The following is a 57090-nucleotide window of genomic DNA, read 5'->3' as shown; positions in this document are numbered from 1 at the left end:
GCCCGCTCCCACCAATGCACCCTACAGGCACTTCGATTGCAACGGCAATCGAACTCCTGGCGATCGCTGCGGTTCCAAACCTGTACACCCTGAAACACCGTGATCAGCCAGGAGATGACAATGAGCACCGTTGAACTGACCGATGTGAGCACCCTGCGCGAACGCGCCCGCAAGCATGTCGAGCAAGGCGCCGTGACCGAAGGTTACAGCGCTGACCGCGAGAAAATCCTGCGCCTGCTCAATGAATCGCTGGCTACGGAGTGGGTCTGCGCCTTGCGCTACAAACGTCACTACTACATGGCCAGCGGCATCAAGGCCAGCGTCGCTGCAGACGAGTTTCTAGAGCACGCGACCCAGGAGCTGGAGCATGCCGACAAGTTGGCTGAACGCATCGTGCAACTGGGCGGTGAACCGGACCTGAACCCAGACAACCTGAGCAAGAATTCCCACGCTCAATATGTAGCCGGCAAGAACCTCAAGGACATGGTGCTTGAAGACTTGGTTGCCGAGCGCATCGCCATCGACAGTTATCGCGAGATCATCCAGTACATCGGCGAGTCGGACCCAACCACCCGGCGCATCTTCGAAGACATACTGGCCCAGGAAGAAGAACACGCCGACGACATGGCTGACTTGCTCAAAGGGCTTTGAGACTGATCGCGGGGCAAGCCCGCTCCCACCTGTAGGAGCGGGCTTGCCCCGCGATGCTTTTAGCTTTTCCTGGCCTTCATCTGTTCAAGCAACGGTGTGCATTGGTTCGGTACATCCCCACCCGGCGCCACCAGCGCCAGCAAACCTGCCGCCGGCCCGATCACCACCCCCAGGGCGACCATGCCTGCCCCCCGCAAGGCCAGCGGCACCGCCTGCACCCCCGCGTCGGGCTTGGCAAAAGGCCCGCGCACATACAACGGTGAACGCAGTGACAAGAGCCGCACGCCTTTGGACTCGGGGTTGATCTTCAGGTCCAACTGCTCAGTGGCAAAGTTGGCCGTACCGTTGATGTAAATGATCGCGTTCTCGGTGTCGAAAACGAACAGCCGGGTGGTTGCCAGGCCGTCCTTGATAGCGAAATCGGCGGCGGCGCAGTTGATCTTCACTTCCTTGTCACCGAACAGCTGACCCACCACATAGTTGCCCACGTTCAGCCCGGCAATCTCCATCAAGCCACGGCTAATGGCGCCATCGTTGATCAACATTTTCAGCTCGCCATTGGCAGTGCCCAGCAGCTTGGCCACCGAGTTGCCTCGCCCACTGAGGTCAGCATCGCCGTTGAGCTGGCCGAAGCTGGTTTTCATCGGCTCGAAGGTGGGGAACAGTTGCTTGAGTTTGAAGCCGCGAGCACTGAGCTTTGCCCGACCTTGCAGGGGCACCGCGCGCCCATCCAAGCGAATTTGCGCGTCCAGTTTGCCGCCCGCTACGCCGAAACGCAGTGGTTCCAGGCGTAATACACCGTCATCGAGTACCACGTGGCTGGACAAGTCATTGAAGGGCAATTCCTCGCTGTGCACGATGCGTTTGCCACTGAAGGTCACGTCAGCATCCATGGCCCGCCAGCGCTCGGTGCGAAACTCTTCAACCGGCAGTACCTTGCTACCCGGCTGCTTGCTCGCCCCGCCCCTGGCCTTCTGCTGGGCATTGGAGTCGGCGCCGATCAAGGGCGCGAGGTCTTTGAACAGCAACTGGTTGGAGACCAGGCTACCGCTGAGTTTGGGCCGCGGTTGGCGGGAAACGAACGTCAGGTCGCCGTGAATATCGCTGTCGCCGATCTTGCCGTTGAAGCCTTCATAGCGAAACAGCGCGCCGCCCGGTTCGTGCAGTTTGGCGGTCAAATGGCCATCAGTGGAATAGGCTGGCGAGTCCGGCAGGGTCACACCGGTCAGGGGGTAAAGGTTGCTCAGGCTGGTGCCAGACAGACGCAGGCGAAGGTCCAGGGCTCCGAGGTTACGAGGGTCGGTCAGGGTGCCGGCCAAGGCGATGCGGGTATCGGCGATCTGCACGTCGGCCTGTAATGGAAACGGCTGGTTGGCATCCTGCAGCGCCAGCAAACCACCAATTTTGCCCTCACCAGACAGAGCCTGGCCTTTGAAGCGCCCTTTGGCCTTGAGGCCGAAGGCATAGTCTTGCGCCCCACCGCTCTTCTGCGCCGAGGCTTTGCCGACGATGTCGCTGAAGGGTACCGGCTTGCCCAACGGATCGATCACCACCTCCAGACGGGTTTTCAAGGTTTGATCGTCAAGGCTTACCTGGCCTTTGTCGAAACCAATGGCGCCGATGTCCAGCACCCAGGATGAGGGTTCTGCCTGTTCGTCTTTTGGCCCGAAATCGAAAGTCCAGTTGGCCCGGCCATCGGCCAGGCGCTTTAGGTTTGCAGTGGGCTGGTTCAAGTCAATGCGCGGGATGACAATCTGCTGGAACAGTAACGGCAAGGGAGACAAGCGAAACTCCACGCGCTTGAGGCCTACCATTTGTGGATCCTTGAGCCAGTCCGGGTTGCCCAGGGTCAAGTCTTCAGCAATGAAGCGCGGCCACGGAATCCAGGCTCGCCAACCGCCTTGCTCGGGCTCGCGCTGCCACTGCACGGCAAGGTTGCCGTTGATGGCAAAAGGCCGATGCAGCGCCTCAGAGACCTTGGCATTGAGGGTTGGCTTGATCCGGTTCCAATCGAACGTCGCAATGACGATTACCAGTAGCGACAGCACCAGCAGCAAGCTGGCGAGGGTCCAGGTGAGAATTCTGGCGGGACGCGTCATTGCATAAATCTCCTGACGGCCACTCAGTTGCAGTGGACGTTTTGATGGCACTTAACCATCGGACTGACGAAAACCTCAGGGGTTTAATTGATGATGGAAAAACCGATTATTTTCTCGGCATCCCATCAATCCAGACGTTGATCATCGACGCAGACTGCCCGCCCACGCCCCCGCCAAAGCCGCTGTATGCATTGAGTTAGAGCCCGCGCCGTAAAACATCAATTCCGTTGATTGTTACCATTATCTTTATGAACTTTTAACTCTCGCCCCCAAGCGTAGCATTGGCTCCGTACTCACTTTCCAGCCCCACCGAGGAGCACCGAACAATGAAACGCCAATTTCTGCTGAGCCTGTCCCTGTCTGTCCTGGCTGCCAATGCCTTCGCCATTCCTGCCAGCGAACAAAACCTGACTGCCGAATCCCGTTCCAGCTCGGTGGTGGTCTCGCAACCACTGAACACCCTCGCCGAAGGTGGCTCGGATCGTGTACTGGAACGCAACAATCGTGTTGCCGAAGGTGGCTCTGATCGTCTGCTGGAACGCAACAATCGCGTCGCCGAAGGTGGCTCGGATCGCCTGCTGGAACGTAACAATCGTGTAGCCGAAGGCGGTTCTGATCGTCTGCTGGAGCGCAACAATCGTGTGGCCGAAGGCGGTTCTGATCGTCTGAAAGAGCGCTATCAAGTCGCTGAAGGTGGTTCTGACCGTCTGATCGAAAAGAACCAACGCGTGAGCTGAAGCCTATGCCAGACAATAAGAGATCCCAGCCTTGCAACGGTTCCCCTCCAAGCCCGGTCAATTGACCGGGCTTTGTTTTCCCGGCGCAGGCTATTAGAGTGCAGGGCTGTTTCACTGCCAACTGACTCTCGCCATGCTGCCGCGCGCCGAACAAAAGCAACAGACCCGCCAAGCCCTACTGGATGCCGCCCGCCACCTGATGGAAAGTGGCAGAGGTTTCGGCAGCATCAGCCTGCGCGAAGTCAGCAAAAGTGCCGGCATTGTACCCACCGGTTTCTACCGCCACTTTTCCGATATGGATCAGCTTGGACTGGCGTTGGTCAATGAAGTCGGCGAGACCTTCCGTCAAACCATTCGTCTGGTGCGCCAGAATGAGTTCGAACTCGGTGGCATTACCGATGCGTCGGTGCGGATTTTCCTCGATGTAGTCGCGGCCAATCGCGCGCAGTTCCTGTTCTTGGCGCGTGAGCAGTACGGCGGCTCGCAGCCCGTGCGGCAGGCCATCGCCACGTTGCGCCAAGGCATCAGTTCTGACCTGTCCACCGACCTTGCTTTAATGCCACGCTGGCAGCACTTGGATTGCGCCGCATTGTCGGTGATCGCTGATCTGGTGGTGAAGACGGTATTCGCCACCCTGCCAGAGCTGATCGACGAACCCACTGGCGACGACTCGCAAGTGCTCAGCGCCCAAGACAAAATCACTCAACAGCTGCGCTTCATTTTCGTCGGCGCCAAACACTGGCAGGGGCTCAGCACCCCGAGTTGAACCTGGCCCACCGCCGCTCCCACAGGGATTCCTGCTACCATGCGCGCAAACGCATTGATCGCGATGAATCTTCTCCATGCCCGACCTTCGTACTGCCCAGCCTGAACTGCCTGCCCTGCTCGAACAGGTGCAAGCGCACTTTACCCAGCGCATCGTGCCGCTCTGGCAAGGCCCGGGCTGGAATGCGGAGATGGCCCTGCCGTTCGAAGCGCTCGATGCGCAGCAGCAACCACTGCCTGTGCAGCGCTACCGGGCCATGGCCTGTGCCCGCCAGTTGTACCTGTTCAGCAGCCGCATCGAGCAGCCAGGCGCCCGTGAGCGCGCGGCCGCGCTGTTTCGCTCGCTGCAACGGCACTTCCACGATGCCGAACATGGCGGCTGGTTCTACAGCATCGATGCCCAGGGCAAGCCGCTGGACCGGCGCAAAGACCTCTACACCCACGCCTTCATCATTTTTGCCTGCGCCCACTACTGGGGGCAGGTGCGAGAACAACTGGTCGAGTCCACCCTCAACGCAGCCTTGAGCGTGGTGGCCGAGCAATTTGCCCGCGATGACGGCTTGTATGAAGCCAGCCTGGGTGAAGACTGGTCGGACCTGGGCAGCGGCCCGTTGCAGAACCCATTGATGCACCTGGCCGAAGCCTTCCTGGCAACCCTGGCAGTGCGCGACGATGAGCACGTGCAAAGTGCCCTGCTGGGGCTGGCCGAGGCCATGCAGCAACACTTCATCGACCCTGAGCATGGGGTCATGCTGGAAAAACCACGTGGGGCTGTGGATAACTGGTTCGAGCCGGGTCACCAGTTCGAGTGGTTCTACCTGCTCGACTCTTCCCCGTTGCTGCACGGCAGCGAACTGCATGGGTCGCTCGACCGTGCGTTCACCTATGCCGAGCGCTGCGGCGTGAAGAATACTGCGGTGCTGGCCATGCTCAGCGCTGACGGCCAGGTCCGTGATGCGACCCAGCGCATCTGGGCCCAGGCTGAATATTTGCGCGCCCTGACCTTGCGCCCGAACAGCGCCGACAAGGTTCTCGCCCAGCTACAAGCGCTGCAGCAGCATTTCCTGCATGCCGGTGGCTGGCACGAGTGCCGTGACGCCAGTGGCGCGGTCAGCCGCAGCGATATGCCGTCGACCACCCCGTACCACCTGGCAACCTGCCTGCAAGGCCTGCAACAGCAAGTCTGATAAGTCCATCACCCTGTAGGAGCGGGCTTGCCCCGCGACAGCGGTTTAACTGACACACCGCAATCGCGGGGCAAGCCCGCTCCTACCAGGACAATTTCAAGCCTTTGCCGAACGGTCAATCGAGAACCCGGCCCACGCCTGACTCACCGGCATCAGTTCTAGGCTGTTGATGTTGATGTGCGCCGGCTGGTTCATGATCCAGAAGATTGTCTCGGCAATGTCCTGCGGCTGGATCGGCTCAGCGCCGGCATAGGTCGCGTCGTAACGTGCCTGGTCGCCGCCAAAGCGCACCAACGAGAACTCGCTTTCGCACAGCCCCGGCTCGATGTTGCTGACGCGCACGCCGGTGCCTTGCAGGTCACAGCGCAAGCTCAGGGAAAACTGCCCGACAAACGCTTTGGTGCCGCCATACACATGGCTACCCGGATACGGATAGTTTCCCGCCACCGAGCCGACGTTGAGAATGGTCGCACCCCGGCCATGGGCGATAAGGCGCGGCAACAGCAGACGGGTGCTGTACATCAAGCCCTTAATGTTGGTGTCGACCATGGTGTCCCAATCGTCCAGGTCACACTTGGGCGCAGGATCGGCCCCCAGCGCCAGGCCGGCGTTATTGATCAGCCCACGCAGCTTGGCAAACGACGGTGGCAGGTTGGCAATCGCCGCCTCCATGGCCTTACGGTCGCGCACGTCGAGCACCAGGCCGTGCACTTCGGTCTGTTTCGACAGTTCTTCACATAGCGCATCCAAGCGCTCCTGACGGCGGCCCGTCAGTACCAACGACCAACCAGCCTCGGCAAATCGGCGAGCACAAGCTTCGCCGAAGCCAGAGGTGGCCCCAGTGATAAATACGGTGGAAGTCATCGGGTACTCCTTGCAAGGTCGATATTACGGATCAGCAGAATGCCCGCCGATAACCGCGTCAGCAAGCATGCAGATACTGTACAAAAAACAGACAATCACTCCAAAGCCTTGATTCATATGGGCTGGAGCAAGCTTTACTCACCTTATCCACAGGCTCTTGCACAAACTCTGGGGGCAACTTCAGGCCCACTAAACCGGGTGTTTGCAGCCAATCGAAAGTATTTTTCTTGACCACACGGTTAGTGTCTGACCTATCACATCCAAGGCCATTTTTCCGATGATGGCCCAAGGCCCGTGAAGTCGGCGCTTACAGCGTTCTTTCCAATGCTTGCCCACAGAGTTATCCACAGGCTGACCCATAGGTTTTAGCACGGGTTGCGCCGTGCATGAAACACTTGACAACTGCCGCTTAAAACCTTTCTTGAACACTTGATCAAAAAACAATCAAATAGCTCAAGCCCTTGTAACTAAAGGCTTTCAGCAAGGTGCCACCAAGTTACCCACAGTCACTTCCACACCAATGGTGGACAACTGAAAAGCATGGGAAAACATCTGTTTGCAGCGACTTTGTGTCGCGGTGCAGAGGAAGTGCTCGTAAGGTTTTCCACAAAGCGGTAGACAAAAGAAGCCCTGCATTGCAAGGGCTCCTCCGACTCAACACGAGACCGTTCAACCCACATCCATCTGCGTCAGCAGATCCCGACATTCCTGACTAGCCTGCCCTGCAATGATCCTAATCGCATCATGAACACCGGCCTTCGTACGTACAGTAAGCTGTGGTGGGGGAATGCTGCCCTCATAGCTGTCGTTGTTCACAAGAGCTTCACCAAGAAGCTCAAGCGTCCAGAGATAGCCCTGCAAACGATTAACACGCTTGGTGGGTGTCATGAGCACACACCCAATGCCCCTGACGTGAGCAAATTGAAATGAACGCTGCTTTGGTGAAAGCGGGTGGAGAAACTACCTGAAATGAGGTTACGCATATCAGCTCCTATAACAGGTTGAAGCTGCCATAATCGCGACCAAACGAAGGGTGGCAGCTGTGCACAGGTTGGTCGACCGGCTGTTACAGGAACCCGGCACACCCGAAAGTGTCCTGCGCACAGCCGCCGTAGAACGGAACGCAAGCGCTAGAAACGCTCGATTTCGTAATCTGGGAACTGTTGCGCCAGTAACAAGACGGGCGACCAAACCCGGTCGCTGAATTGGCAGCGACAGGCAAACGATAGCGGTGTGTGGCTCGTCTTGCAAGCTGACAGGGTTGCAAGGACCCCTTCGTAACCTCAACACTGAGGTAAGATTTTTTGCTGGCTCCTTGACATCAAAGCACCAGTCGGCACAGCAGACCAAGGTTGCTATTGAGCGATAGTAACAACTCACAAACAGAAATAAATCGAAGTACGCATATCCAATGAAAAATATTAAAGCTCATGAATACACTAGACCTCTTGCCTTCAATAGCTTTCATTGGTAACTTACTCGATTACGAAGGCAGCCATAAACATATATGGCCTGCAACCAGGATTACGTATAGATGTTAACCCACCAAGAACTTTCACGACTTTTCTCTAGCAAGCGAATAACAGAGATTAGCTTGGGGGACACTAACTTCCTTAGAAAAGTTGCACAGCACTACGCAACTCATTTAAGCATTGAGTTTTTTGTAAAAGATGTTTTTGAAATCTGCTACAAAGACTTACAAAAAAATTATCGAAGCGAATATTTTTTCAAAAATACCGTTGTCAATAAAATCCTTATCGGCAAACACTCCCTTAACACCGCAACAGCTCTATCCGAATTTAGAGTCAGCAAAAGCAAAGCTGACTGCATAATAATAAATGGTCACTCTACCTGTTATGAAATAAAATCCGAGCTTGATAATTTCGACAGGCTCGAAAAACAACTTGAACACTATAAGAAAATATTTGACCGAGTATACGTTGTAACTGAAGCTAGTCATATAAAAAAGCTTCTTCAAATGAACATCATAGATATCGGCATCATGGAGCTAACCCAAAAAAACACTTTGAGAATCGTCAAAGAAGCTCCGCTAGCGGCTCACGAGATAGATGCGAGAACATTAATTCGTTCTTTGCGTGTCGGAGAATACACTGAAATAATAAGAAGCATTTATGGGGAGGTTCCTGATCTCCCCAACACCGAAATATTCGACGCATGCGAAGAGTTACTCATAAAAGCGCCACCCTTTGACGTCCGCCAGACCTTCAGTAAGGTTATAAAAAAGACTAGGAAAGCAGACAGCTCCTTTTTGAGATCTCTCCCAAAATCGCTGTTAATGGCAGGAATTGAGTACAAGCTAACTAAGGTCCAGCAACAAAAACTACTAAGCATTCTAAACATAAAACTCAGTAAGGATACTTTATGTACTACCCTATATTAAGAGGAAAACAGTTCGAGCTGATAGCGCTGAGAGAGTTAGCCACAACCCTATCCCCAGAGTTTGTCACACCACTCATCGAGCCAGTCAGGGCAAATCTAAAGCCACTTTCAGTAACCATAAATACACTATTCGAAAATGGCATAACACCCATAGTCATAATAAACCCAACTCTTGGTGACTTTGCAAGCTCCTCTGAAGATCTGTACCAAGAAATTCAAAGTTTAAGCCCTAATAAATTTACACCGTGCATAAAGACAAAAAATATAAACACCCAATTTACAGAACTATTCAAAACTTACAAAGACGACGCCGTCATATTCTTAGAGAATAGCGTTGACAAAGCAATGATTTCGGCACTCAACGAAGCCAAACTAGTTTTTATAAATCAAGAAAAAGTTGCTAGCAACGCAATACCCATGCTCAACAAAGTTGTCCTTTATAAAAATTCATTTAATAAACAAGCAAGAAACGCAGACTACGGAGCTAGATCTTTTTACTCAAACCTACACATTGAGTACGCAAAAACCTCCAATGCAGTCGGCTTTGGGGACTATACCATTCTAAGCGAGGACTACTCTGAGTCCGGCGGCCCAGCTTATGTTGTTACGATCCACCTAAGCTATATTGATAGCGAAGAATTTGACGCAATGTATGTACGTCACTTTTCATCTTTTGATGATGAGTCTCCAACCAACCCAGGCGGAAAATTCAAAGACGCGTTAAAAAAACTAGTGATTCACGTAAGCGAAAACCCCACCGACTTTTACATGTCACATGGACTCCGCGGCTTACTTGAACTAGATAACAAGTCATTTCCAGGCCTGGGGCAAGTTAAGAAACTTTCGCTAAAACATCACGTAGAGACAATCGTAGATTACATCAAGGAGTGATGTTATGGCCAGATGTTGCACGAACTGCTTTTCAGACACAGCCGTAATTGAGAAGATATACAGTACAGCCGAATTGAATCGGTGTAGCTTCTGCGGAGCCAACCGAGTTCAATGTGTAAACCCGTTAGTCCTTCGAGACAAAATAGAAATATTCACTTACGGCCTCACAGAGTCAACCGAAGGCAAGAGTTTCTCAGACATCCTAGCAAATATATACGGCATAATTTCCCCTAACGTAAGAAACCCGAACCTACTTATTGACGCAATATTTAACGAGCCAGGATTTGGAGAAAAGAAACATATTTTTGACTTTGAGCTAGATGGACACAACCAAAGCTGGGAAGAGTTTAAAGTTGAACTAAAACATAAAAACCGGTTCTTTCCGAAAAACACAATATACTCTTCGATTTTTAAAGAAGCGTCCCAAAGCACTGACAGCTCAGTTTTCTTTCAGCTTCTTGAGCAGCTTAAAACCCCAATATACAAAGAAGACAAATACTATCGAGCTCGCATTTCCGAAGAGCCTTTAACTAGGGACAAAATGGGAACTCCTCCTCACTCGATAGTAAGTGGAGGGAGAGCCAACCCTATTGGGATCCCATACTTGTATCTTGCAGAAAACATTGAAACCTGCATAAGCGAAGTAAGACCAAGCAACTCTAGCAGCATCTATGTTTCAGAGTTCTCTCCAGACAAAGATCTTTACATACTGGACTTAACAGAACCACGAAAAAACTGTTCAATGGCATCATTCGAGGAAAACCAACTGGAGCCAGCACTCAATTTTCTTAATCTTCTTGAGCTTCTATCAGCAGACTTATCAAAGCCAATCAGACCTGAAAATAGTCACCTTGAATATATACCTACTCAATTTTTGTGTGAATTCATAAAATCAGAAGCACGGCTAGATGGATTATCATTTAATAGTTCATTTGAAACCGGCAAAAATTATGTAATGTTCGACTCTGAAGCGTTTACCACTGGCGACCCAAGTCGATACATAGTAACTAAAACGACACATGAAACCGAACCAAAAATGCACCCTCTACAATAAGAACCAAGCTAGGCACCTAATATATTAGTGCTTAGCTTGGTACATAGTATCAGTGCCCGCCCAGGTAGGCGTTACGCACCTCTTCGTTGACCAACAGCTCTTGCCCGGTGCCGCTCAAACGGATCTGACCGTTGACCATTACATAGGCTCGATCAGAGAGCTTGAGCGCGTGGTTGGCGTTCTGTTCCACCAGGAAGATGGTCATCCCGGTCTGCGCCAGCTCACGCAAGGTGGCAAAGATCTGTTTGACCACGATCGGCGCCAACCCCAACGATGGCTCATCGAGCAGTAACAGCTTGGGTCGGCTCATCAAGGCCCGGGCGATGGCCAACATTTGCTGTTCGCCACCTGACATGGTCATCGCCCGCTGGTTACGCCGCTCCTTGAGGCGCGGAAACAGCTCGAACATGCGCTGCATGTCTTCGCTGGCAAACTTGTCACCAATGGGGATGGTGCCCATCATCAGGTTCTCTTCCACCGACATGTCCGGGAACACCCGACGCCCCTCGGGCGATTGGGCAATTCCGTTGGAAGCGATGTAGTGGGACGATTTGTGGGTAATGTCGGTGCCGCGGTAGACGATCTGACCGCCCGCTGCCCGTGGCTGACCGAATATCGACATCAGCAGCGTCGACTTACCCGCCCCGTTGGAGCCGATCAGGCTCACCGTTTCCCCTTCATTGATATGCAGCGAGACTTTCTTCAGGGCCTGGATCGGCCCGTAGAACACGTCGATCTCTTTCATTTCGAGGATCGGTGCACTCATACCAGTTCCTCTTCATCGGCGCCCAGATAAGCCGCAATCACCGTCGGGTTGTGACGGATGTCTTGCGGTGCGCCTTCGGCGATCACGTTGCCGTGGTCAAGCACCACAATATGGTCGGAAATGCTCATCACCATGCCCATGTCGTGCTCAATCAGCACCACGGTCAGGTCATGCTCGTCGCGCAGCACCCGGATCATCTTGCTCAGCGCTTCGGTTTCCTGAGGGTTGAGGCCAGCCGCAGGTTCGTCCAGGCAGATAATCTGCGGACGCGTGCACATGGCCCGGGCGATCTCCAGGCGACGCTGCTGGCCGTAAGACAGCTCACCGGCCAGGCGGTTGGCGCAGTCGACCAAGTCGACCACTTCCAGCCAATAGAATGCATGGTCCAGAGCATCGCTTTCAGCTTTACGGTAGGCCTTGGTGTTGAGCACACCCGCCAGCAGGTTGCGGTTGACCCACATGTGCTGGGCCACCAGCAGGTTCTCCACCACCGACATTTCCTTGAACAGGCGAATGTTCTGGAACGTTCGCGCCAGCCCTGCGCGGTTGACCAGGTGGGTACCGCCGAACATTTTGTAGTGCATGCGGTTGATAAAGCGCTTCGGTGAAACAAAGTCACCCAGTTGGAAGCGCTCGCCCAGCAACTGGATCACGTTGGTGCGAGTGCCGCGCATGTTCAGTTCGATTTTGCCGCCACTGGCTTTGTAAAAGCCGGTGAGGCAGTTGAACACCGTGGTCTTGCCGGCGCCGTTGGGGCCGATCAGGGCGAAGATGGCGTTGCGTTTGACCTTGAGGCTGACATCGCTGAGCGCCTTGATCCCGCCAAAGTGCATCATCAAGTTGTCGACCGAGAGAATCACGTCATCGCTCATGGCGCTACTCCTTTACGCGGAACTACACCGGTACGGCTGATACGGATCAAACCGCGCGGTCGCCAGATCATCATCAACACCATGAGCACGCCGAACAGCAGTACCCGGTACTCGGAGAAGCTACGCAGCAGCTCCGGGGCCACAGTCAGCACGAACGCGGCGATCACCACACCGACAGTCGACCCCATGCCGCCCAGCACCACGATGGCGAGGATCAATGCCGACTCGAAGAAGGTGAACGAAGACGGGTTCACAAAGCCCTGGTAACTGGCGAAGAACACCCCGGCCAAGCCTGCCGTCGATGCACCCAAAGTGAACGCAGACAGCTTGACCAGCACATGGTTGAGGCCCATGGAACGGCAGGCGATTTCGTCTTCACGCAAGGCTTCCCAGGCGCGGCCGACCGGCATCCGGGTCAACCGATGCTTGATGTACAGCACCGCCAGCACGACGAGGAACAGTACGATGTAAATGAACAGAAACTTGATGTTGGGGTTGTAGTCGATGCCGAAGAACTCGTGAAACGGTATCCCACCGTCCTTGGCCCGACGCCCGAACTCCAAGCCCATGAAGGTCGGCGAAGGCACCGGCATGCCGTTAGGGCCGCCGGTAAACGACAGCCAGTTGTTGAGCACCAGACGAATGATTTCGCCAAAGCCCAAGGTCACGATGGCCAAGTAGTCACCGTGCATCCGTAGCACCGGGAAACCTAATATGCACCCGGCCAGCGCTGCCGCAATGGCCGCCAGTGGCAACACGGTCCAAAAGCCCAGGCCCAGGTACTGATAGCCCAGCGCCAGGCCATAGGCACCGATGGCATAGAACGCCACGTAGCCGAGGTCGAGCAAGCCAGCCAGACCCACCACGATGTTCAGGCCCAACCCCAGCAGCACATAGATCAGACCAAGGATCACCACGGTCAGCAGGTACTTGTTGGCGAAGAACGGAAACACAATGGCGATCACGATCAGCGCCGGGATAATCCAGCGCAGCCGCGACTTGTAGTCGGGCGCCAGCACGTGCACACCGGAGCCGCCACCTTCGAAGCTTTGCAGGATCGATTGGCCTTTAGGGGTCTGCAGGAACAGGCTGAGCAGAAAGCGCCCGGCCATCACCCCGGCTACTAGCCAGGCGACTCGGGTCGGTTCCATGTTGAAGCTGTAGCCGTCAAGCACCACGCCGACGATAGGGCCGAAAACAATCAGGGAGATCAGCCCGGCGAGAATCGCATCGATCAGGCTGCGCTTTAGATCGAATGAAACAGATTTGGCAGCAGACATACTTACACCTTCGCCACGAGTGGGCGACCCAGCAGGCCTTGGGGACGGAAGATCAGAATCAGCACCAACAGGGAGAAACTGAACACGTCTTTGTAGTCGGAGTTGATCAACCCGGAGAACAACGACTCGGAGATACCGAGGATGATCCCGCCGAGCATGGCGCCCGGTAACGAGCCGATACCGCCCAACACTGCTGCGGTGAAAGCCTTGATGCCGATGATGAAGCCAGCATAGAAGTCGAAGGTGCCGTAGTTCATGGTGATCAGCACACCGGCCAGCGCAGCCATCACCGCACCAATCACGAACACGTAGGAGATCACCCGGTCAGTGTTGATACCGAGGATCGAGGCCATCTTGCGATCCTGTTGGGTGGCACGGCACATGCGCCCCAACTTGGTGAACTTGATGATGTAGGTGAGCGCAGCCATGCCGACGAAGGCGGCCACCAGGATGAAGATCTTGGTGTAGGTCAGTTGCACGAAGCCGGTGCCTACTTCCACGCGCAAGGCGCCTTCGAGCAGGGTGGGAACGCCTTGCTGGCGCGCGCCCTGGCTGATCTGTGCGTAGTTCTGCAGGATCAGCGAAATACCGATAGCACTGATCAGCGGTGCCAGGCGGGTGGAGTTACGCAGGGGTTTGTAGGCGATGCGTTCGATGGTCCAGCCATAAACGCCGGTAACCACAATGGTGAAGATCAGCGTCCCGAGCATCAGCAGCGGGAAGGATTCGATACCGAAGTACGCCAGCAATGCCAGACTGATCGCCGCCAGGTAAGCGGAGATCATATACACCTCGCCGTGCGCGAAGTTGATCATGCCGATAATGCCATAGACCATTGTGTAGCCGATGGCGATCAGGCCGTAGACAGACCCCAGGGTCAGCCCATTGACCAGTTGCTGCAGAAAAATACCATCCATAACGCAATCTCACGTATTTGAGATTGCACAAGCGCCGACTACGGTGAGCCCCGGATGAAGCGGCCCTCGCAGCGCAGGGTTGTGCAGATCTACGAGAAAAGACAGGTACGGCGCAAAACCGGGTAGCGACCCGGGCACAAGCCCGGGTCGGATACCGTTGTTATTTTTGTTTTTCCAGTTGGTGGTACTTGCCGTTTGCATCCCACTGGTAGACCACGTAGTCGGAGACGGTCAGGTCGCCTTTGCTGTCCCATTTCTTCTCGCCCATCACGGTTTGCACCGGATTGGCTTTAAGCCATTTGGCAGCGTCTTCGCCCTTGTTCGACTTGGCACCGTTGAAGGCGGCCGCCAGCGCCTGAACCGAAGCGTAGGCATACAGGGTATAGCCTTCAGGCTCGGTGCCGGCTTTGCGGAACTCTTCGACCACTGCCTTGCTGTCTGGCAGCAGGCGCGGATCGGCGCCGAAGGTCATGTACACGCCGTTGGTGTATTGCGCGCCACCGGCAGTGGCCACCAATTCGTCGGTGACAATGCCATCGTCGGACATGAAGGCGACATCCTTGAGGCCCTGCTCACGCAACTGACGAACCAGAGGGCCGGCCTCCGGGTGCAGGCCACCGAAGTACACCACGTCGGCACCAGCGGCGCGGATCTTGGTGACTACGGCGCTGAAGTCTTTCTCGCCGCGGGTCAGGCCTTCGTACAGCACCGGTTTAACACCGCGCTTTTCCAACTGAGCTTTGGTGGCATCGGCCAGGCCCTGACCGTAGGTGTCCTTGTCGTGCAGGACCACGACCTTCTTGCCCTTGAGCACGTCGACGATGTAATTGCCGGCGACAATCCCCTGCTGGTCGTCACGCCCGCACATACGGAACATGGCGGTCAGGCCGCGCTCGGTAACCTGCGGGTTGGTCGAGCCCGGGGTAATAGCGATGATGCCGGCTTCGTCATACACCTCGGAAGCTGGAATGGTGTTGGACGAGCAGAAGTGCCCGACCACACCGGCAACCTTGTCCTGGTCGACCAGACGGTTGGCCACGGCCACGGCCTGCTTCGGCTCGCAAGCGTCATCGCCCTTGACCAGGACGATTTTCTCACCGTTGATCCCACCTGTGGCGTTGATCTTGTCGGCTGCCGCCTGGGCACCTTTCATGTACTGCTCGCCAAACGCTGCGTTGGCACCGGTCATCGGGCCTGCTACACCGATCTTGATGTCGGCCTGAACATACGAAGAAACACCCAGCGCCGTAGCTACGGCAAGGGCCAGAAAGCCTTTCTTGTAAAACGTCTGCGACATGAGGTGGTGCTCCTTGGAGTTTTTTTGGTTGGCACTACAACTTTCAGCAATTGCTCTGAGCAAGGGCCGTGCCATTGGTTTTTTATTCTGGGAAAACTCATGAAGAAGTTACCGGGGCCTGAGCCGTGCCCTTTTTTTATTGGCTGTGCAACCGTCTGCGATACGGATAGCGCCACCGCTTCGAAACAAAAAGAGCAACTGCTCAGTGCCATCATTGCAACCCCGGCAAGTGTTTACGTGCAACTAGCCTGTAACAGGATGCGTAACCGAACTGCACATCCGTGGTGCGCGACTGCTACAGCGGGCACCATTACAGGCTAGACGCTGACCAGCGAAAGTGCTGCTACCTTGAGGCTGCTACCGATGTACCCGAGGCGTGCCTGCCCACCTGCAGAAAAAGGCTGGCACAATGGCAAGGTCTGTGCGCCATCGCTGGCTGATGATGGCGCGCGCCCCTTACGGAGCCCCTTATGAGCGAGAGCGCCTTCGCCGATCGCATCGTGCAGAACCTGCTCGACACGGATTTCTACAAACTGAGCATGATGCAGGCTGTGCTGCACAACTATCCCAACGTTGAAGTCGAATGGGAGTTTCGTTGCCGCAATGGCGAAGACCTGCGCCCTTATTTGGCGCAAATACGTGAGCAGATCGACCAGTTATGTGAACTGAACCTAGCCAATGGGCAATTGGGCTTCCTCGAACAGATCAGCTTCATCAAGCCGGATTTCCTGCGCTTTCTCGGCCTGTTCCGCTTCAACCTGCGCTACCTGCAACTGGGCATTGAAAACGATCAGTTGTTCCTGCGTCTGCGCGGCCCATGGCTGCATGTGATTCTTTTCGAGGTACCACTGCTGGCGATCATCAGCGAAGTACGTAACCGCCATCGCTACCCGCAGGTCAAGCTCAGCGATGCCCGCGACCAGCTGTATCGCAAGTTCGACTGGCTCAGAGCACATGCCAGCGGTGACGAGCTGGCCGAGCTGCAAGTGGCCGACTTCGGTACCCGCCGACGCTTCTCCTACAAGGTCCAGGAAGAAGTGGTACGCGTGCTCAAAGACGACTTCCCGGCACGCTTCGTCGGTACCAGCAACGTGCACCTGGCACGAAAGCTGGATATCAAACCCCTGGGCACCATGGCCCATGAATGGATCATGGCTCACCAGCAACTCGGCCCGCGGCTGATCGACAGCCAGATCGCCGCCCTCGACTGCTGGGTGCGCGAATACCGCGGCTTGCTCGGCATCGCCTTGACCGACTGCATCACCATGGATGCGTTCCTCGGCGATTTCGACCTGTTCTTCGCCAAGCTGTTCGATGGCCTGCGCCATGACTCGGGCGACCCGATACGCTGGGCCGAAAAAGCCATCGACCATTACCGCAAGCTGGGCATTGACCCGATGACCAAGACTCTGGTGTTCTCCGATGGCCTGAACCTGACCAAGTCACTGGAGATCTTCCGGGCGCTGCGCGGTCGGATCAACGTCAGTTTCGGCATTGGTACCAACCTGACGTGTGACATTCCCGGGGTGGCGCCAATGAGCATCGTGCTTAAAATGACCGACTGTAACGGCCAGCCTGTCGCCAAGATTTCCGACGAGGCCGCCAAGACCCAATGTCGCGACGAAAATTTCGTTGCCTACCTGCGCCACGTTTTCAAAGTGCCCAAGGAGTAATTCATGCAAGCCGTTCAGCGAGAGATTGCGCAAGCGCTCAAGGTTCAGCCGCCCTTTGCCGACCGCGCCGCGCTCGATGCCGAAGTGACCCGGCGCGTGGCGTTCATCAAGCAGTGCCTGAACAATGCCCGGCTCAAAACCCTGGTGCTGGGGATCAGTGGTGGCGTCGACTCGTTGACCGCTGCATTACTGGCACAACGGGCAATCAACGAGCTGCGCAGCGAGACCGGCGACGCGGGCTACTGCTTCATCGCCGTGCGCCTGCCTTACCACGTACAGCAGGATGAACACGACGCCCAGGCCTGCCTGGACGTGATCAAGCCAGATGAGCTGCACACGGTGAACATTGCCCCTGCCGTACAAGCACTGGCCAAAGAGGTGAAAGCACTGGAGAACGGTCAGCCGGCGATGGTCGATTTCGTGGTTGGCAACACCAAGGCGCGGATGCGCATGGTGGCCCAGTACACCATCGCCGGTGCCCGTCAGGGGCTGGTGATCGGTACCGACCATGCGGCTGAAGCCGTGATGGGTTTCTTTACCAAGTTCGGTGATGGCTCCTGCGACCTCGCCCCGTTGAGTGGGCTGGTGAAAAACCAGGTACGGGCGATTGCGCGCAGCTTTGGTGCGCCGGAATCGTTGGTAGAAAAAGTGCCGACGGCCGATCTTGAAGACCTGGCGCCAGGCAAGCCGGATGAAGCGTCTCACGGCGTGACGTATGCACAGATCGATGCCTTCCTGCACGGCGAGCCGGTGAGCGAAGAGGCCTTTGCGATTATCAAGGGCACTTACGAGAAGACCCAACACAAACGCGAGATGCCGTTCGCGCCGTGACGTGAAATGCATCGCGGGGCAAGCCCGCTCCCACACACCAGCTGTAGGAGCGGGCTTGCCCCGCGATTAGATTAAAAGCCCCCGAATTACTTCAGCGTAACGGTGCCTTTCATCATCGAGATGTGGCCAGGGAACGAGCAGAAGAAGCCGTACTTCTCGTTAGCGTCGAGCTTGGACACGTCGAAGGTCACCGAAGCGGTTTCCTTGGCGCCGATCACCTTGGTGTGAGCAATCACACGAGCGTCGCCTTCTTTCAGATAATCTTTTTCGATACCGGCGCTCAGACCGTCGGTAGCAATCGGCTGCATGTCAGCTTCTTTACTGATCACCAGGTTGTGGCCCATGACGTTCTTCGGCAGGTTGCCGGAGTGAGTCAGTTCGACGGTGAATTGCTTGCAGCTCTTGTCGATTTCGATGGCCTTGGTGTTGAAAGACATCTGGTCGGTGGAGTCGACGGTGACCTTGCACTCGGCGGCGAAAACCTGAGCGCTGGCGAGGGTCAGCAAGGATACGGCAACAACTTTGGCAAACATCGTGAATCTCCTTGGCAGGGTTTTGATCAGTTTGCAGACTGCCTGAAACCCTTCAGCCCGACCCTGATATATATCAAGGGGCTGGCCAAGGGCCAGTCAGTAGAATTGTTCTATGGATTGTATACAGCCAATCAAAGTGCACATCATGCGCCATTAATGGACGATGAGACAACCTCTCATTTAGGAGCAATCAACATGTCCCTTGGTAGCTTGATGCACAGTCTACTCGCCCTGTATGCCTGCGGTGCAAGCGGTGTTGCCTGCGAGGTTTCTCACTCAGCGTAAATCCAGCCTTGGAAGCCACTGGCATGCGCCTTACTCTGTGTCAGCTTGTAACTGGAGAGAAGCAATGTCAGTACGTTCCGTTTGTGTGTTCTGTGGCGCCAGCACTGGTGTCAGCCCGGCCTATCGGGAAGCGGCCATCGCCCTCGGCCAAACCATTGCCCAGCGCGGCCTGACCCTGGTCTATGGCGGCGGTGCCGTAGGCCTGATGGGTATCGTTGCCGACGCCGCGATGGCCGCCGGCGGTGAGGTCATCGGAATCATCCCCCAGGCCCTGAAAGACGCCGAAGTGGGCCATTCCGGCCTGACCCGCCTGGAAATCGTCGATGGCATGCACGCTCGCAAGGCACGCATGGCCGAATTAAGCGACGCGTTCGTTGCCCTACCCGGTGGTCTGGGCACCCTGGAAGAGCTATTTGAAGTCTGGACCTGGGGCCAACTGGGCTATCACGCCAAGCCGCTGGGCCTGCTGGACGTCAACGGCTTTTACAGCAAACTGGGCAGCTTCCTCGACCATGTGGTCGATGAGGGCTTCGTGCGTCCACAGCACCGGGCCATGCTGAAACTGGCTGATACCCCTACCCAGCTGCTCGACGCCATGGAGGATTATCAAGCCCCGGTAGTCCCCAAGTGGGTCGACAAAAAACCTGACTAAGGTTGCTGCCCACCCTCCAGCGGCATCACCGTGACCTGCACGTGTGGGTCATGATGACCGCCGCCAAGGATCACCCCGCGCAGCGGCGACACATCGGAAAAATCCCGGCCCCAGGCCAGGGTGATGTGTTCCAGCGCAGGACGCAGGTTGTTGGTGGGATCGAAATCGACCCACCCCTGCGTCGGGCAGTACACCGAAACCCAGGCATGCGAGGCGTCTGCCCCAACCAGGCGGGGCTGCCCGGGTGGTGGGCGGGTTAGTAGATAACCGCTGACATAACGCGCCGCCAGCCCACGGGAACGCAAGCAGGTGAGCATCAAGTGCGCGAAGTCCTGACAGACACCCCGACGACGCTCAAGCACTTCCACCAACGGTGTGGCCACTTGAGTGGCCTCGGCATCGAAGGTGAACTCGCTGTAGATTTTTTCCATCAGCGCCTGTGCCCCTGCCAGCAGTGGTTGCCCTGGGCCAAAGCACGGCTCGCTGAAGGTCACGAAACGCTGTTTGAGGCGCACGTAGGGTGATTCAAAGCGATAACGGCACGCCTCCAGGTGCTCGCCCGATAAGGGTTGGCTGGTATAGCTCAGGGCATCTCGCACCTGCTCCCAGGCCGGCGAGGCGCTGAACTGTGGCTCACTACGCGGCAATACTTCGACCTGCAGGCGGGCCACCACCCGCAACTGCTCATGCTGACGTTCGAATGCCAGGCGGGTGAGCGGATTACCGAACACATCCCATTCGTCATGCCGCTGCGTCGGTGAAGGGCTGACCTGTAAAGCCTGCGCAGTACAACGCTGCCAGGCACAGGGCCTGGGCCACAGGTGCGCCAATTGCTGAGCCAGGGATACCGGGCTGTCATAGCGATAGTGGGTGTCGTGTATTACCTGATAATGAGCGCTGTTCATCAGACCGACACCGTTTGCTGACTGACATCATCGACATGGGCAAAGTGGCGCAAAGCCAGGCGTTCGGAAATGTCGGCGCTGGCCTCAGCAATGCCGTGCAGCAGATCAGCCAGCCCAATCAGCACCGCCTTCACGCTGGCACTGCCGAACAGCGAGCCCTCCAGGCTGCGCAAATCGAAATGTTTGAGTTGTTCCGCCAACAGCGCCAGGCCGGGATCAGGCTGGCTACCAAACTCATCACACAATCGCCGATAGGCGCTCACCAGCAATTTGAGCTGAAACAGCACCGCATGGGGGTTCTGCTCATCGAGCAGGAGTAAATCGAGCACCGGGATCAACTGGGCAACCGCCAGGTAGCGCGAGCGGTAGGTGATGCTGCTATTGCCCAGTTCCAGCAACCATTCGAGCCCCGCCTGATCAAACACCGCCGGCCCGCGCAGAAACGCCGCCAGGCTACTGCACAGGGACTGCAAGCGCTCGATCCGCCGACCAATCATCAAAAAGCGCCAGCCCTCATCGCGGGTCATATCGTCCAGAGCAAAGCCCGACAACGCCGCCATGGACATCACCAGGCGATTGAGGAAGTCGACCTGTTCGCCAAAGTCCGCAGCCTCGTCATCAAGGCTCAAGGATTCGCGCTGCACCTCCACCAATGCCTGCCAGTTCTCCCGTGAGAGCTTGCCGCGCACTTGCGACGCCGCCCACTGCAAACGCTGCAGGTTGGCTTTGAGGCTGAAGGCCCAGTCGCTATCGGCCAGGGCGGTGCGCAGGCGCTCAGGCAAGCTGCCCTCCTCCGGCATCAGCGACAGCTCGTCGGCCAGTGTCACTGCCGCCTGCAGGGCCAAAGGGTCATCGCCATCCAGGTAACGGGTAAGGATGATCCGCAGCAAGCGGGCGCTGGCATCGCAGCGCTCGCAATAACGCCCAAACCAGAACAGATTCTCGACCACCCGTGACGGCAGGTAAGGGTCTTTGCGCACCAGATCGGCAACACCCAGGGTGTGCTGAGCCCGCCACTGCTCACCGACAGGCGCCGTGTCTCCCAGCACCCAGGTGTCTTTGCTCGCGCCACCACGTTGCATCGACACCACGTCGGCGTCGGCCAGTGCGGCAACTCGGGTCAGGCCGCCGGGCAGCACCCGGTAGCCCTCAGCCGAGACTACGGCATAAACCCGCATGCCAATCGCCCGGGCATGCACCTGGCCCTGCTCCTGCTGCCACACCGGTGCCTGCGATAACTGCGCAAGCTCTTGGGCCACATACGCATAGGGCCGCGCCTGAATCCGCTCGGCAAGCGCCTGGCGCTGTGCCTCATCGAGATCACGGCCAAACACCGGGGCAAAACTCTGCGAAGGAAACGCCGGCTTGATCAGCAACTGCGGCAAGCGCTCAAGCGCTGTGGCCATCACCGGCGGCTCACCACACCACCAAGTGGCAATCGACGGCAGGCTAAGTTCCTCACCAAACAAGCGCTGGTTGATGGCTGGCAGAAAGCCCAGCAGCCCGGGAGACTCCAACACACCACTTCCCAAGGCATTGGCCACCAGCACGCGCCCCCGGCGCACGGCATCGAGCAGCCCTGGAACGCCCAGTGCCGAGTCTGTGCGCAGCTCCAGCGGGTCGCAGTAGTCATCGTCCAGGCGACGCATGATGGCATGGACCCGGCGCAGGCCACTGAGGGTTTTCAGGTACACGGTGGCATCGCGCACCGTCAGGTCGCCGCCCTCAACCAGTGGATAGCCCAGTTGCCGCGCCAGGTACACGTGTTCGAAATAGCTTTCGTTAAAACGCCCTGGTGTCAGCAACACCACCAGCGACGTTTCCTGCTCACTGGGTGCCAGGCGCACCAGCGTCTGCTGCAAGGTATGGAAAAAACCGGCCAGATGTTGCACCTGCAGATCCCGATACAACTCAGGCAAGGCGCGAGAGACAATGGTACGGTTTTCCAAGGCATAACCAGCGCCGGAAGGCGCCTGAGTTCGGTCGGCGGTCACCCACCAGCGGCCATCCGGCGCCCGCGCCAGGTCAACCGCATACACATGCAGGTAAGTGCCATCGGCCGGGCAGATGCCCTGACAGGGCCAAAGAAAGTTGTTGTGGCCATACACCAGCTCAGCAGGCAACAGCCCTTCACTGATCAGCCGCTGTGGCCCATAGATGTCTGCCAGCACGGCATTGAGCAAACGCGCCCGCTGGGCAACCCCGCAAGCCAGCTGTTGCCATTGTGCGGCAGGCAGAAGATGCGGCAGAAGATCGAGTTCCCAAGGGCGATCTGCACCCTTGGGATCGGCGTAAACGCTGTAGGTAACGCCATTTTCCTGCAATTGCCGGGTCAACGAAGCCTGGCGCTGGGCCAATTGCCCAGCCCCACTGCGCTGCAGGTAATCGCTCACTGCCTGCCAATGTTCGCGCACCTGTCCTTGGGCTTCGAACATTTCGTGGTAAGTCCCCGATTGCAGCGGATAGGCATCAAACAAGTCAGGCATGGCAGTGCTCAAAGGCCGCAGGTCATTTCAGCGTAGCGCTCGGTGTTGGCGCAAGCCCAAGGTGAATGGCAATTCCACAACCGCGCAAGACTTATGCCATGAACCCAGGCCTGCAATTCCCCTCATGCGCTGCGTAGAGTCGCCGTCGAGGCGCACCAACGCGAAGCTGCCGAGCAAGCCTTGCACAGATTTGAGGCTTTGCCAGAAACCCCCCGGCAGAAACAAAAACACCAGCCCGAAGGCTGGTGTTCTGATTAACGCGGCAGTACCGGTTGGCGGGCGGGCTTTTTCTTGCCCTTACCGCCCTTGGCGGCTTCCTTGCGCTCCTTGGCCGCCTGCTGATTACGGGCAAACGCCGCAGCCTTGGCCTGTTCACGCTTGTCCCACGGATTGGAACCGTCACTGCCACGTGGCGGCAGGCCAATGTGCTGGGTAAGAATCTTCTGATCCTTGGCCACTTTGTGGCTGCCCGCAGGCGTGGAGTTCTTGCGCCGCGCACTCTGGTAGCTGTCGGTGGCCGGTTGATGCAGCGGGATCAGTTGGTGCTTGCCTGGGCCGATCAAGTCGGCGCGGCCCATACGTTCCAGGGCTTCACGCAGCATCGGCCAGCCTTTCGGGTCGTGATAACGCAGGAAGGCCTTGTGCAAACGGCGCTGCTGCTCACTCTTGACGATGGTGACCGGGTCGCTCTTGTACGTGACCTTGCGCAACGGGTTCTTGCCCGAATGGTACATGGCCGTGGCCGAAGCCATTGGCGACGGGTAGAACGCCTGAACCTGGTCGGCACGGAAGCCGTTGCCCTTGAGCCACAAGGCCAGGTTCATCATGTCTTCATCGGTGGTGCCCGGGTGCGCGGCAATGAAGTACGGGATCAGGTACTGCTCTTTGCCGGCCTCTTTGGAGTACTTCTCGAACATGCGCTTGAAGCGGTCGTAGCTACCGATACCCGGCTTCATCATCTGATTCAGCGGGCCTTCTTCGGTGTGCTCCGGGGCGATCTTCAGGTAACCACCGACGTGGTGGGTTACCAGTTCCTTGACGTACTCAGGTGACTCTACTGCCAGGTCATAGCGCAGACCCGAAGCGATGAGGATCTTCTTCACCCCTGGCAAGGCACGGGCGCTGCGGTACAACTTGATCAGCGAAGAGTGATCGGTGTTCAGGTTCGGGCAAATGCCTGGGAACACGCACGATGGCTTACGGCACGCCGATTCGATCTCGGGGCTCTTGCAAGCGATGCGGTACATGTTCGCGGTCGGGCCGCCGAGGTCGGAAATCACCCCGGTGAAACCTGGCACCTTGTCGCGGATCTCTTCGATTTCACGAATGATCGAATCATGGGAGCGGTTCTGGATGATCCGTCCTTCGTGCTCGGTGATCGAGCAGAAGGTACAGCCGCCGAAGCAGCCACGCATGATGTTCACCGAGAAGCGGATCATGTCGTAGGCCGGGATTTTCTCCTTGCCGTACGCTGGGTGCGGGATGCGCGCATAGGGCATGCCGAACACGTAGTCCATTTCTTCGGTGGTCATCGGGATGGGTGGCGGGTTGAACCACACGTCCACTTCGCCATGCTTCTGCACCAGCGCACGGGCGTTGCCCGGGTTGGTTTCCAGGTGCAGCACGCGGTTGGCGTGAGCGTAAAGCACTGGGTCGTTACGGACCTTCTCGAACGATGGCAGGCGGATGACCGTCTTGTCACGGGTCATGCGCGGGCTGTCGAGGATCTGCACCACCTTGGCTTCGTTCGGGTCTTCGACCTCGCCCTTTTCCTGCTCGATGGCGCAGGCCTGGGTGTCCTGAGTATTGACGTACGGGTTGATTATCTTGTCGACCTTGCCCGGACGGTCAATACGGGTGGAATCCACCTCATACCAGCCTTGCGGCGTGTCACGACGAATAAAGGCCGAACCGCGAATGTCGGTGATGTCTTCGATTTTTTCACCGGCAGACAGGCGCTGGGCGACGTCGACGATGGCCCGCTCGGCGTTGCCGTACAGCAGGATATCGGCGCAGGCGTCGATCAGGATCGAATGACGGACCTTGTCTTGCCAGTAGTCGTAGTGAGCAATACGGCGCAGCGACGCCTCAATGCCACCCAATACGATCGGCACATGCTTGTAGGCTTCTTTGCAGCGCTGGCTGTAGACCAGGCTGGCGCGATCAGGGCGCTTACCGGCCAAGCCGCCTGGAGTGTAGGCGTCATCGGAACGGATCTTCTTGTCGGCGGTGTAGCGGTTGATCATCGAGTCCATGTTGCCGGCGGCGACGCCAAAGAACAGGTTCGGCTCGCCGAGCTTCATGAAATCGTCTTTGGACTGCCAGTTCGGCTGGGCGATGATGCCCACGCGAAAGCCCTGGGCTTCCAGCAAACGGCCGATGATCGCCATGCCGAACGATGGGTGGTCGACGTAGGCATCGCCGGTCACGATGATGATGTCGCAGGAATCCCAGCCGAGCTGATCCATCTCCTCCCTGCTCATTGGCAGGAAAGGCGCTGGCCCGAAGCATTCGGCCCAGTACTTGGGATAGTCGAAAAGTGGTTTGGCTGCTTGCATGTCAGTGACCGGTAGCTAATCGATGGAAAATCGCGGGCGCGGAATATAGCACAAAAAATGACCAATTCCGACGTTAAAGGTCGGAATAAGCAGAATTGCCTTATTCGTCGTCGTCGAAGTTGTAACTACCCGGCGCAAGGTTCTCAAAGCGCGTGTACTTACCAATGAAGGCCAGGCGGATAAAGCCGATGGGGCCGTTCCGCTGCTTGCCGATGATGATCTCGGCAATGCCTTTGTGCTCGGTTTCCGGGTGGTAAACCTCGTCACGGTAAACGAACATGATCACGTCGGCGTCCTGCTCGATCGCACCCGATTCACGCAAGTCGGAGTTCACCGGGCGCTTGTTGGGCCGCTGTTCGAGGGAGCGGTTGAGCTGTGAGAGCGCCACTACCGGGCAGTTGAACTCTTTGGCCAGGGCTTTGAGCGAGCGGGAGATTTCAGAAATCTCGTTGGTACGGTTGTCGCCGCTGGAGCCCGGAATCTGCATCAACTGCAGGTAGTCGATCATGATCAGGCCGATGTCGCCGTGCTCACGCACCAGACGGCGAGTACGGGCTCGCATTTCCGATGGGCTGATACCGGCGGTATCGTCGATGAACAGCTTACGGTCATTGAGCAGGTTGACCGCCGAAGTCAGGCGCGGCCAGTCGTCATCTTCCAGCTGACCAGAACGCACCTTGGTCTGATCGATACGGCCCAGGGACGACAGCATACGCATGATCAGCGATTCACCTGGCATCTCCAGGGAGTACACCAGAACGGCCTTGTCGCTGCGCAACACGGCGTTCTCCACCAGGTTCATGGCGAAGGTGGTTTTACCCATGGACGGACGACCGGCGACGATGATCAAGTCGGCCGGTTGCAAGCCGCTGGTCTTCTCGTCGAGGTCGGTATAGCCGGTGGACAGGCCGGTGATCGCATCGGCAGTGTTGAACAGCGTATCGATACGGTCGATGGCTTTGGTCAGCAGCTCGTTCACGCCCACCGGGCCGCCGGTCTTGGGCCGCGCTTCGGCGATCTGGAAGATCTGCCGTTCGGCTTCATCCAGGATCTCTTCGGCGTTACGCCCCTGGGGGTTGAACGCGCTGTCGGCAATGTCGGTACTGATGCTGATCAGTTGGCGCAAGGTCGCCCGCTCGCGAATGATCGCAGCATAGGCCTTGATGTTGGCCACCGACGGGGTGTTTTTAGCTAGCTCACCCAGATAGGCGAGGCCACCCACTTGCGAACTCAGGCCTTCTTTGTCCAGCTGCTCGTGCAGCGTTACTACGTCGAACGGGGCGTTCTGATCGGCGAGCTTGTAGATGGCGCGGAAAATCAGGCGGTGGTCATGGCGATAGAAGTCACCGTCGGAGACTTGATCCAGCACTCGCTCCCAGGCGCCGTTATCCAGCATCAGGCCACCGAGTACAGCCTGTTCGGCCTCGATGGAATGCGGCGGCACCTTCAGGGCAGCGGTTTGCAGATCGTATTGCTCGGGGGTGGAGATCTCGTTCATGGTCACGCAGAAATCAGGGTGATGAAAAAGACAAAGGGCACGACCTGCAAAGCAGGATCGTGCCCGATGTTAACCGGCTGACACCGAAGGTGCCAGTCGATCAGTACAGCTTAGGCTGCGACAACAACCACACGTACGGTGGCTTCAACGTCGCTGTGCAGGTGCACAGCTACGTCGTATTCGCCAACCTGACGGATGGTGCCGTTCGGCAGACGAACTTCAGCTTTAGCCACTTCAACGCCAGAGGCGGTCAGGGCGTCAGCGATGTCGTGGGTGCCGATCGAACCGAACAGCTTGCCTTCGTCACCAGCGGTGGCAGTGATGGTCACTTCCAGCTCAGCCAGTTGGGCAGCGCGAGTTTCGGCCGAAGCTTTTTTCTCTGCAGCGATTTTTTCCAGCTCAGCACGACGCTCTTCGAACGCAGCCAGGTTGGCAGCGGTAGCAGCGGTAGCTTTGCCGAATGGCAGCAGGTAGTTACGGCCGTAACCGGCTTTAACATTTACCTTGTCGCCCAGGTTGCCCAGGTTGGCGACTTTTTCCAGCAGGATCAGTTCCATTTGGTAATAACCTCTTAACTTTTAACCTTCACCGTTCGCGGAATCGTTATCGGCACCTTTTGGGGGCGCCTTGCGACCGCGAAAATCAATCAGGCTGTCGACAATGGCCAGAACCACGAGCAACGGATAAGTCAGCTGCATAAACAGCAGCAGTGTCACGTACATCCCGACCAACCAGAACTTGCCCAGTCGGCCTTGCGCCACCAGCCCATGCATCAGGGCAAGCCCTGCAAACATCAGCGGAACGCTGGACAGCGGCGTTAACATCGCCAGTTCAGGACCGAAATTCGGCCCGACCAGCATAAGCACCACCAGTACCAGCGTTGGCACCAGAGGAAGCCTGACCGCTTGAAACTCGCGACCGAAACCTCCCGGGTTATACAGAACTGCTTGCCAGTAACGCCCCAACATCAGGGCCAGCACACTGACGGCTTGCAACAACGCCGCTATGAGGCCGTTGAGCACTGGTACTATCAGGCTTCCCAGGCGGGCCTGCTCCTCTACCGATAACTGTTGGTAGAGACCGTCGAGCATCTGCGGCAGGGCTTTTTCAAGCGCTCCAGCCAGAGCTTCAATCGGTTCGCGGAACACCGAACCCAGGATGACGCCATACACCAGGCCCATGCCGATGCTGAACAACAGCACCCGGTTCCAGGACTGCCCGGCGCGCAACAGCGCAGCCAGCCCCAGCGTCCCCAGCAACACCATCAAGGTGCGCGGCTCGCCGAAGAACCACCAGGCCAACGCCGGCAATAATGCCCAGGCGAGGACTCCGGAGGCGTCCTTGAAACCGCGCCGCAGGAACACCAGGCTCCCGGCGGCGGCACTCAACCAGAACAACAGCGGCAATGCCGCACAACCCACCACCACCAGGGTGGCTTGCACACGACCACGCATGATGAAATCAGCCAAGGCGCGCATGCATTCTATCCTTTGCTACTTGTCGAAAACCCGGTCTCAGCGGCCGTGGCTGTCGGTGTAGGGCAGCAGGGCCAGGAAGCGGGCGCGCTTGATAGCGGTAGCCAGCTGACGCTGATAACGAGCTTTGGTACCGGTGATACGGCTTGGAACGATCTTGCCGGTTTCGGATACGTAAGCTTTCAGAGTGTTGAGATCTTTGTAATCGATCTCTTTCACGTCTTCAGCAGTGAAGCGGCAGAATTTACGACGACGGAAGAAACGTGCCATGTAATAGGCTCCTCAAAAGGTCCGTGGATTACTCGTCAGCGTTATCGCTGTTGTCGCTGTCATTGCTGTCGTCGCCTTCGGCGCTGTCAGCATGCTCAGGACGATCGCGACGCTCACGGCGCTCACTGCGGTTCTCTTCAGCCTTGAGCATCTCGGACTGGCCGGTAACGGCTTCGTCGCGACGGATGACCAGGTTACGGATCACGGCATCGTTGTAGCGGAAGTTGTCTTCCAGCTCGGCTAGGGCCTTGCCGGTGCACTCAACGTTCAGCATCACGTAGTGAGCTTTGTGAACATTGTTGATTGCGTAGGCCAGTTGACGACGGCCCCAATCTTCCAGACGGTGGATTTTGCCGCCGTCTTCTTCGATCAGCTTGGTGTAACGCTCAACCATGCCGCCGACTTGCTCGCTCTGGTCAGGGTGGACCAGAAAGATGATTTCGTAATGACGCATGAATGCTCCTTACGGGTTGTAGTCTGCCACCAGAGCGGTCAGACAAGGAGTGAATGACACTGTATGTCTTGCCTTGCGTGAAGGCGCGTTGGCGCCTGCCTACAGGGCAAGGGGCGCAATTGTAGAGAAGCACCGGGGGACAAGCAAGGGAATTGGTGAATTATTGAGCAGCTAAAATGTATCGCGGGGCAAGCCCGCTCCTACCGGCCAGGTAGGAGCGGGCTTGCCCCGCGATAGGCTCAACCCTGCGCTTTGGCGTTACGCTGACGAACTGCCTCGAACAGGCAAATACCCGTCGCCACCGACACGTTCAGGCTGCTGACACTACCGGCCATCGGCAGTTTCACCAGGAAATCGCAATGCTCGCGGGTCAGGCGACGCATGCCTTTGCCCTCGGCACCCATGATCAGGATGGTTGGCCCGGTCAGGTCTTGCTGATACAACTCCTGCTCAGCCTCGCCTGCCGTGCCGACAATCCACAGGCCGCGCTGCTGAAGCTTTTCCAGCGTGCGAGCCAGGTTGGTCACCGCCACCAGCGGGATCACCTCGGCAGCACCACAGGCAACCTTACGCACCGCCGGGGTCAGGGTGGCCGACTTGTCCTTGGGCACGATCACAGCCAAGGCGCCAGCAGCATCGGCGGTACGCAGGCAGGCACCGAGGTTGTGCGGGTCGGTGACGCCGTCGAGCACCAGAATCAGCGGCGCACCTTCGGTACGGTCGAGCAGCTCTTCGAGCATCGCCTCGCCCCAGACCTGACTAGGGCTGACCTCCGCCACGACGCCCTGGTGCACACCCTCGACCCAGGCGTCCATCTCGCGACGTTCGGCCTGACCGACCGACACACGGTTCTGCCCGGCCAGCTCGACAATCACCTGCACGCGCGGGTCGCTACGCCCCTCCGACAACCAGATCTGCTTGACCCGCTTGGGATGGTGACGCAACAGGGCTTCTACGGCGTGAACACCGTAGATTTTTTCCAACTGACTCATGACTTGGCCTTGGGTTTACGTGATCCAGAGCCTGCTTTTGGCGGCCCTTTACGATGCTTGCTCGGTTTCTCCGACGACTTGCCGCCTTTGGACGCCGGCTTGCTACTGGCGTGTTTGGCTTCAGACATCAGCGCCTTCTTCAGTTCCCGACTTTTGCGTACTTCGGCGTTTTTCGCCGCCGCATGTGATGGGAAGTAAGCTTCGGCGGTTTCGTTCTTCTTGCTCCGGCGTGCCGGCTCGGCCTTGGTAACTTCAGCCTTGTCGAGGACCGGAACCGCTTTGCCGTCTTGCGGGCGCACGCCTTCAGCGCGCGGCTTGCGGCCAATCGGCGCCTTGAGCGTGTTTTCAGCCATTTCGAAGTCGATCTTGCGCTGCTCCAGATCAACCCGCATGACCCGCACTTCAACCGTGTCGCCCAGACGGAAGCTACGACCGGTGCGCTCTCCGGCAAGACGATGATGCACGGGGTCGAAGTGGTAGTAATCACCCGGCAAGGCGCTGACATGCACCATGCCTTCGACGTAGATATCGGTCAGCTCGACGAACAGGCCGAAACCAGTCACTGCGGTGATCACACCCGGGAAGCTCTCGCCGACACGGTCTTTCATGTACTCGCACTTGAGCCAGTTGACTACGTCGCGGGTGGCTTCGTCGGCACGCCGCTCGCTCATCGAGCATTGTTCGCCGAGCTGTTCCAGCGTTGGCTCGTCGTACGGGTAGATGCGCGCTTTAGGGATGCTCATGGCGCCCGCGCGTTTGACGTGCGGGGTTTCCTGACGCGAACGGATCACGCTGCGGATGGCGCGATGGGTCAACAAGTCCGGGTAACGACGGATTGGCGAGGTGAAGTGCGTGTACGCCTCGTAGTTCAAACCGAAGTGACCGTTGTTGTCGGCGCTGTAGACCGCCTGGCTCAGGGAGCGCAGCATCACCGTCTGAATCAAGTGGAAGTCCGGGCGGTCGGCGATGTTCGCCAACAGCGCCTGGTAATCCTTCGGCGACGGGCCATCTTTGCCCTTGTGCAGCGACAGCCCCAGCTCACCGAGGAAGGCACGCAGCTTTTCCAGGCGCTCCGGTGGCGGGCCGTCGTGAACCCGGTACAGCGCCGGAATCTCGTGTTTCTTGAGGAATTCGGCGGTGGCCACGTTGGCCGCCAGCATGCACTCTTCGATCAACTTGTGCGCGTCGTTGCGCACCGTTGGCCGAATTTCGGCGATTTTGCGCTCGGCACCGAAGATGATGCGGGTTTCCTGGGTTTCGAAGTCGATCGCACCACGGGTGTGACGGGCCGCCAACAGCACTTTGTACAGGGCATAGAGCTGCTTGAGATCCGGCAGCACTTCGCTGTACTGCTCGCGCAAGGCTTTGCCCTCGCGGGTACGGGCGTGTTCGAGCATGCTGCTGACCTTGTTGTAGGTCAGGCGCGCATGAGAGTGAATCACCGCTTCGTAGAACTGGTAATCGACCATCTGCCCGGTTTTGTTGATGGTCATTTCGCAGACCATCGCCAAACGATCAACGTGCGGATTCAGCGAGCACAAACCGTTCGACAGTTCTTCAGGCAGCATCGGGATGACGCGCTCTGGGAAGTACACCGAGTTGCCACGCACCTGAGCTTCGGCATCCAGGGCAGACCCCAGACGCACGTAACTGGAAACGTCGGCAATCGCCACGTACAGACGCCAGCCGCCGGAGAACAGGCGCAGCTTGCCCAGGCTCTCGCAGTAGACCGCATCGTCGAAGTCGCGGGCATCTTCGCCGTCGATGGTGACGAACGGCAGATGACGCAGGTCGATGCGGTGCTCTTTGTCTTTTTCTTCGACTTCCGGTTTGAGCTTACGCGCTTCCTTGATCACGGCCTCTGGCCAGACGTGAGGAATGTCGTAGCTGCGCAGCGCCACGTCGATTTCCATGCCCGGCGCCATGTAGTTGCCGATCACTTCGGTGACATCGCCCTGCGGCTGGAAGCGCGGGGTCGGCCAGTGGGTGATTTTCACCTCGACGAACTGACCGACTTTGGCACCACCGTTGCGGCCTGGGGTGACCAGCACTTCCTGCTGGACCTTGGGGTTATCCGGGGTGACGAAGCCAATACCGCCTTCTTCGAAATAGCGACCGACGATGCTCTCGTGGGCACGGGAAATCACTTCGACGATCACGCCTTCGCGACGGCCACGGCGATCAAAACCCGAAACACGGGCCAGCGCACGGTCGCCATCGAAGACCAGACGCATCTGCGCCGGGCTCAGGAACAGGTCATCACTGCCGTCGTCCGGGACCAGAAAGCCGAAGCCATCGCGATGCCCGGCAATGCGGCCGAGGATCAGGTCCAGCTTGTCTACCGGGGCATACGTGCCGCGCCGGGTATAGATCAGCTGACCGTCGCGCTCCATTGCCCGCAAGCGGCGGCGCAAGGCTTCGATCTGGTCTTCGGTGGTCAGGCCAAACTCTTCGACCAGTTGCTCACGCGCTGCCGGCGAGCCGCGCTCATCCAGGCGCTGCAGAATCAGCTCACGGCTAGGAATAGGGTTTTCGTATTTTTCCGCTTCACGAGCGGCCTCGGGATCGAGGGACTGCCAATCGGCCATTAGGAGGGGTTCACCTTGTCTATATAAGGGTTAGTTTGGCATAGGCGTATTGAAACCGGAAATTTCAGGCTTGGACAGCCCTCTCAGCGCGCCCACAACGCTGCTGGAACCGCGCTCAGAAACAACGGCTTGAATTTTTTAAGTTTTTTTCTGAGCGGGGCTTTACAGCCCTCAGGCTCATCCGTATAGTGCGCACCACAGCGACGGACACCGTCGTTATAGTTGAGTTGAAACCTGATGTGAAGCATCATGTGGCCTCAGCGAAATGCCCAGATGGTGAAATTGGTAGACACGCCAGCTTCAGGTGCTGGTGACCTTACGGTCGTGGAAGTTCGAGTCTTCTTCTGGGCACCAATTTCAAATCTTAGATGTGTTTAGCACTTCTGAGATTTACTGCAAGACGCTACACTGCTTTTGTTACACGCAACACCGCTTCATTTTGCCCAGATGGTGAAATTGGTAGACACGCCAGCTTCAGGTGCTGGTGACCTTACGGTCGTGGAAGTTCGAGTCTTCTTCTGGGCACCAATTCAGATCAAACCCGCGAAAGCGGGTTTTTTCGTTTCTGCCCCCTGTAGGAGCGGGCTTGCCCCGCGAAGCGATGTTACTGGCACACCGCAATCGCGGGGCAAGCCCGCTCCCACAGGTAATGCAATACAGTTGCCCCCACAAGAAGCTCCCCCACCAGCAGTATCGCCTCGCGCAATCCGATAGCCTGCTCATGAAATTCCTCTCATGCAGGCAATTGAGAAGCCATATCGTTTATCATTGTTTCCAGATATGTAGCCGCAAGCGAGGAAGTACCCGCATGACGTTCCGCAATGCCCCCCTATTGCGCGGCCTGGCCGTTTCTCTGTTAACCCTGATACTTGGCGCTCCCGCCGCCATGGCTGCCGACCCGGTAACGCTGACCCTGTACAACGGCCAGCACAAGGAAATCGGTGACGCTATTGCCAAGGCCTACGAGGCCAAGACCGGCATCCACATCAATATCCGCAAAGGCAGCAGCAACCAGCTGGCCAGCCAGATCATTGAAGAGGGCGACCGCTCGCCTGCCGACGTTATTTACACCGAAGAATCACCACCACTGAATAACCTAGGTGAGCTGGGCCTGCTGGCCAAGATCGACGATTCGACCCTGCAAGTTCTACCTAAAGAATTCGTAGCCACCAATGGCACCTGGATGGGCGTCACTGCGCGCACCCGCGTGGTTGCCTTCAACCCGAAAGTGATCGACGAAAAAGACTTGCCGCCTTCGGTCATGGACTTTGCCAACCCTGAGTGGGAAGGCAAAGTGGGCTTCGTGCCAACCAGTGGTGCATTTCAGGAGCAGGCCGTCGCGATTCTCAAGATGCACGGGCGTGACGCCGCCGAAGAATGGCTGACCGGCCTCAAAGCCTTCGGCAAGACCTACACCAACAACATGGTTGCGCTCAAAGCTGTGGAAAACGGTGAAGTGGCGGCGGTACTGGTGAACAACTATTACTGGTATGCCCTGAAAAAAGAACGCGGCCAACTGGACTCGAAGCTCTACTACCTGGCTGACGGCGATGTCGGCGGTTTGATGACCATCTCCGGCGCCGCTGCGGTGAAGGCCAGCAAACATCCGAAGGAAGCCCAAGCGCTGCTGGCCTGGATGGCCAGCGAAGAAGGCCAGCGCGTGATCACTCAGACCACCGCCGAGTACCCCTTGCACAAAGGCATGGTGTCGGACCAAGGCCTGAAGCCTTTCGAAGACTTGCGCCCACCGAAAATCACCCCGGCCGACCTGGGTAATGCCGAAGAAGCCCTGGAGCTTGAACGCGAAGTTGGCTTGCTCTGATGACCGCTGCCGTCCCCGCACCTGCGCAGACCAGCCGCTACATACCTAAGCGCAAGCGACCTTCTATTTGGGTCGTATTGCCGGTAGTGCTACTGGTCGGCCTGAGCCTACTGCCACTGCTCTATGTAGCCCTGAAAGCCTGGGAGGCCGGCTGGCGCGAGGCCCTGCACCTGCTCTGGCGCCCGTTCGTCTGGGGTTTGATGCGCAACACGCTGATGCTCATGGCCGGTGTAACCCTGGCGTGTATGGCGCTCGGGGTATCGCTGGCCTGGCTGCTGGAACGCAGCGACCTTCCAGGTAGACGCGTGTGGGGTGTGATCCTATGCCTGCCCTTCGCGGTTCCGGCCTTCGTCAGCGGCTTCACTTGGGTCTCCCTGAGCCCGCGCTTTGAAGGGCTGGGCGGCGCCATTTTGGTAATGGCCCTGTCCAAATACCCGCTGGTGTTCCTGCCCGTGGCGGCGACCCTGCGAAACCTCGACACCTCGCTGGAGGAATCGGCGCGTACCTTGGGGCAAAATCGTTGGGGTGTGTTCTTCAAGATCACCCTGCCGCTGCTATGGCCGTCGATTCTTGGCGGCAGCCTGCTGATCGCTTTGCACATGCTGGTGGAGTTTGGCGCCCTGTCGATTCTCGGCCTGCAGACCTTTACCACGGCGATCTACCAACAGTTCGAACTGGAATTCAGCAACGCCAATGCCGCGATGCTGTCGGCGGTCTTGCTGTTCATGTGCCTGCTGATGCTCTGGCTTGAACTGCGTGTGCGCGGTAACGCCCGTCATGTGCGGATCGGCCAGGGTGTAGCACGACGCGGTGCACCGATTCGCCTGCGCGCCTGGATGCCGGTCGGTCAGTTGTACTGCCTGGCTCTGGCAGTGCTCGGCAGCGGTATTCCGCTGGGCATGCTCGGTTACTGGTTGAGCGTCGGCTCGTCTGCAGCCTTCCCAGTGGCCGATATCAGCCGTGCGCTGTTCTCGTCCTTGTCACTGTCGTTGGGTGGCGCTGCGTTGAGCCTGCTGCTGGCGTTGCCAGTAAGCTTTCTGGTGGTGCGCTACAAAGGACAGCTGGCAATCTGGGCCGAGCGCCTGCCGTACTTGCTGCACGCCCTGCCCGGCTTGGTGATTGCCCTGACCCTGGTGTACTTCGCGCTGCACTATGTGCCGGTGCTGTACCAGACCACCGGCCTGTTACTGCTGGCCTATGCGCTGCTGTTCTTGCCTTTGGCGCAGGCGCCAGTGCGCACAGCCCTGCACAAGGCTGCACCACAGCTTGAAGAGGCAGCCCGCACCCTGGGGGCAACGCAGTTCACGGCATTCTGCCGAGTGACCCTGCCGATCATCTTCCCGGCGCTGGCGGCGGCGTTTGCCCTGGTGTTTCTGGATGCCATGAAAGAGCTGACCGCGACCTTGCTCCTCAGCCCGACCGGCATGACAACACTGGCCACCGAGGTTTGGGCGCATACCGCGAATGTCGAGTTTGCGGCTGCAGCGCCTTATGCGGCGCTGCTGATTCTGGTGTCGGGGTTGCCGGTGTATTTGCTGACGACGCGGATGTATCTGAATCGGGCTTGAGAAAACACCGCGGGGCAAGCCCGCTCCTACAGGGTGTTGTGCGCCTGTGGGAGCGGGCTTGCCCCGCGATAGCTTTCAGGCACGGAACTGCCCCAGGCTCGCCTTGAGCTGCGCCGCCAGGTCATCCAGCACCTTGCTACTGGCCGTCGTCTGCATCACCACCTCTGCGGCACGCTCGGCCTGGGCATGAATGGTCTGCACCCGCCCCCGCACGGCCTGAGCACCCTGGGCTTGCTGCTCGGCTGCACGTGTCGCCAGACCAATGGCGGCATGCACTTGCTCAACCGAGGCCTGCACCGTTTGCTGCAAGCGCGCATTGTCGCGCAGCACCAGCAACCCTTCACTGGCCTGACGGCCAGCCTGGCTGATCGCTGCCACCGCTTCTTTGGCGCCTTGCTGCAGCGCGCCGATGTGCGCTTGAATGTCGCCGGTTGAACTCTGGGTCTTGCTCGCCAGGGCCCGAACCTCATCAGCCACCACCGCGAAGCCTCGCCCGGTTTCACCCGCACGCGCTGCCTCAATCGCGGCGTTGAGCGCCAGCAGGTTGGTCTGCTCGGCAATGCCGTGAATCACCGTCAGTACCACTTCAATCTGCTCGCTTTGCTGGGCCAACCGCTCAATGACTTTCGAGCCGGTCTCAACCTGTCCGGCCAGGTCTTCGATCAGCTTGGCCACCTGGGTCGAAGTGCGACTGTTTTCATCGGTGGCCTGACGGATGTCCACCACCTGCTGCAAGGCCGACTGCATGGCCTGACTCTCGGCCTGCGCCTCATCCGCCATGGTCGACAGGTCGCGCAGGCTGGCCGCCACTTCATCGCGCTGCAGCTCAGCGGCAGCGTCTGCCCCGGCATTGCGCTGGGCCATGACACCGATTTCAACACCGGTACGCTGAGCCACTTCACCCGCCTCGCGGACGATAGGTTGTAGCTTGTCGACAAACTGGTTAACCGCGGCAGCCATGTCGCCGATTTCGTCGCGGCTGTCGATGCTGACGCGCTTGGTCAGATCCCCCTCACCCGCCGCCAGATCGTTCAGCGCTGCAATCAGCAGGCGCAGCTTGTTTACCACTCGCCGCCCCAGCACCACTGCCACCACCAGCAACACGCCAAGGCCAACCAAGGCCAGGCCAACGCCGATATTCCAACGCAGGGTTGCCGCAGCATCCTGGACACTTTGCGAAGTGTTGGCCTGCATACCGGCAGCGCTGGTTTGTGCTGCCTCCAGGCGTGCGCGCAAGGCTTTATTGCTGTCTGCCGCCGCCCCTACCAGGCTTTCGCCGACCAATTGGTCACCACTGGCGATCAGCGCCGAGAAGCGCTTGTCGAGGGCAACCAGCTCGGCATCCACCGCCGCCGTCGAGACCCCCATCAACACCTTGCCGATTTCCACCCCATTAGGGTTGATCGACGCTTCAACGAAGTACACCGACGGATCGTTGCGTGCAGCATCCAGCACCTTGTCCAGCGCCCGCTCCCCCTGGCCCTTTTCCAACAAGGCCTGGTTGATCGGGTTTTGCCGGTTCAGGTAGCGGGTCAGATGCTGGCCCTGTGCATCGTCATAGACAACGAACAGCACATTGGGATTACGCTGAGCGCGGCGAGAAAACTCGGACAAGGTGGGCACATCGTTGTCCCACATGGCCCGCGGAGCAACCGAGGCCAGCAGCTCAGCCATGTCGTTGGCCGAGTCTTTGAGGTTTTTCTCCAGGGTCGCCCGCAACTGAGCCTGCTCACTTTGCAGGCGAGTCGAGAGGCCAGCAGTAAGACGCTGACGGGTACTGGCGGAAAGGCTATCCAGCCCGGCGCTGACCTCCTGCCCTGCTTGTTCAAGTTCAGCGGACAGTTTCTGGCTGTCAGCCCCCAAACGTTTGCCCAAATCAGCCTCAAGTGTGGTGACCGTGCTCCGGGTCAGCGCGACGGCGACCAGCACTTGCACCAAAAGAGCGATACCAAGGGCAACAAACACAGGCCGCAGCAGGCGGCTTCGTAACAGTGAGAGAACGGCAGACACGTAAGAACCCTCTACTACTGGGGCCATTAAAATGATGGCAACCCGAAAGTCATTCTTACAGCAAAGGTTGTGCCGAACAGCAGGCAGAAACGACAAAGGCCCCTATAGAGGGGCCTTTGTTTTTACATCAATCGCGGATCAGGCGAACGGGTGACGCAGAACGATGGTCTCGTTGCGGTCCGGGCCAGTCGAGACGATGTCGATCGGCGCGCCGATCAGTTGCTCAATGCGCTTGATGTAAGCACGAGCGTTGGCTGGCAGCTCTTCCAGGGTTTTGGCACCCACGGTCGATTCAGTCCAACCCGGTACTTCTTCGTACACAGGCTGCAGCCCCACGTAGCTGTCGGCGTCAGTCGGGGCAACATCGTTACCTTCTGCATCTTTGTAGCCGGTGCAGATGTTGATGGTTTCCAGACCGTCGAGTACGTCCAGCTTGGTCAGGCAGATGCCCGAGATGCTGTTCACATCGATAGCGCGACGCAGGATGACGGCGTCGAACCAACCGCAACGACGGGCACGGCCGGTAGTAGCACCAAACTCGTGACCTTGTTTAGCCAGGTGTGCGCCGACTTCGTCGAACAGTTCAGTCGGGAACGGGCCCGAACCTACGCGCGTGGTGTAAGCCTTGGTAATGCCCAGGATGTAATCCAGGAACATCGGGCCAACACCCGAACCGGTAGCAACGCCACCAGCGGTGGTGTTGGAGCTGGTCACGTAAGGGTAGGTACCGTGGTCGATGTCCAGCAGCGAACCTTGGGCGCCTTCGAACATGATGTCTTTGCCGGCGCGACGCAGGTCGTGCAGCTCGGCAGTGACGTCCAGCATCAGCGGCTTGAGCAGCTCAGCGTATTCTTTGCACTCGGCCAGGGTTTTGTCGAAGTCGATGGCCGGCTCTTTGTAGTAACCGACCAGCATGAAGTTGTGGTACTCCACCAGTTCACGCAGCTTGTCTTCAAAGCGCGGCATGTTGAGCAGGTCGCCAACACGCAGGCCACGACGTGCGACCTTGTCTTCGTAGGCTGGGCCGATGCCACGACCGGTAGTACCGATCTTCAGCTCGCCACGCGCTTTTTCACGGGCCTGGTCCAGCGCAACGTGGAAGGACAGGATCAGCGGGCAGGACGGGCTGATGCGCAGGCGCTCACGCACCGGTACACCCTTCTCTTCCAGCTTGGTGATTTCACGCAGCAGGGCGTCCGGTGCAACCACCACGCCGTTGCCGATCAGGCACTGCACGCCTTCGCGCAGTACGCCCGACGGGATCAGGTGCAGCACGGTCTTTTCACCGTCGATCACCAGGGTGTGGCCCGCGTTGTGGCCACCTTGGTAGCGCACTACGGCGGCAGCATGTTCGGTCAGCAGATCAACGATCTTGCCTTTGCCCTCATCACCCCACTGGGTGCCCAGGACTACGACATTCTTACCCATAACACTTGTCCTCATTCGCGCAAACTTGGCGCCGGCTCTTACCGGCGGGAAATCTCAAATGGCCAGCGGCAGAACCTGCCAAAGCCCGTTTTGCTGAATCAATTGCCGATCGCAATCCGCCTCGACGGCGGCGGTCAGTGGCTGCCCAGGCAATGCCTGAACCACACGCTGACCTTCACTGCGCAATTGGCAGACCGACTGCCAGAGGCCTGCATCGCTGCTGTCGGGCATCCAGATCCCGCCAGAAGGCAACACAACCTCGGCCCGCCCCAGTGTGACCAGGGTCTTCAAATCCGTGGAGAAACCCGTCGCCGGGCGCGCCCGGCCAAAGTCTGCTCCGATGTCGTCATAACGACCGCCCTGGGCGATCGACTGACCGACGCCCGGGACGAAAGCGGCAAACACCACACCGGTGTGGTAGTGGTAGCCGCGCAGCTCGCCCAGGTCGAAATACAACGGCAGTTCCGGGTAACGCGTGGCCAGTCGCTCAGCGATTGCCATCAGGTCATCCAGTGCTGCCAGCACCGCAGCCGGCGCACGGCCAAGGCGCACGCGGGCTTCATTCAATACTTCACGGCCACCGCACAGCTCGGTCAGCGAGCGCAGCATGGTGGCGAGATCGGCTGGCAGGTTGGCGGTCAGCTCGATGACTTCATCGATGGCCTTGCGCTGCAGGGCGTCGAACAGCTGTTGCTCGACGGCACCCGACAAACCAGCAGCACGGGCAAGACCGCGGTAGATACCGACGTGGCCGAGGTCCATGTGCACATCCGGCACGTCGGCCAGTTGCAGCATGGCCAGCAGCAGGCTGATGACCTCTACGTCACTGACCGGGCTGGCATCGCCATACAGCTCGGCACCGAGCTGGATCGGGCTGCGCGAGGTCGACAATGCGCGCGGCTGAGCGTGCAGTACGCTACCGGCGTAGCACAGGCGGCTCGGCCCTTCACGACGCAAGGTGTGCGCATCGATGCGCGCGACCTGCGGGGTGATGTCGGCACGAAAGCCCATCTGCCGACCCGACTGAGGGTCAATTACCTTGAACGTCCGCAGATCCAGGTCCTGGCCGGCACCGGTAAGCAGCGATTCCAGGTACTCGATATGCGGGGTCACGACGAACTCGTAACCCCAGCTCTGGAACAGATCCAACACCTGACGACGCGCGATCTCGATGCGCGCCGCCTCAGGTGGCAGTACTTCTTCGATGCCATCTGGCAGCAGCCAGCGGTCTACCGTTGCCATTACGCCATTTCCCCTTTGGTCCAGGCGGCCTGCCCGCAGGCTAGCCTTGAGTGAAGCAGGTATCGCCAAACTATGACGCGCAGCACTGATTCCAGCGCAACCGCCGTGCCGATACCCTCAAATACCTTGGGCTGCTCTGTAGATCAGCGGCGGATTTCACCGTTCGATCTTGCAGACGCAAAAAAGCCGGGAATTTCCCGGCTGCCGCATCATACACCCGTTTTCACGCAGGAACACCCCGCCAGACGTTTTAACCGCCCGGCGGGGTGCAACCTTGCTACTTGTCTTTGTTCATGAAGCGGAAGAAGTCGCTGCTCGGATCGAGCACCAACACATCGCTCTTGTTGGCAAAGCTTTCACGGTAGGCCTTCAGACTGCGGTAGAACGCGTAGAACTCCTGGTCCTGACCATAGGCCTTGGCGTAGATCGCCGCCGCCTGGGCATCACCGTCACCGCGGGTCTCTTCCGACTCACGATAGGCTTCTGCCAGCAGAACACGGCGCTGACGGTCGGCATCGGCGCGAATACCTTCGGCCAACTCGTTACCTTTGGCGCGGTGCTCGCGAGCTTCACGCTCACGCTCGGTGCTCATACGCTCGAACACGCTGCGGTTCACTTCCTTCGGCAGGTCGATGGCTTTGACGCGAACGTCGACCACTTCGATACCCAGCTCTTTACTGGCCATACGGTTCAGCGAGGCAGTGATGTCAGCCATCAGTGCATCACGTTCACCGGAGACCACTTCGTGCAGGGTGCGTTTACCGAACTGGTCACGCAGGCCGCTTTCCAGACGACGTGACAGACGCTCGTCGGCAATCTGCTTGAGGCCCGAAGTCGCGGTGTAGAAACGCTCGGCATCCTTCACCCGCCATTTGGCGTAGGCATCAACCATGACCGCTTTCTTTTCCAGGGTCAGGAAGCGTTGGGTCGGTGCGTCCAGCGTCATCAGACGGGCGTCGAACTTGCGCACCTGGTTGACGTAAGGAATCTTCATGTGCAGGCCAGGCTGTACATCCGTCTGGACAACACGACCGAAGCGCAGCATGACTGCACGCTCGGTCTGCGACACGATGTAGAAGCTGTTCCAGGCCACGATCGCCAGCACCACGCCAACGATCAGGGCGATCAGCGATTTATTGCTCATCAGCGGCTCTCCCTAGAACGCAACTGTGTTTGCTGCGGTTGCAGCTCCGCCGCCGCGCGGTTGGCCGCCTCATTGACCGAAGCCGGGACGCTGACAGGCACGCTGCTGGAGCGGCTGCTTTCAACCATTTTGTCCAGCGGCAGGTACAGCAGGTTGTTCTGGCCATCTTTGCCAGAAACCAGAACTTTACTGGTGTTGCTGTAGACTTCCTGCATGGTGTCCAGGTACAGGCGCTGACGGGTTACTTCAGGCGCCTTGCGGTACTCGGCAACCAGCTTGGTAAAGCGATCAGCCTCACCCTTGGCGCGCGAGACGACTTCGTCGCGGTAACCGTTGGCATCCTCGATGATCCGCTGAGCCTGACCACGCGCTTCTGGCACCACGCCATTGGCGTAGGACTCGGCCTGGTTGCGGGCACGCTGCTCGTCTTCACGGGCACGGATCACGTCATCGAAGGCCTCTTGCACTTCACGCGGGGCTGCCGCGCTCTGTACGTTGACCTGGGTAACGGTGATGCCGGTACGGTAGGTATCGAGGAAACGCTGCAGGCGCTCCTTGATTTCCACGGCCATCTGCTCACGACCTTCGGTCAGCACCTTGTCCATGGCGGTGGAACCCACCACATGGCGCAGGGCACTGTCGGTCGCGTGCTGCAGGCTGACTTCAGGCTGATCGACGTTCAGCACGAAATCCTGCAGGTTGGTAATTTTGTACTGCACGGTCAGCGGCACTTCGACGATGTTTTCGTCTTCGGTGAGCATCTGCCCCTGCTTGGTGTAGGCACGCTCACGCGTGACGTTTTCCATGTACTTGCGATCGATCGGCGGGAAGTAGATGTTCAGGCCCGGCCCTACGGTTTCGTAGTATTTACCGAAGCGCAGCACGACTGCCTGCTCTTGTTCGTCGACCACATACACGGCGCTGTACAGCCAGATAGCTGCCAGCACGGCCAGACCGACGCCGAGCAGGCCGAAGCCACCACCCTTGCCGATGCCGTTGTCACCACCGCGTTTCTTGCCACTGCCGAACATGCCGTTCAGGCTGTCCTGCAGCTTGCGGAAGGCCTCGTCGAGATCCGGCGGCCCTTTCTTGTCGCCGCCACCGCGGCGCCCGCCCCAAGGATCTTGATTGTTCGAGTTGCCACCCGGCTCATTCCAAGCCATAGCGCTCTCCATCTGATAAAGCAAAGACGCACCCACGGCGCGCCGTCCAATGCTACAGAATGCCTGTCACGGCTGCCCGGCCGCGTCGCCGGGCTTTTATTGCAAAGTGTGTTGCTCGATGAACTCTGCCGGCTTCAGGCCTTCACGACTGACCAGGCGATTGAACTCGACCCGCGACACCCGAATGGCCAGAAGGCTGCTGCCTTCATCGTCGTGCTCTTCACCCTGTACAGCACCCAATGCAAAGAACTGCGCGCGCAACCGCGCAAAACGCTGTTCAAGGCGCAAGGTTCCGATAAACAGGTCATCCCCCAATAATTCGGCGACTGCCTGCCCCACCAGATCCAGGCCACGCCCATCACGCGCCGAAACCCAGACCCGCTGCGGCTTGCCATCGGCATCCCGCTGGATTTGTGGCTCAACGCCTTCAAGCAAGTCGAGTTTGTTATAGACCTCGAGGATCGGCAAGCCTTCTGCACCAATCTCCCCCAAGACTGCCATCACCTGCTCGATCTGCTCCATACGCTCAGGCTCATGGGCGTCGATCACATGCAGGAGCAGATCAGAGTTGCTCGACTCTTCGAGCGTAGCCCGAAAAGCTTCGACCAGCTTGTGCGGCAGGTGGCGAATGAAGCCCACCGTATCGGCCAGGACAATTGGCCCGACATCGTCAAGCTCAAGCCGACGCAGTGTCGGGTCGAGGGTCGCGAACAACTGGTCGGCCGCGTATACCTCGGACTGGGTCAGGGCGTTGAACAGGGTCGATTTACCGGCGTTGGTATAGCCAACCAGAGACACGGAAGGGATGTCCGCACGCTTACGCCCACGGCGAGCCTGCTCGCGCTGGCTGCGTACTTTTTCCAGCCGCGCCTTGATCTGACGCAGGCGTACCCGCAGCAGACGGCGGTCGGTTTCCAGCTGGGTTTCACCCGGGCCACGCAGGCCGATACCACCTTTTTGCCGCTCAAGGTGCGTCCAGCCGCGTACCAGCCGCGTGCTCATGTACTCAAGCTGGGCCAGTTCAACCTGCAGCTTACCCTCATGGGTACGCGCCCGCTGGGCGAAGATATCGAGAATCAGACCGGTGCGGTCAAGCACGCGACACTCGAAGACTCGTTCGAGGTTACGTTCCTGACTGGGAGTAAGGGTGTGATTGAAAATCACCAAATCTACCTGTTCGGCTTTGACCAGGTCGCGCAGTTCCTCGACCTTGCCGCTGCCAATCAGGTATTTGGCGGTGGGCTGATGTCGCGCCACACTGGCGAACGCGACTATATCGGCCCCTGCCGACAGTGCCAGCTCCTGAAACTCCTGCGGATCTTCGCGCGCCTCAGGGTTCTGACCTTCCAAGTGAACGAGGACTGCTCGCTCACCACCACCGTGGCGCTCAAAGAACAAAGCAGACTCCTATCAGGCGTTACCTGGCTCAGCGTCGCCATGCTCGGATTCGGATGCGCTTGGCAGACGGATCGGACGCACAGGAACAACTGTCGAGATAGCGTGCTTGTAAACCATCTGGCTGACGGTGTTTTTCAGCAGGATCACGAACTGGTCGAAGGATTCGATCGTGCCTTGCAGTTTGATGCCGTTAACCAAATAGATCGAAACCCCAACTTTTTCTTTTCTCAAAGTATTCAAGTAAGGGTCTTGTAGCGAATGCCCTTTTGACATATGCCGCACTCCTGTAAGGATCAATAGTAAAAAAACAAAAAAACTGATGGCTCAAGCCGCCCCACCCCCAAGGATAGACGGCAATTACAAGGACTCAGCTCAATATGGAGACCGATCCGAGGTATTTCAAGGTGCGAGACAGATTGTCGCAAGCCAGGCTGTCTAGCCAGTGCAAGTCAGCCCAACTACGCAACCATGTGAATTGCCGTTTCGCCAATTGGCGAGTCGCAATAATGCCGCGCTCCTGCATTTCAACTGATGTTAACTTGCCATCAAGATGATCCCAGACCTGGCGATAGCCAACCGCCCGTATAGACGGCAACCCCGCATGTAAGTCACTTCTGGCTCGCAGCGATCGGACCTCGTCAACGAAGCCCTGTTCCAACATTTGCCCAAATCGTAGCGCAATTCGTTCGTGCAAGACGTGACGATCGGCAGGCGCAATGGCCAGGCTGGCGACAGTATAGGGCAAATGACCCGCCGCCGAAGGGCCTGCAGCGCTACTTTCCGCGGATTGACGTTGGCGGTGAGCCGTCATTGTCATACCGCTGACCCGATAAACTTCCAGCGCGCGAATCAGACGCTGGGGGTCATTCGGGTGAATTCTGGCCGCCGACTCAGGGTCAACCGCCGCCAGTTGCTGGTGCAATCCCTGCAGGCCGATGCGTTCAGCCTCTTCTTCCAGCTCGGCGCGCACCTGTGGATCGGCAGCCGGCATGTCAGCCAGGCCTTCCAGCAGTGCCTTGTAATAAAGCATGGTGCCGCCAACCAGCAGCGGGATTTTACCGCGTGCTGTGATATCAGCCATGGCTTCCAGCGCATCACGGCGAAATTCGGCAGCAGAATAGCTCTGGGCCGGGTCGAGAATGTCGATCAAGCGGTGGGGATGGGCAGCCAACACCTCTTTCGAGGGTTTGGCGGTGCCGATGTCCATGCCGCGATAAATCAACGCCGAATCAACGCTGATCAGCTCGCACGGCAACACGTTGGTCAGCTCGATGGCCAGGTCGGTCTTGCCCGCCGCGGTCGGGCCCATCAGGAATATCGCGGGTGGTTTACCACTCATTTTATCGACCGCGCAGGAACAGTTTATCCAGATCGTCCAGGCCCAGCTGGGTCCAGGTCGGTCGGCCATGGTTACATTGCCCGCTGCGCTCGGTGTTCTCCATATCACGCAACAAGCCGTTCATCTCGGCCACCGCCAGGCGCCGGTTGGCGCGAACGGCGCCGTGGCACGCCATGGTGCCGAGCAACTCGTTCAAATGCGCCTGAATACGGTCGCTGGTGCCGTACTCCATCAAGTCGGCCAGTACATCCTGGACCAAGCGGTTGGCTTCGGCCTGCTTGAGCAGCGCGGGGATCTGACGGATCGCCAGGCTTTCCGGCCCGAGGCGTTGAAGTTCGAAGCCCAGGCGCTGGAACCATTCGGCGTGTTCTTCGGCACAGTCGGCCTCGCGCTGGCTCAATGCCAGGGACTCAGGCACCAGCAGTGGCTGACCGCTCAAGCCTTCGCTGGCCATGGCCACCTTCAAGCGCTCGTACATGATGCGCTCATGGGCGGCGTGCATGTCTACCAACACCAGACCCACGGCATTTTCGGCAAGGATGTAGATGCCTTTGAGCTGAGCGAGGGCGTAGCCCAACGGTGGAATATCACCCTGGCTTTCGGGCAGCGCAACAGGCGCGGCCTCGCTGTTGAGCGGCGAAAAGAACTCACGGTAGACGCTCTGCGCTTCGGCAGCCGGTAGCGCTTGGGCCGGGCGCGGGGTGTACTGGTACTGATATCCGCCACCACCGCCCGTGTTGCTACCGTTGCCCGCGCCGAAGCTGCGCGCAGCCGGTTCGGCCACAGGTTGCTCAAGCACGTTGGCCGCCAGACGCATCTCGCCCTGCGGGCCGAACTCGCCCGCCTGCAGGCCGCTGGGACGGATGATTTCACTGGTTGCGGCCGGTGCAGCCAGTTGATCTTCCGGGCGGACGTCGGCTAAAGCCCGGTGCAAAGTGCCATACAGGAAGTCATGCACCATACGTCCGTCACGGAAGCGCACTTCATGCTTGGTCGGGTGCACGTTGACGTCGACCCCCGTAGGATCGACCTCGAAAAACAGCACGAACGTCGGATGCCGACCATTGAACAGCACATCGCGATACGCCTGGCGCACCGCGTGGGCTACCAACTTGTCGCGCACGGCACGACCGTTGACGAAGAAATACTGCAAATCGGCCTGGCTGCGCGAGAAGGTCGGCAAACCTACCCAACCCCAAAGGTGCAGGCCGTTGCGCTCAATCTCGATGGGCAACGCCTGCTCAAGAAACCCTGGGCCGCAGATCGCCGCCACACGCCGGGCGCGGGCCGTATCATCATGGGCTTCGTGCAGGCTGAGGATGCTCTTGCCGTTGTGGCGCAGGTGAAAAGCCACGTCAAAGCGTGCCAAGGCCAGGCGCCGGATCACTTCTTGAAGGTGATCGAACTCGGTTTTCTCGGTTTTGAGAAACTTGCGCCGCGCCGGTGTATTGAAGAACAGGTCGCGCACTTCAACGGATGTACCCACCGGGTGCGCAGCCGGCTGCACACGCGGGGCCATGTCACGCCCTTCGGTCTCTACTTGCCAGGCCTGCTCGGCATCGCGCGTACGCGATGTGAGGGTCAGACGGGCCACCGAACTGATCGAAGCCAGGGCCTCGCCGCGGAACCCCAGGCTCATCACCCGCTCGAGGTCTTCCAGGTCACGAATCTTGCTGGTGGCGTGACGGGCCAGCGCCAGCGGCAGGTCATCAGCGGCAATGCCACTGCCGTCGTCACGCACCCGCAGCAGCTTGACGCCACCCTGTTCAACTTCAACATCAATACGGCGGGCCCCGGAGTCCAGGCTGTTCTCCAGCAACTCCTTGATCACCGATGCAGGACGCTCGACCACCTCACCGGCGGCGATCTGGTTCGCCAGCCGCGGGCTGAGCAGCTCGATCCGCGCACTCCCACTCATTGCTGGGACGCCAGTGCTGTAGCAGGAATGCTCAGGCTCTGACCCACCTTGAGCTCGTCCGTCTTGAGGTTATTGGCAGAGCGCAAGCTGGCCACGTTGACCTGATAGCGCACGGCGATCATTGCCAAGGTTTCGCCAGGGCGCACGCTGTGTTCACGCGGACCTTGGGCGATCTTGCCGCTGTCACGCAGGAACGCGATATAAGTGCCTGGCGGCGGATTCTGCTGGAAGAACTGGCGCACGCCACTGTGGATCGAGCGCGCCAGGGATTGCTGGTGGCTTGGAGTCGCCAGCTTGGCCGCCTCGTTGGCGTTGGAGATAAAGCCGGTTTCTACCAGAATCGAAGGGATGTCTGGCGATTTGAGCACCATGAACCCGGCCTGCTCGACACGACGCTTGTGCAGCGGGGTGACACGCCCCATGTTGCCCAGCACTTTCTGGCCGACGTTCAGGCTGGAGCTGAGCGATGCGGTCATCGACAGGTCAAGCAGCACGCCGGCCAGCATACGGTCCTTGTCATCGAGGCTGACGTTGCCGGCGCCACCGATCAGGTCGGAACGGTTTTCACTGTCGGCCAGCCAACGGGCGGTTTCCGAGGTTGCACCGCGATCCGACAAGGCGAATACCGAGGCGCCAAAGGCTGCTTTCGACGGTGCAGCGTCGGCATGGATCGAAATGAACAGGTCTGCGCCTTTCTTACGGGCGATTTCCGTACGCTTGCGCAACGGAATGAAATAGTCGCCGGTACGCGTCAGCTCGGCACGGTAGCCTTTTTCGCCGTTGATCTGGCGCTGCAGCTCTTTGGCAATCGACAGCACGATGTCTTTCTCATGTTGCCCCTTGGAGCCTGAAGCACCTGGGTCTTCGCCACCATGGCCCGCATCGATCGCAATGACAATGTCACGCTTGCCGCTGGGCACAGGCGTGAGCTTGATAGCAGGCTGCGCAGGCGTCACCGGTACAGCGGGCGTAGTAGCAACCGGCGGCGTTGGCGGCGGCGACACCGCATCGGCAGCCTGGTCGTACAGGTCGACAACCAGACGATTACCGTACTGGGCGTTGGGCGCCAGGGTGAAGCTCTTGGGCGTCACCGACTTGTTCAGGTCAACCACGACACGCAGGTCGGTCGGCGTACGCTGGGCCGAGCGTACGCTGGTAATCGGGGTATTGGAGGTAGAGACCGTCAGCGGCGCAGCCAGGGTTGCACCATTGATGTCGATAACCAGGCGGTCTGGGGCACTCAGGGTAAAGACGCTATGCTGCACCGGCCCCGAGAGGTCGAATACCAGCCGCGTGTTATCCGGTGCTCGCCACAAACGCACACTTTTGACTTGCGTGACGGCCAAAGCATCAACAGTTACCGCCGTAAGCAGCAATCCTACGACCGCAACCAGTGCGCGAATGCGCATACCTATCCCCATTTTCTATTTGAATTCCAAGGCCAGAGCGGCACACCAGGCTTCGCCACGTGCCCCCTGCGGCGACAGGTTGAGCGAACGACCGCTCGCCTGGGGGCTTATGGTAATGGTCAGGTCGGGCTTTGGCAAAACACCCGCCCCCTTTTGGGGCCATTCGAACAGGCACAGCGCGTCATCTTCGAAATAATCGCGAATTCCGAGGAATTCCAGCTCTTCAGGGTCGACCAAGCGATAGAGGTCGAAGTGGAAGGCACGGATGTCGCCAATCTCGTAGGGTTCAACCACAGTGAAGGTAGGGCTTTTGACCGCACCCTTGTGCCCCAGCCCACGGATAATGCCCCGCGACAGGGTGGTTTTCCCCGCCCCCAGGTCACCTTCCAGAAAAATCACACCGTGACCTTTGGTCACTTCGGCGATACGGCCGCCGAAGCGGACCATGGCCTCTTCATCGGCCAAAAACAGGGTTACACCTGACACGCTGAATGCTCCTCCAATAAATGACGAATCACCGGCACCAGATCACTGGCTGCCAGCCCTCGACCCTGCGCGCCCAACCGCTCTCCCGCACAGGCATGCAACCACACACCCAGGCAGGCGGCGTCCCACGCCGACATACCCTGAGACAAAAATGCCCCCAGCACACCGCTGAGTACATCGCCCAACCCCGCGCCGGCCATGGCGGGATGGCCACGGTTGCACAACCGCAGTTCCCCGGACGGGTCAGCCACCAGGGTGCCCGTGCCTTTGAGTACGCAGATGACCGCGTACTTGCGCGCCAGTTTGCACACTGCACCGGCACGGTCAGCCTGTACCGCTTCGGTAGAGATGCCCAGTAGCCGTGCCGCTTCCCCAGGGTGCGGGGTGATGATCGAGCCCGCCGCCAACGGCAAAGGTACACGGGCCAGCAGGTTCAAGGCATCGGCATCCCACACCTGCGGGGCCTGGGCGTTGGCGACAGCCGACAACAGGCTGCGCCCCCAGGCTGCTTGCCCGAGCCCCGGCCCCACGACCACTACCGAGGCCCGCTCAATCGGTGTCATCAATTGATTGGCCGAGTGCACACCCAGGCACATCACCTCCGGCAGCCGCGCCAAGGCCGCGGGCACATGCTCGCTGCGCGTGACCAGCGAAACCAGCCCGGCGCCACAGCGCAATGCCGCTTCGGCACTGAGCATGACCGCCCCACCCGTTCCACGGTCGCCACCCACCACCAGCACATGGCCAAAGTCGCCTTTCTGGGCCGTCAGTGGGCGAGGCGCCAGTGGCGTCAATACAGCACTGGTAAGGATCTGCGGCTGGTTTGCCGAGTGTTTGGTCTGAGGCATGGGTCAAAGGCTCCGATGTCTGGCAGAATTATACGCACCTGAGTCTGCGTTGCCTTATTTCCCATGTCTGCTGCTACCCCCGATCTTCCCGCACTGGCCCAATCGATCAAGGATTGGGGCAAAGAACTCGGCTTTGCCCACGTTGGTATTGCCGGGGTGGATCTGGCTGAGCACGAACAGCACCTGGAGCGCTGGCTGCAAGCGGGCTACCACGGTGAGATGGACTACATGGGCGCCCACGGCAGCAAGCGCTCGCACCCTGACCAACTGGTGCCGGGTACCCTGCGCGTGGTGTCTTTGCGCATGGATTATCTGCCGGGTGATACGCGCATGGCCCAGCAACTGGCCCAGCCAGAAAAAGCCTACATCTCCCGTTATGCCCTAGGGCGCGATTACCACAAGTTGGTGCGCAAGCGCGTACAGCACCTGGCCGAGCGCATTCAGAAAGAGATCGGCCCGTTTGGCTTTCGTGCGTTCGTTGACAGCGCTCCGGTGCTGGAGAAGGCCATCGCCGAGCAGGCCGGCCTGGGCTGGATCGGCAAGAACACGCTGTTGCTCAACCGCAAAGCGGGTAGCTACTTCTTCCTGGCTGAACTGTTCGTCGACCTGCCGTTGCCGGTCGATCCGCCCCAGGTTAGCGAGCACTGCGGTCGTTGCAGCGCTTGCCTCGACATCTGCCCTACCCAGGCTTTTGTCGGCCCTTACGTGCTGGACGCCAGGCGCTGTATCTCCTACCTGACCATCGAACTGAAAAGTGCTATTCCCGAGGATTTGCGCGCCCTGATCGGCAACCGCGTGTTCGGCTGTGATGACTGCCAGATTGTCTGCCCGTGGAACCGCTTTGCCCGGCCCACCGGCGAGAATGACTTCAAGCCCCGGCACAACCTCGACAGTGCCGGGCTGGCCGAACTGTTCATGTGGGATGAGCAAACCTTTCTCGACAGTACCGAAGGCTCACCGCTGCGCCGCGCAGGTTATGAACGCTGGTTACGGAATTTGGCGGTGGGGCTGGGGAATGCGCCGTCGACTATTCAAGTGCTGGAGGCATTGAAAGCTCGCCAGACGTATCCATCGGAGCTCGTGCGCGAGCACGTGGAGTGGGCGCTAGCTCAGCATTCATCGCGGTGCAAGCCCGCTCCCACCGAGTAGGAGCGGGCTAGCCCCGCGATGCGATTGCCCACTCAATGCTCGTCGTTGTAATGGAACTTCGGCATTTCCCAATGGAAACGAATGGCCAACAAGCGCAGTAGGAGACCGCCAAACAATGTCAGCAGGATGGACTGTTCGCTGGGCACGTTGAAGTGCACACAGCCCAGGTAAAACCAGGCTGCAGCAAACGACACACTGGCATACAGCTCGCGGCGGAAGATCAGCGGGATATCGTTACAGAAAATATCCCGAAGAATACCGCCAAATACACCGGTGATGACGCCACTGATCGAGGCCACCAGCATGCCCTGCCCCATTTCCAGTGCGGTCATGCAACCAATCAAGGTAAAGGCCACCAAGCCCAGCGCATCAAGCACCAGAAACAGCGAGCGTAAGTGACGCATCAATGGCGCGATGAAGATCGTCATCAGTGCGGCGAAGCTGGTCAGCACCAGGTATTCAGGGTGTTTGACCCAAGTCAGCGGGTAATGCCCCAGCAATACGTCGCGCACCGACCCACCGCCCAATGCGGTAACACAGGCGATCAACACCACGCCAAACCAGTCCATCCCGCGCCGCCCGGCAGACAGCGCGCCTGTCATGGCTTCAGCAGTGATTGCAATGAGGTAGAGCATCAACAACATGGTGCGGATCCGTGCAAGGGGGCGCGCAGTCTAACCAGTTGCCTCAAGCACCAAAAGGGGGCACCGCACGGATTGTCTGTACAACCGTGCGGCCAGGCGATCAGAACTTGATGAAGTGCTCACGATAGTGACGCAGTTCATTGATCGATTCGCGGATATCATCCAGGGCCAGGTGAGTACCCCCCTTCTTGAAGCTGTCGCGCACTTCAGGCGCCCAGCGTGCCGCCAGCTCTTTGAGTGTGGAGACATCCAGATTGCGGTAGTGGAAGTAATTTTCCAGGCTGCGCATGTGGCGATAAAGGAAACGACGATCCTGACAGATGCTGTTGCCGCAGATCGGCGACTTGCCTTTCGGCACCCACTGCTCAAGGAAGGCAATGGTCTGGGCCTCGGCCTCGGCCATGCTCACCTTGCTGTCCTTGACCCGTTGCGTCAGGCCAGAAGCGCCGTGGGTGCGGGTGTTCCACTCATCCATGCGCGCCAGCACCTCGTCGCTATGGTGAATGGCAATCACCGGGCCTTCGGCCAAGGTGTTGAGATCACTGTCAGTGACGATAGTGGCCATTTCAATAATGACGTCATTGTCCGGATCCAGACCGGTCATTTCCAGGTCTATCCAGATCAGGTTCTGTGGGTTTTGCATGATTCTGCTCCTCGGTAGGTGCGCAGTTTAGCCTAGTGGAGCGTGCTAAACTCCTCGCCGTTTAATAATGCATGTCTCACACGGAACCTTCATGGCCAAACGCCAGCTCAATCGCCGCCAGAACTGGCGGATCGAAAAAATCCAGGGTGAACGCGCTGCCCGCGCCGCCAAACGCGAACAACAGACCCTGAAGGAGCTCGAAGGCGGCGACCTCGGCCCCGAACAACTCGGCCTGGTGATCGCGCACTTCGGCGTACAGGTCGAGGTCGAAGCTCAAGACGGTGATGACGCCGGCCAGGTGTTCCGCTGCCACTTGCGCGCGAACCTGCCAGCACTGGTCACCGGTGATCGTGTGGTCTGGCGTGCGGGCAACCAGGGCATCGGCGTGATCGTCGCGCAGATGCCGCGCAATACCGAACTGTGCCGCCCCGACAGCCGCGGCCAGCTCAAACCCGTTGCTGCCAACGTCGACCTGATCGTAATTGTCTTCGCTCCGGCACCGGAGCCCCATGCCAACCTGATCGACCGTTATCTGGTCGCTGCCGAACATGCCGGCATACGCCCACTGCTGCTGTTGAACAAGGCCGACCTGATCAATGAGCAAAACGCTCCGGCGCTCAATGCGCTGCTGGCGGTGTACCGGCAACTGGGCTATCCACTGCTGGAAGTCTCGGCCCACCACGGTAATGGCATGCAACAGTTGCAAGCGCAATTGGATGGGCATATCAGCGTCTTTGTGGGGCAGTCGGGCGTCGGCAAATCGTCCTTGGTCAACAGCCTGTTACCCGACGTACAGACCCGCGTAGGCGATCTGTCTGAGTGGTCTGGCCAGGGTACGCATACCACCACGACCGCACGCCTGTACCACTTCCCGGGTGGCGGAGAGCTGATCGACTCCCCGGGCATTCGCGAGTTCGGCCTCGGCCACGTCAGCCGTGCCGATGTTGAAGCAGGCTTTATCGAGTTCACCGACTTGCTGGGTACCTGCCGTTTCCGCGACTGCAAGCACGATCGCGAGCCCGGCTGTGCCCTGCTCAAGGCTCTGGAGGACGGTCGCGTGCAGCAGCAGCGTATGAACAGCTACCGCTCGATCATCGCCAGCTTGCCGCAAGACAGCTACTGATACGCTGGGTGAGGCCCGAAATGGGCCTCAACGCGCGGCATCGTAGGACACGCTCGTGGGAAAAATTACCAAAGGACGTAGGACTCTTCTTTAACTCAGGTAATCCCTTGCTGCGATAAAAGCTTTCATTGATTGTCACCTTTCAAGTTCGCCATGACGAAGCGAATGGTCTCCATGCTCCGAGCGTGAAAGGAATCAACAATGACAATCCGATCCTTACGTTTCAATTGCCCTGCCTGCACACCTGGAGGGCTTGCCTGATGCCTGTCGTTATCAGCTATCGCCACCAACACCGCCTCGATGCCTACGTCATCAGCGAGCGCTTGAAGCTCGAGGGCATTGCCACCCACCTGGATCTGTTCGACGGCGACGCCGGGCACACCGCCGACGATATCAGCGGCCTGCTGTGCAGCAACATCCGCAGTTGTACCCACCTGATCACCGTTCTTTCTCAGGAAAACGCCGACACCTGGTGGGTGCCCTTCCAGCTCGGTGCCGCCACCTTGAGCAATCGCCGTGTGGCGCTGTACCAATGTGCAGAAAGCCCCTTGCCCGACTACCTGGACAAGTGGCCGATCATGAGCGAGCGGGCGCACCTTGACCTGTTCGTACTTGCCTACCACGACGAGCAGACCTTCAACCGCTCGCTTGCCAAAGAAGACAACGACAACGACGCGTTAAACCGGCTTAACGCCGGTTTCTTCCATGCCGACCTGAAGGCCAAGATTCGCCGCGGATTCTGAGCCCTGCAAATAGCACAACGCCCGTGAGCATCGCTGCACACGGGCGTTGTAGTCAGAACGCAGAATTATTCTTTGCTCTCATCCATCTTCAGCACACCTTCTTCGAAGATGTTCAACTTCTGCCGCAACTCACGTGGCTGCATGGGTTCTGCTGTCGGCTCCGCTGGTGCCGGGGCCGGAGTGACAGGCGCAGGCGCGCTGGCGCCTGGCGCAGTACCCTCGGGTGCTGCCGGTTGAGGTTGCTCACCTTCAATGGTGCGCTGGGCTTTTTTGGTCAGCACAATAATGTCGATGCGCCGGTTCACTGGGTTGAACGGGTTCGCCCGGTCAAACAGCGATGACGAGGCATAGCCCACCACCCGCGCCACCTGATCGTCCGGATAACCACCGGCCACCAGCGCGCGGCGTGCTGCGTTGGCACGGTTGGCCGACAGCTCCCAGTTGCCAAAATCACCTGTGCCAGCGTACGGCTTGGCATCGGTATGGCCACTGATACTGATCTTGTTCGGCACCGCTTTGATGGTGTCTGCCATCGCCAGCAGAATGTCCTCGAAGTACGGCTGCAAGTGCGCGCTACCCAAGTCGAACATTGGCCGGTTCTCGGCATCCATGATCTGGATACGCAGGCCATCCTGAGTAATTTCGAAGAGGATCTGATCCTTGAACTTCTGCAGTTGCGGGTTTTCTTCAACCTTGTTCTGCAACTCTTGCAAGAGCAACTCAAGACGCTCGCGCTCAACTTGCTCGGCCATGCTTTCAACCTTGTCCTGATCCAGTTGAATGCTGGTATCCGGGGTCGGCTCGGATTTTACTTCCGGGTTGATGGTCTTTTCCGGTGCGAGCTGCGGCGAACCACCAAGGTCAATAATGTAGGGCGTACCGCTTTCAGAAAAGCCGATAGGATCTTTGAAGTAGCCGGCAATGGCGATCTTCTGCTCTGGTGTTGCAGTCGACAGCAGCCAGAGCACCAGAAAGAACGCCATCATCGCCGTGGCAAAGTCGGCGAAGGCGATTTTCCAGGCGCCGCCGTGGTGGCCGTCGCCAAAGCGCTTTACGCGCTTGACGATAATGGGCTGGTTGTTCTCCATGACTTAGCGACCGCGAACTGCTTGTTCCAGCTCGGCGAAGCTCGGACGGTGGGCTGGGAACAGCACCTTGCGCCCGAACTCCACGGCCAGCGATGGCGGCATGCCAGAAGCCGAAGCCACCAGCGAAGCCTTGATGGCTTCGTAGACGTTAAGCTCTTCCCGGGCATCCTGGCGCAGGCAGGTCGCCAGCGGGCCGAAGAAGCCATAAGCCGCGAGAATACCGAAGAAGGTACCCACCAGTGCCGCCCCCACGTGCAAACCGATGGATTTCTGGTCGCCATCGCCCAGCGAGGCCATGGTCACCACGATCCCCAGTACCGCCGCAACGATACCGAAGCCAGGCATACCATCAGCAATACCGTTTACGGCATGGGACGGGTGCTCAAGCTCTTCTTTCATGCTCAGCAGCTCCATGTCGAACAGGCCTTCAAGCTCATGCGGAGCCATGTTGCCGGTGGACATGATGCGCAGGTAATCGCAGATAAACGCCGTCATGCGCTCGTCGCCCAGCACAGCGGGGTATTTGGCAAAAATCGGACTGGCAGCGGCGTCTTCGATATCGGCTTCGATCGCCATCATGCCTTCACGCCGGCTTTTGTTCAGAATCTCGTAGATCAACCCGAGCACTTCGATATAGAAGGTGTGGGTAAAGCGCGTACCGAACATCTTCAGCGACTTTTTGATTACATGCATGGTCATGTAACCGGGGTTCGCTTGCAGGAACGCACCAAAGGCCGCACCACCGATGATCAACACCTCAAAAGGCTGAATCAGTGCTGCAATTTTGCCGTGGGACAGAACATATCCGCCGAGCACACTCGCGAATACGACGATGATGCCGATAATTTTAGCCATAGATTGAAAGCGCTTACTGTCGTGGTCAGGGTCGTGGGCGGAAGTTAATAAAACTCTTCTTCTACTTATCGGCAGATCTGCGCCAGACTA

51 protein-coding genes and 2 tRNA genes are annotated in these 57090 nt (G+C 58.6%); 18 read left to right on the top strand and 35 right to left on the bottom strand.

The window, feature by feature from the left end:
- Window positions 1–120 precede the first annotated feature (120 nt).
- On the top strand, window positions 121–651 hold the full coding sequence (locus tag E1573_RS06070; protein ID WP_133211622.1) for a bacterioferritin: 531 nt from the start codon (window positions 121–123) through the stop codon (window positions 649–651).
- Between the two features lie 59 nt (window positions 652–710).
- Here the strand turns inward: E1573_RS06070 and E1573_RS06065 are convergent, their stop codons facing one another.
- Entirely contained in the window at window positions 711–2750 is a 2040-nt protein-coding gene (locus E1573_RS06065; protein ID WP_133211620.1) for an AsmA family protein, read from the bottom strand.
- Window positions 2751–3076: 326 nt separating this feature from the next.
- Between E1573_RS06065 and E1573_RS06060 the strand changes: the two genes are divergently transcribed.
- The 3 genes from E1573_RS06060 (at window position 3077) to E1573_RS06050 (ending at window position 5439) form a co-directional block, all read left to right on the top strand.
- Window positions 3077–3487 carry a hypothetical protein gene (locus E1573_RS06060; protein WP_133211618.1) on the top strand — a complete coding sequence of 137 codons (411 nt, stop codon included), beginning with the start codon at window positions 3077–3079 and terminating at the stop codon, window positions 3485–3487.
- A gap of 133 nt (window positions 3488–3620) precedes the next feature.
- Window positions 3621–4253, top strand: a complete 633-nt coding sequence (locus E1573_RS06055) for a TetR family transcriptional regulator (protein WP_133211616.1) — start codon at window positions 3621–3623, stop codon at window positions 4251–4253.
- A gap of 76 nt (window positions 4254–4329) precedes the next feature.
- Complete coding sequence (locus tag E1573_RS06050) at window positions 4330–5439, top strand: AGE family epimerase/isomerase (protein ID WP_133211614.1); 1110 nt, start codon at window positions 4330–4332, stop codon at window positions 5437–5439.
- A gap of 96 nt (window positions 5440–5535) precedes the next feature.
- Here the strand turns inward: E1573_RS06050 and E1573_RS06045 are convergent, their stop codons facing one another.
- Window positions 5536–6303 (bottom strand): SDR family oxidoreductase, encoded by a 768-nt coding sequence (locus tag E1573_RS06045; protein ID WP_133211612.1) that lies wholly within the window; start codon window positions 6301–6303, stop codon window positions 5536–5538.
- Window positions 6304–6342: 39 nt separating this feature from the next.
- On the opposite strand from E1573_RS06045, the gene E1573_RS06040 reads away from it, so the two are divergent.
- Window positions 6343–6534, top strand: coding sequence for a hypothetical protein (locus E1573_RS06040; RefSeq protein ID WP_133211610.1), 192 nt, complete (start codon window positions 6343–6345; stop codon window positions 6532–6534).
- A gap of 438 nt (window positions 6535–6972) precedes the next feature.
- Here the strand turns inward: E1573_RS06040 and E1573_RS06035 are convergent, their stop codons facing one another.
- Window positions 6973–7191 (bottom strand): hypothetical protein, encoded by a 219-nt coding sequence (locus E1573_RS06035; protein ID WP_133211608.1) that lies wholly within the window; start codon window positions 7189–7191, stop codon window positions 6973–6975.
- A 646-nt stretch (window positions 7192–7837) separates the two neighbouring features.
- Between E1573_RS06035 and E1573_RS06030 the strand changes: the two genes are divergently transcribed.
- From E1573_RS06030 to E1573_RS06020, 3 genes are read left to right on the top strand one after another with little or no spacing between them, the layout of a single operon-like run.
- Window positions 7838–8704, top strand: a complete 867-nt coding sequence (locus tag E1573_RS06030; protein ID WP_133211606.1) for a sce7726 family protein — start codon at window positions 7838–7840, stop codon at window positions 8702–8704.
- The gene (locus tag E1573_RS06025) at window positions 8686–9594 is read left to right on the top strand and encodes a sce7725 family protein (RefSeq protein ID WP_133211604.1); all 909 of its coding nucleotides are present in this window, start codon (window positions 8686–8688) and stop codon (window positions 9592–9594) included. The genes E1573_RS06030 and E1573_RS06025 overlap by 19 nt, the downstream gene beginning before the upstream one ends.
- Before the next feature lie 4 nt (window positions 9595–9598).
- Window positions 9599–10648, top strand: a complete 1050-nt coding sequence (locus tag E1573_RS06020; RefSeq protein ID WP_133211602.1) for an RES domain-containing protein — start codon at window positions 9599–9601, stop codon at window positions 10646–10648.
- 49 nt (window positions 10649–10697) lie between these two features.
- On the opposite strand, the gene E1573_RS06015 is transcribed toward E1573_RS06020, so the two are convergent.
- From E1573_RS06015 to E1573_RS05995, 5 genes are all read right to left on the bottom strand, one after another.
- Window positions 10698–11414, bottom strand: a complete 717-nt coding sequence (locus E1573_RS06015; RefSeq protein WP_133211600.1) for an ABC transporter ATP-binding protein — start codon at window positions 11412–11414, stop codon at window positions 10698–10700.
- Entirely contained in the window at window positions 11411–12286 is an 876-nt protein-coding gene (locus E1573_RS06010) for an ABC transporter ATP-binding protein (RefSeq protein WP_133211598.1), read from the bottom strand. Before E1573_RS06010 ends, E1573_RS06015 begins: the two co-directional genes overlap by 4 nt.
- Window positions 12283–13566, bottom strand: a complete 1284-nt coding sequence (livM, locus tag E1573_RS06005) for a high-affinity branched-chain amino acid ABC transporter permease LivM (RefSeq protein WP_133211596.1) — start codon at window positions 13564–13566, stop codon at window positions 12283–12285. Before livM ends, E1573_RS06010 begins: the two co-directional genes overlap by 4 nt.
- Before the next feature lie 2 nt (window positions 13567–13568).
- On the bottom strand, window positions 13569–14483 hold the full coding sequence (locus E1573_RS06000; RefSeq protein ID WP_133211594.1) for a branched-chain amino acid ABC transporter permease LivH: 915 nt from the start codon (window positions 14481–14483) through the stop codon (window positions 13569–13571).
- Between the two features lie 160 nt (window positions 14484–14643).
- The gene (locus E1573_RS05995) at window positions 14644–15780 is read right to left on the bottom strand and encodes a branched-chain amino acid ABC transporter substrate-binding protein (protein ID WP_133211592.1); all 1137 of its coding nucleotides are present in this window, start codon (window positions 15778–15780) and stop codon (window positions 14644–14646) included.
- Between the two features lie 470 nt (window positions 15781–16250).
- Here E1573_RS05995 and pncB point away from each other — a divergent pair, with 470 nt between their 5' ends.
- Window positions 16251–17453, top strand: coding sequence for a nicotinate phosphoribosyltransferase (pncB, locus tag E1573_RS05990; RefSeq protein ID WP_133211590.1), 1203 nt, complete (start codon window positions 16251–16253; stop codon window positions 17451–17453).
- 3 nt (window positions 17454–17456) lie between these two features.
- Window positions 17457–18284 (top strand): ammonia-dependent NAD(+) synthetase, encoded by an 828-nt coding sequence (gene nadE, locus E1573_RS05985; RefSeq protein ID WP_133211588.1) that lies wholly within the window; start codon window positions 17457–17459, stop codon window positions 18282–18284.
- A gap of 86 nt (window positions 18285–18370) precedes the next feature.
- Here the strand turns inward: nadE and azu are convergent, their stop codons facing one another.
- Complete coding sequence (azu, locus tag E1573_RS05980; protein WP_133211586.1) at window positions 18371–18817, bottom strand: azurin; 447 nt, start codon at window positions 18815–18817, stop codon at window positions 18371–18373.
- Window positions 18818–19166: 349 nt separating this feature from the next.
- Between azu and E1573_RS05975 the strand changes: the two genes are divergently transcribed.
- Window positions 19167–19754, top strand: a complete 588-nt coding sequence (locus E1573_RS05975) for a TIGR00730 family Rossman fold protein (RefSeq protein ID WP_133211584.1) — start codon at window positions 19167–19169, stop codon at window positions 19752–19754.
- On the opposite strand, the gene E1573_RS05970 is transcribed toward E1573_RS05975, so the two are convergent.
- From E1573_RS05970 to rnr, 10 genes are all read right to left on the bottom strand, one after another.
- Window positions 19751–20659, bottom strand: a complete 909-nt coding sequence (locus E1573_RS05970) for a transglutaminase family protein (protein WP_133211582.1) — start codon at window positions 20657–20659, stop codon at window positions 19751–19753. The two genes, E1573_RS05975 and E1573_RS05970, sit on opposite strands and share 4 nt — an antisense overlap.
- Complete coding sequence (locus E1573_RS05965; RefSeq protein WP_133211580.1) at window positions 20659–23145, bottom strand: circularly permuted type 2 ATP-grasp protein; 2487 nt, start codon at window positions 23143–23145, stop codon at window positions 20659–20661. The genes E1573_RS05970 and E1573_RS05965 overlap by 1 nt, the downstream gene beginning before the upstream one ends.
- 254 nt (window positions 23146–23399) lie before the next feature.
- Window positions 23400–25703 carry a YgiQ family radical SAM protein gene (locus tag E1573_RS05960; protein WP_133211578.1) on the bottom strand — a complete coding sequence of 768 codons (2304 nt, stop codon included), beginning with the start codon at window positions 25701–25703 and terminating at the stop codon, window positions 23400–23402.
- Window positions 25704–25803: 100 nt separating this feature from the next.
- On the bottom strand, window positions 25804–27201 hold the full coding sequence (gene dnaB / locus E1573_RS05955; protein WP_133211576.1) for a replicative DNA helicase: 1398 nt from the start codon (window positions 27199–27201) through the stop codon (window positions 25804–25806).
- Between the two features lie 110 nt (window positions 27202–27311).
- A complete protein-coding gene (rplI, locus tag E1573_RS05950) occupies window positions 27312–27758 on the bottom strand; it encodes a 50S ribosomal protein L9 (RefSeq protein WP_133211574.1) in 447 nt (148 codons plus the stop codon).
- A 21-nt stretch (window positions 27759–27779) separates the two neighbouring features.
- Window positions 27780–28679 (bottom strand): hypothetical protein, encoded by a 900-nt coding sequence (locus tag E1573_RS05945; protein ID WP_133211572.1) that lies wholly within the window; start codon window positions 28677–28679, stop codon window positions 27780–27782.
- Window positions 28680–28715: 36 nt separating this feature from the next.
- Window positions 28716–28946: a 30S ribosomal protein S18 gene (rpsR, locus tag E1573_RS05940; protein WP_009403887.1), complete on the bottom strand. Its 231-nt coding sequence runs from the start codon at window positions 28944–28946 to the stop codon at window positions 28716–28718.
- 28 nt (window positions 28947–28974) lie between these two features.
- Complete coding sequence (gene rpsF, locus E1573_RS05935; RefSeq protein WP_009403888.1) at window positions 28975–29400, bottom strand: 30S ribosomal protein S6; 426 nt, start codon at window positions 29398–29400, stop codon at window positions 28975–28977.
- Between the two features lie 239 nt (window positions 29401–29639).
- Window positions 29640–30392, bottom strand: coding sequence for a 23S rRNA (guanosine(2251)-2'-O)-methyltransferase RlmB (rlmB, locus tag E1573_RS05930; protein WP_133211570.1), 753 nt, complete (start codon window positions 30390–30392; stop codon window positions 29640–29642).
- The gene (rnr, locus tag E1573_RS05925; RefSeq protein ID WP_133211568.1) at window positions 30389–32980 is read right to left on the bottom strand and encodes a ribonuclease R; all 2592 of its coding nucleotides are present in this window, start codon (window positions 32978–32980) and stop codon (window positions 30389–30391) included. The genes rlmB and rnr overlap by 4 nt, the downstream gene beginning before the upstream one ends.
- Window positions 32981–33247: 267 nt before the next feature.
- Between rnr and E1573_RS05920 the strand changes: the two genes are divergently transcribed.
- From E1573_RS05920 to E1573_RS05905, 4 genes are all read left to right on the top strand, one after another.
- A tRNA-Leu gene (locus tag E1573_RS05920) sits at window positions 33248–33334 on the top strand.
- Between the two features lie 87 nt (window positions 33335–33421).
- Window positions 33422–33508 (top strand) — tRNA-Leu (locus E1573_RS05915).
- 280 nt (window positions 33509–33788) lie between these two features.
- Window positions 33789–34802: an extracellular solute-binding protein gene (locus E1573_RS05910; RefSeq protein ID WP_133211566.1), complete on the top strand. Its 1014-nt coding sequence runs from the start codon at window positions 33789–33791 to the stop codon at window positions 34800–34802.
- Window positions 34802–36370: an iron ABC transporter permease gene (locus tag E1573_RS05905; protein ID WP_133211564.1), complete on the top strand. Its 1569-nt coding sequence runs from the start codon at window positions 34802–34804 to the stop codon at window positions 36368–36370. The genes E1573_RS05910 and E1573_RS05905 overlap by 1 nt, the downstream gene beginning before the upstream one ends.
- A 75-nt stretch (window positions 36371–36445) precedes the next feature.
- On the opposite strand, the gene E1573_RS05900 is transcribed toward E1573_RS05905, so the two are convergent.
- From E1573_RS05900 to E1573_RS05845, 12 genes are all read right to left on the bottom strand, one after another.
- Window positions 36446–38380, bottom strand: coding sequence for a methyl-accepting chemotaxis protein (locus E1573_RS05900; RefSeq protein ID WP_133211562.1), 1935 nt, complete (start codon window positions 38378–38380; stop codon window positions 36446–36448).
- 138 nt (window positions 38381–38518) lie between these two features.
- On the bottom strand, window positions 38519–39808 hold the full coding sequence (locus E1573_RS05895) for an adenylosuccinate synthase (protein ID WP_133211560.1): 1290 nt from the start codon (window positions 39806–39808) through the stop codon (window positions 38519–38521).
- 54 nt (window positions 39809–39862) lie between these two features.
- Complete coding sequence (locus E1573_RS05890) at window positions 39863–41050, bottom strand: ATP phosphoribosyltransferase regulatory subunit (protein WP_133211558.1); 1188 nt, start codon at window positions 41048–41050, stop codon at window positions 39863–39865.
- A gap of 277 nt (window positions 41051–41327) precedes the next feature.
- A complete protein-coding gene (gene hflC / locus E1573_RS05885) occupies window positions 41328–42194 on the bottom strand; it encodes a protease modulator HflC (protein WP_133211556.1) in 867 nt (288 codons plus the stop codon).
- Window positions 42194–43357 carry an FtsH protease activity modulator HflK gene (hflK, locus tag E1573_RS05880; protein ID WP_133211554.1) on the bottom strand — a complete coding sequence of 388 codons (1164 nt, stop codon included), beginning with the start codon at window positions 43355–43357 and terminating at the stop codon, window positions 42194–42196. The genes hflC and hflK overlap by 1 nt, the downstream gene beginning before the upstream one ends.
- 96 nt (window positions 43358–43453) lie before the next feature.
- Window positions 43454–44755, bottom strand: coding sequence for a ribosome rescue GTPase HflX (gene hflX / locus E1573_RS05875; RefSeq protein ID WP_133211552.1), 1302 nt, complete (start codon window positions 44753–44755; stop codon window positions 43454–43456).
- A 12-nt stretch (window positions 44756–44767) separates the two neighbouring features.
- Window positions 44768–45028, bottom strand: a complete 261-nt coding sequence (gene hfq, locus E1573_RS05870) for an RNA chaperone Hfq (RefSeq protein WP_028945676.1) — start codon at window positions 45026–45028, stop codon at window positions 44768–44770.
- Window positions 45029–45122: 94 nt separating this feature from the next.
- Complete coding sequence (gene miaA / locus E1573_RS05865) at window positions 45123–46094, bottom strand: tRNA (adenosine(37)-N6)-dimethylallyltransferase MiaA (protein WP_133211689.1); 972 nt, start codon at window positions 46092–46094, stop codon at window positions 45123–45125.
- Between the two features lies 1 nt (window position 46095).
- Entirely contained in the window at window positions 46096–48012 is a 1917-nt protein-coding gene (gene mutL / locus E1573_RS05860; protein WP_133211550.1) for a DNA mismatch repair endonuclease MutL, read from the bottom strand.
- A complete protein-coding gene (locus tag E1573_RS05855; protein WP_218568361.1) occupies window positions 48009–49433 on the bottom strand; it encodes an N-acetylmuramoyl-L-alanine amidase in 1425 nt (474 codons plus the stop codon). Before E1573_RS05855 ends, mutL begins: the two co-directional genes overlap by 4 nt.
- A 3-nt stretch (window positions 49434–49436) precedes the next feature.
- Window positions 49437–49907, bottom strand: coding sequence for a tRNA (adenosine(37)-N6)-threonylcarbamoyltransferase complex ATPase subunit type 1 TsaE (tsaE, locus tag E1573_RS05850; RefSeq protein WP_133211546.1), 471 nt, complete (start codon window positions 49905–49907; stop codon window positions 49437–49439).
- The gene (locus tag E1573_RS05845; protein ID WP_133211544.1) at window positions 49895–50755 is read right to left on the bottom strand and encodes an NAD(P)H-hydrate dehydratase; all 861 of its coding nucleotides are present in this window, start codon (window positions 50753–50755) and stop codon (window positions 49895–49897) included. The genes tsaE and E1573_RS05845 overlap by 13 nt, the downstream gene beginning before the upstream one ends.
- A gap of 63 nt (window positions 50756–50818) precedes the next feature.
- On the opposite strand from E1573_RS05845, the gene queG reads away from it, so the two are divergent.
- Window positions 50819–51904, top strand: a complete 1086-nt coding sequence (gene queG, locus E1573_RS05840; RefSeq protein WP_133211542.1) for a tRNA epoxyqueuosine(34) reductase QueG — start codon at window positions 50819–50821, stop codon at window positions 51902–51904.
- Between the two features lie 32 nt (window positions 51905–51936).
- Here queG and E1573_RS05835 read toward each other — a convergent pair whose 3' ends face one another.
- Entirely contained in the window at window positions 51937–52548 is a 612-nt protein-coding gene (locus E1573_RS05835; RefSeq protein WP_133211540.1) for a trimeric intracellular cation channel family protein, read from the bottom strand.
- Window positions 52549–52648: 100 nt separating this feature from the next.
- On the bottom strand, window positions 52649–53191 hold the full coding sequence (orn, locus tag E1573_RS05830; RefSeq protein WP_133211538.1) for an oligoribonuclease: 543 nt from the start codon (window positions 53189–53191) through the stop codon (window positions 52649–52651).
- 91 nt (window positions 53192–53282) lie between these two features.
- Here orn and rsgA point away from each other — a divergent pair, with 91 nt between their 5' ends.
- A complete protein-coding gene (gene rsgA, locus E1573_RS05825; protein ID WP_133211536.1) occupies window positions 53283–54314 on the top strand; it encodes a small ribosomal subunit biogenesis GTPase RsgA in 1032 nt (343 codons plus the stop codon).
- A 260-nt stretch (window positions 54315–54574) separates the two neighbouring features.
- Window positions 54575–55057, top strand: a complete 483-nt coding sequence (locus E1573_RS05820; RefSeq protein WP_133211534.1) for a TIR domain-containing protein — start codon at window positions 54575–54577, stop codon at window positions 55055–55057.
- Between the two features lie 65 nt (window positions 55058–55122).
- On the opposite strand, the gene motB is transcribed toward E1573_RS05820, so the two are convergent.
- Together motB and motA are read right to left on the bottom strand one after the other, a co-directional pair.
- On the bottom strand, window positions 55123–56145 hold the full coding sequence (motB, locus tag E1573_RS05815) for a flagellar motor protein MotB (RefSeq protein ID WP_133211532.1): 1023 nt from the start codon (window positions 56143–56145) through the stop codon (window positions 55123–55125).
- 3 nt (window positions 56146–56148) lie between these two features.
- Window positions 56149–57000 carry a flagellar motor stator protein MotA gene (gene motA, locus E1573_RS05810; protein WP_133211530.1) on the bottom strand — a complete coding sequence of 284 codons (852 nt, stop codon included), beginning with the start codon at window positions 56998–57000 and terminating at the stop codon, window positions 56149–56151.
- Between the last annotated feature and the right edge of the window lie 90 nt (window positions 57001–57090).

It is taken from the genome of Pseudomonas sp. H9 (genome assembly GCF_004353925.1).
Classification (GTDB): Bacteria; Pseudomonadota; Gammaproteobacteria; order Pseudomonadales; family Pseudomonadaceae; genus Aquipseudomonas.
The sequence above is the reverse complement of the archived record's forward strand: the minus strand, read 5'-3'. Positions and strand labels throughout refer to the sequence as shown.

Excerpts from the sequence above, each read along its gene's own strand:
- E1573_RS06070 (WP_133211622.1), top strand. The coding sequence starts at position 121 with ATGAGCACCGTTGAACTGACCGATGTGAGCACCCTGCGCGAACGCGCC.
- mutL (WP_133211550.1), bottom strand. The coding sequence starts at position 48,012 with ATGAGTGGGAGTGCGCGGATCGAGCTGCTCAGCCCGCGGCTGGCGAAC.
- motA (WP_133211530.1), bottom strand. The coding sequence starts at position 57,000 with ATGGCTAAAATTATCGGCATCATCGTCGTATTCGCGAGTGTGCTCGGC.
- pncB (WP_133211590.1), top strand. The coding sequence starts at position 16,251 with ATGAGCGAGAGCGCCTTCGCCGATCGCATCGTGCAGAACCTGCTCGAC.
- hflC (WP_133211556.1), bottom strand. The coding sequence starts at position 42,194 with ATGAGCAATAAATCGCTGATCGCCCTGATCGTTGGCGTGGTGCTGGCG.
- rlmB (WP_133211570.1), bottom strand. The coding sequence starts at position 30,392 with ATGAGTCAGTTGGAAAAAATCTACGGTGTTCACGCCGTAGAAGCCCTG.
- E1573_RS06020 (WP_133211602.1), top strand. The coding sequence starts at position 9,599 with ATGGCCAGATGTTGCACGAACTGCTTTTCAGACACAGCCGTAATTGAG.
- E1573_RS05975 (WP_133211584.1), top strand. The coding sequence starts at position 19,167 with ATGTCAGTACGTTCCGTTTGTGTGTTCTGTGGCGCCAGCACTGGTGTC.
- E1573_RS06065 (WP_133211620.1), bottom strand. The coding sequence starts at position 2,750 with ATGACGCGTCCCGCCAGAATTCTCACCTGGACCCTCGCCAGCTTGCTG.
- E1573_RS05845 (WP_133211544.1), bottom strand. The coding sequence starts at position 50,755 with ATGCCTCAGACCAAACACTCGGCAAACCAGCCGCAGATCCTTACCAGT.
- E1573_RS05910 (WP_133211566.1), top strand. The coding sequence starts at position 33,789 with ATGACGTTCCGCAATGCCCCCCTATTGCGCGGCCTGGCCGTTTCTCTG.
- azu (WP_133211586.1), bottom strand. The coding sequence starts at position 18,817 with ATGTTTGCCAAAGTTGTTGCCGTATCCTTGCTGACCCTCGCCAGCGCT.
- queG (WP_133211542.1), top strand. The coding sequence starts at position 50,819 with ATGTCTGCTGCTACCCCCGATCTTCCCGCACTGGCCCAATCGATCAAG.
- E1573_RS06035 (WP_133211608.1), bottom strand. The coding sequence starts at position 7,191 with ATGACACCCACCAAGCGTGTTAATCGTTTGCAGGGCTATCTCTGGACG.
- E1573_RS06050 (WP_133211614.1), top strand. The coding sequence starts at position 4,330 with ATGCCCGACCTTCGTACTGCCCAGCCTGAACTGCCTGCCCTGCTCGAA.
- hflK (WP_133211554.1), bottom strand. The coding sequence starts at position 43,357 with ATGGCTTGGAATGAGCCGGGTGGCAACTCGAACAATCAAGATCCTTGG.
- motB (WP_133211532.1), bottom strand. The coding sequence starts at position 56,145 with ATGGAGAACAACCAGCCCATTATCGTCAAGCGCGTAAAGCGCTTTGGC.
- livM (WP_133211596.1), bottom strand. The coding sequence starts at position 13,566 with ATGTCTGCTGCCAAATCTGTTTCATTCGATCTAAAGCGCAGCCTGATC.
- E1573_RS06045 (WP_133211612.1), bottom strand. The coding sequence starts at position 6,303 with ATGACTTCCACCGTATTTATCACTGGGGCCACCTCTGGCTTCGGCGAA.
- E1573_RS05945 (WP_133211572.1), bottom strand. The coding sequence starts at position 28,679 with ATGCGCGCCTTGGCTGATTTCATCATGCGTGGTCGTGTGCAAGCCACC.
- E1573_RS05895 (WP_133211560.1), bottom strand. The coding sequence starts at position 39,808 with ATGGGTAAGAATGTCGTAGTCCTGGGCACCCAGTGGGGTGATGAGGGC.
- E1573_RS06000 (WP_133211594.1), bottom strand. The coding sequence starts at position 14,483 with ATGGATGGTATTTTTCTGCAGCAACTGGTCAATGGGCTGACCCTGGGG.
- rsgA (WP_133211536.1), top strand. The coding sequence starts at position 53,283 with ATGGCCAAACGCCAGCTCAATCGCCGCCAGAACTGGCGGATCGAAAAA.
- E1573_RS05855 (WP_218568361.1), bottom strand. The coding sequence starts at position 49,433 with ATGGGGATAGGTATGCGCATTCGCGCACTGGTTGCGGTCGTAGGATTG.
- miaA (WP_133211689.1), bottom strand. The coding sequence starts at position 46,094 with ATGAGTGGTAAACCACCCGCGATATTCCTGATGGGCCCGACCGCGGCG.
- E1573_RS05960 (WP_133211578.1), bottom strand. The coding sequence starts at position 25,703 with ATGCAAGCAGCCAAACCACTTTTCGACTATCCCAAGTACTGGGCCGAA.
- E1573_RS05995 (WP_133211592.1), bottom strand. The coding sequence starts at position 15,780 with ATGTCGCAGACGTTTTACAAGAAAGGCTTTCTGGCCCTTGCCGTAGCT.
- rnr (WP_133211568.1), bottom strand. The coding sequence starts at position 32,980 with ATGGCCGATTGGCAGTCCCTCGATCCCGAGGCCGCTCGTGAAGCGGAA.
- E1573_RS06010 (WP_133211598.1), bottom strand. The coding sequence starts at position 12,286 with ATGAGCGATGACGTGATTCTCTCGGTCGACAACTTGATGATGCACTTT.
- dnaB (WP_133211576.1), bottom strand. The coding sequence starts at position 27,201 with ATGAACGAGATCTCCACCCCCGAGCAATACGATCTGCAAACCGCTGCC.
- E1573_RS06060 (WP_133211618.1), top strand. The coding sequence starts at position 3,077 with ATGAAACGCCAATTTCTGCTGAGCCTGTCCCTGTCTGTCCTGGCTGCC.
- E1573_RS06040 (WP_133211610.1), top strand. The coding sequence starts at position 6,343 with ATGCCCGCCGATAACCGCGTCAGCAAGCATGCAGATACTGTACAAAAA.
- E1573_RS05970 (WP_133211582.1), bottom strand. The coding sequence starts at position 20,659 with ATGAACAGCGCTCATTATCAGGTAATACACGACACCCACTATCGCTAT.
- E1573_RS05890 (WP_133211558.1), bottom strand. The coding sequence starts at position 41,050 with ATGGCAACGGTAGACCGCTGGCTGCTGCCAGATGGCATCGAAGAAGTA.
- E1573_RS05905 (WP_133211564.1), top strand. The coding sequence starts at position 34,802 with ATGACCGCTGCCGTCCCCGCACCTGCGCAGACCAGCCGCTACATACCT.
- rpsR (WP_009403887.1), bottom strand. The coding sequence starts at position 28,946 with ATGGCACGTTTCTTCCGTCGTCGTAAATTCTGCCGCTTCACTGCTGAA.
- E1573_RS06055 (WP_133211616.1), top strand. The coding sequence starts at position 3,621 with ATGCTGCCGCGCGCCGAACAAAAGCAACAGACCCGCCAAGCCCTACTG.
- hfq (WP_028945676.1), bottom strand. The coding sequence starts at position 45,028 with ATGTCAAAAGGGCATTCGCTACAAGACCCTTACTTGAATACTTTGAGA.
- nadE (WP_133211588.1), top strand. The coding sequence starts at position 17,457 with ATGCAAGCCGTTCAGCGAGAGATTGCGCAAGCGCTCAAGGTTCAGCCG.
- E1573_RS06030 (WP_133211606.1), top strand. The coding sequence starts at position 7,838 with ATGTTAACCCACCAAGAACTTTCACGACTTTTCTCTAGCAAGCGAATA.
- E1573_RS05820 (WP_133211534.1), top strand. The coding sequence starts at position 54,575 with ATGCCTGTCGTTATCAGCTATCGCCACCAACACCGCCTCGATGCCTAC.
- E1573_RS06015 (WP_133211600.1), bottom strand. The coding sequence starts at position 11,414 with ATGAGTGCACCGATCCTCGAAATGAAAGAGATCGACGTGTTCTACGGG.
- E1573_RS06025 (WP_133211604.1), top strand. The coding sequence starts at position 8,686 with ATGTACTACCCTATATTAAGAGGAAAACAGTTCGAGCTGATAGCGCTG.
- orn (WP_133211538.1), bottom strand. The coding sequence starts at position 53,191 with ATGCAAAACCCACAGAACCTGATCTGGATAGACCTGGAAATGACCGGT.
- E1573_RS05835 (WP_133211540.1), bottom strand. The coding sequence starts at position 52,548 with ATGTTGTTGATGCTCTACCTCATTGCAATCACTGCTGAAGCCATGACA.
- E1573_RS05965 (WP_133211580.1), bottom strand. The coding sequence starts at position 23,145 with ATGCCTGACTTGTTTGATGCCTATCCGCTGCAATCGGGGACTTACCAC.
- rplI (WP_133211574.1), bottom strand. The coding sequence starts at position 27,758 with ATGGAACTGATCCTGCTGGAAAAAGTCGCCAACCTGGGCAACCTGGGC.
- rpsF (WP_009403888.1), bottom strand. The coding sequence starts at position 29,400 with ATGCGTCATTACGAAATCATCTTTCTGGTCCACCCTGACCAGAGCGAG.